Annotated in this window: 55 protein-coding genes and 1 pseudogene (2 of these 56 cut by a window edge); 15 read left to right on the top strand and 41 right to left on the bottom strand. The window is 31.7% G+C overall.

Annotated elements, in window-relative coordinates; genetic code table 11:
* From ML436_05425 to zapA, 4 genes and pseudogenes are all read right to left on the bottom strand, one after another.
* Positions 1–1,579, bottom strand: the 5' portion of a protein-coding gene (locus tag ML436_05425) for an endonuclease MutS2 (GenBank protein UMT79174.1). It extends 770 nt beyond the left edge of the window; the window shows 1,579 of its 2,349 coding nt (coding positions 1–1,579); its start codon is at positions 1,577–1,579; its stop codon lies beyond the left edge, outside the window.
* A 9-nt stretch (positions 1,580–1,588) separates the two neighbouring features.
* The gene (polX, locus tag ML436_05420) at positions 1,589–3,301 is read right to left on the bottom strand and encodes a DNA polymerase/3'-5' exonuclease PolX (protein UMT79173.1); all 1,713 of its coding nucleotides are present in this window, start codon (positions 3,299–3,301) and stop codon (positions 1,589–1,591) included.
* A 72-nt stretch (positions 3,302–3,373) separates the two neighbouring features.
* Positions 3,374–3,895 (bottom strand): CvpA family protein, encoded by a 522-nt coding sequence (locus ML436_05415; GenBank protein ID UMT79172.1) that lies wholly within the window; start codon positions 3,893–3,895, stop codon positions 3,374–3,376.
* A 7-nt stretch (positions 3,896–3,902) separates the two neighbouring features.
* Positions 3,903–4,162, bottom strand: a pseudogene (gene zapA / locus ML436_05410) (cell division protein ZapA).
* A 378-nt stretch (positions 4,163–4,540) separates the two neighbouring features.
* On the opposite strand from zapA, the gene rnhC reads away from it, so the two are divergent.
* Complete coding sequence (gene rnhC / locus ML436_05405; GenBank protein UMT79171.1) at positions 4,541–5,479, top strand: ribonuclease HIII; 939 nt, start codon at positions 4,541–4,543, stop codon at positions 5,477–5,479.
* Between the two features lie 131 nt (positions 5,480–5,610).
* Here the strand turns inward: rnhC and pheT are convergent, their stop codons facing one another.
* The 9 genes from pheT to isdC all read right to left on the bottom strand — a co-directional run bounded on the left by pheT (position 5,611) and on the right by isdC (position 15,330).
* Entirely contained in the window at positions 5,611–8,013 is a 2,403-nt protein-coding gene (pheT, locus tag ML436_05400) for a phenylalanine--tRNA ligase subunit beta (protein UMT79170.1), read from the bottom strand.
* Entirely contained in the window at positions 8,013–9,071 is a 1,059-nt protein-coding gene (gene pheS, locus ML436_05395; protein UMT79169.1) for a phenylalanine--tRNA ligase subunit alpha, read from the bottom strand. The genes pheT and pheS overlap by 1 nt, the downstream gene beginning before the upstream one ends.
* 379 nt (positions 9,072–9,450) lie before the next feature.
* On the bottom strand, positions 9,451–10,191 hold the full coding sequence (locus ML436_05390) for an RNA methyltransferase (protein ID UMT79168.1): 741 nt from the start codon (positions 10,189–10,191) through the stop codon (positions 9,451–9,453).
* Positions 10,192–10,571: 380 nt separating this feature from the next.
* Positions 10,572–10,895, bottom strand: a complete 324-nt coding sequence (gene isdG / locus ML436_05385) for a staphylobilin-forming heme oxygenase IsdG (GenBank protein ID UMT79167.1) — start codon at positions 10,893–10,895, stop codon at positions 10,572–10,574.
* An 18-nt stretch (positions 10,896–10,913) separates the two neighbouring features.
* The gene (srtB, locus tag ML436_05380) at positions 10,914–11,648 is read right to left on the bottom strand and encodes a class B sortase (protein ID UMT79166.1); all 735 of its coding nucleotides are present in this window, start codon (positions 11,646–11,648) and stop codon (positions 10,914–10,916) included.
* Positions 11,649–11,711: 63 nt separating this feature from the next.
* Positions 11,712–12,677 carry a hemin ABC transporter permease protein IsdF gene (isdF, locus tag ML436_05375; GenBank protein UMT79165.1) on the bottom strand — a complete coding sequence of 322 codons (966 nt, stop codon included), beginning with the start codon at positions 12,675–12,677 and terminating at the stop codon, positions 11,712–11,714.
* Positions 12,678–12,689: 12 nt separating this feature from the next.
* Complete coding sequence (gene isdE / locus ML436_05370) at positions 12,690–13,568, bottom strand: heme ABC transporter substrate-binding protein IsdE (protein UMT79164.1); 879 nt, start codon at positions 13,566–13,568, stop codon at positions 12,690–12,692.
* Entirely contained in the window at positions 13,565–14,647 is a 1,083-nt protein-coding gene (locus ML436_05365) for a heme ABC transporter permease (protein UMT79163.1), read from the bottom strand. The genes isdE and ML436_05365 overlap by 4 nt, the downstream gene beginning before the upstream one ends.
* Positions 14,647–15,330, bottom strand: coding sequence for a heme uptake protein IsdC (isdC, locus tag ML436_05360; GenBank protein UMT79162.1), 684 nt, complete (start codon positions 15,328–15,330; stop codon positions 14,647–14,649). Before isdC ends, ML436_05365 begins: the two co-directional genes overlap by 1 nt.
* A gap of 207 nt (positions 15,331–15,537) precedes the next feature.
* Here isdC and ML436_05355 point away from each other — a divergent pair, with 207 nt between their 5' ends.
* Complete coding sequence (locus ML436_05355) at positions 15,538–16,584, top strand: NEAT domain-containing protein (protein UMT79161.1); 1,047 nt, start codon at positions 15,538–15,540, stop codon at positions 16,582–16,584.
* A 201-nt stretch (positions 16,585–16,785) separates the two neighbouring features.
* On the top strand, positions 16,786–18,684 hold the full coding sequence (locus tag ML436_05350) for an NEAT domain-containing protein (GenBank protein ID UMT79160.1): 1,899 nt from the start codon (positions 16,786–16,788) through the stop codon (positions 18,682–18,684).
* Between the two features lie 140 nt (positions 18,685–18,824).
* Here the strand turns inward: ML436_05350 and rpmF are convergent, their stop codons facing one another.
* Entirely contained in the window at positions 18,825–18,998 is a 174-nt protein-coding gene (rpmF, locus tag ML436_05345; GenBank protein ID UMT79159.1) for a 50S ribosomal protein L32, read from the bottom strand.
* Between the two features lie 79 nt (positions 18,999–19,077).
* Positions 19,078–19,635 (bottom strand): DUF177 domain-containing protein, encoded by a 558-nt coding sequence (locus tag ML436_05340; GenBank protein ID UMT79158.1) that lies wholly within the window; start codon positions 19,633–19,635, stop codon positions 19,078–19,080.
* A gap of 126 nt (positions 19,636–19,761) precedes the next feature.
* On the opposite strand from ML436_05340, the gene ML436_05335 reads away from it, so the two are divergent.
* On the top strand, positions 19,762–20,901 hold the full coding sequence (locus tag ML436_05335) for a nucleotidyltransferase (protein ID UMT79157.1): 1,140 nt from the start codon (positions 19,762–19,764) through the stop codon (positions 20,899–20,901).
* Between the two features lie 60 nt (positions 20,902–20,961).
* On the opposite strand, the gene coaD is transcribed toward ML436_05335, so the two are convergent.
* Entirely contained in the window at positions 20,962–21,444 is a 483-nt protein-coding gene (gene coaD / locus ML436_05330; protein ID UMT79156.1) for a pantetheine-phosphate adenylyltransferase, read from the bottom strand.
* A gap of 1 nt (position 21,445) precedes the next feature.
* Entirely contained in the window at positions 21,446–21,988 is a 543-nt protein-coding gene (rsmD, locus tag ML436_05325) for a 16S rRNA (guanine(966)-N(2))-methyltransferase RsmD (GenBank protein ID UMT79155.1), read from the bottom strand.
* A 68-nt stretch (positions 21,989–22,056) separates the two neighbouring features.
* Between rsmD and ML436_05320 the strand changes: the two genes are divergently transcribed.
* A complete protein-coding gene (locus tag ML436_05320; protein UMT79154.1) occupies positions 22,057–22,446 on the top strand; it encodes a hypothetical protein in 390 nt (129 codons plus the stop codon).
* 2 nt (positions 22,447–22,448) lie between these two features.
* Here ML436_05320 and ML436_05315 read toward each other — a convergent pair whose 3' ends face one another.
* Complete coding sequence (locus tag ML436_05315) at positions 22,449–22,703, bottom strand: DUF2129 domain-containing protein (GenBank protein ID UMT79153.1); 255 nt, start codon at positions 22,701–22,703, stop codon at positions 22,449–22,451.
* 375 nt (positions 22,704–23,078) lie between these two features.
* Here ML436_05315 and ML436_05310 point away from each other — a divergent pair, with 375 nt between their 5' ends.
* Positions 23,079–24,005, top strand: a complete 927-nt coding sequence (locus tag ML436_05310; GenBank protein ID UMT79152.1) for a glycerophosphodiester phosphodiesterase — start codon at positions 23,079–23,081, stop codon at positions 24,003–24,005.
* Between the two features lie 172 nt (positions 24,006–24,177).
* Here the strand turns inward: ML436_05310 and ML436_05305 are convergent, their stop codons facing one another.
* The 4 genes from ML436_05305 to cyoE all read right to left on the bottom strand — a co-directional run bounded on the left by ML436_05305 (position 24,178) and on the right by cyoE (position 27,418).
* Positions 24,178–24,612: a YlbF family regulator gene (locus ML436_05305; GenBank protein ID UMT79151.1), complete on the bottom strand. Its 435-nt coding sequence runs from the start codon at positions 24,610–24,612 to the stop codon at positions 24,178–24,180.
* A 15-nt stretch (positions 24,613–24,627) separates the two neighbouring features.
* Positions 24,628–25,665, bottom strand: a complete 1,038-nt coding sequence (locus ML436_05300) for a CAP domain-containing protein (protein UMT79150.1) — start codon at positions 25,663–25,665, stop codon at positions 24,628–24,630.
* Positions 25,666–26,020: 355 nt separating this feature from the next.
* Positions 26,021–26,482: a DUF420 domain-containing protein gene (locus ML436_05295; GenBank protein ID UMT79149.1), complete on the bottom strand. Its 462-nt coding sequence runs from the start codon at positions 26,480–26,482 to the stop codon at positions 26,021–26,023.
* Between the two features lie 24 nt (positions 26,483–26,506).
* Entirely contained in the window at positions 26,507–27,418 is a 912-nt protein-coding gene (gene cyoE, locus ML436_05290) for a heme o synthase (protein ID UMT79148.1), read from the bottom strand.
* A 436-nt stretch (positions 27,419–27,854) separates the two neighbouring features.
* Between cyoE and ML436_05285 the strand changes: the two genes are divergently transcribed.
* Positions 27,855–28,766, top strand: a complete 912-nt coding sequence (locus ML436_05285) for a heme A synthase (protein UMT79147.1) — start codon at positions 27,855–27,857, stop codon at positions 28,764–28,766.
* A gap of 136 nt (positions 28,767–28,902) precedes the next feature.
* On the opposite strand, the gene ML436_05280 is transcribed toward ML436_05285, so the two are convergent.
* The 3 genes from ML436_05280 to ML436_05270 all read right to left on the bottom strand — a co-directional run bounded on the left by ML436_05280 (position 28,903) and on the right by ML436_05270 (position 34,715).
* Complete coding sequence (locus ML436_05280) at positions 28,903–32,355, bottom strand: pyruvate carboxylase (protein UMT79146.1); 3,453 nt, start codon at positions 32,353–32,355, stop codon at positions 28,903–28,905.
* Between the two features lie 546 nt (positions 32,356–32,901).
* Entirely contained in the window at positions 32,902–34,128 is a 1,227-nt protein-coding gene (gene ftsW, locus ML436_05275) for a cell division protein FtsW (GenBank protein ID UMT79145.1), read from the bottom strand.
* A 311-nt stretch (positions 34,129–34,439) separates the two neighbouring features.
* Positions 34,440–34,715 (bottom strand): YlaN family protein, encoded by a 276-nt coding sequence (locus ML436_05270; protein ID UMT79144.1) that lies wholly within the window; start codon positions 34,713–34,715, stop codon positions 34,440–34,442.
* A gap of 140 nt (positions 34,716–34,855) precedes the next feature.
* Here ML436_05270 and ML436_05265 point away from each other — a divergent pair, with 140 nt between their 5' ends.
* Both ML436_05265 and ML436_05260 read left to right on the top strand, forming a co-directional pair.
* Positions 34,856–35,338 carry a hypothetical protein gene (locus ML436_05265; protein ID UMT79143.1) on the top strand — a complete coding sequence of 161 codons (483 nt, stop codon included), beginning with the start codon at positions 34,856–34,858 and terminating at the stop codon, positions 35,336–35,338.
* Between the two features lies 1 nt (position 35,339).
* Entirely contained in the window at positions 35,340–35,507 is a 168-nt protein-coding gene (locus ML436_05260; GenBank protein ID UMT79142.1) for a YlaI family protein, read from the top strand.
* A 98-nt stretch (positions 35,508–35,605) separates the two neighbouring features.
* On the opposite strand, the gene typA is transcribed toward ML436_05260, so the two are convergent.
* On the bottom strand, positions 35,606–37,453 hold the full coding sequence (gene typA, locus ML436_05255; GenBank protein ID UMT79141.1) for a translational GTPase TypA: 1,848 nt from the start codon (positions 37,451–37,453) through the stop codon (positions 35,606–35,608).
* 101 nt (positions 37,454–37,554) lie between these two features.
* Between typA and ML436_05250 the strand changes: the two genes are divergently transcribed.
* A complete protein-coding gene (locus tag ML436_05250) occupies positions 37,555–37,746 on the top strand; it encodes a YlaF family protein (GenBank protein ID UMT79140.1) in 192 nt (63 codons plus the stop codon).
* A 163-nt stretch (positions 37,747–37,909) separates the two neighbouring features.
* Here the strand turns inward: ML436_05250 and ML436_05245 are convergent, their stop codons facing one another.
* Entirely contained in the window at positions 37,910–38,737 is an 828-nt protein-coding gene (locus ML436_05245; GenBank protein ID UMT79139.1) for an inositol monophosphatase family protein, read from the bottom strand.
* A gap of 157 nt (positions 38,738–38,894) precedes the next feature.
* Here ML436_05245 and ML436_05240 point away from each other — a divergent pair, with 157 nt between their 5' ends.
* A complete protein-coding gene (locus ML436_05240) occupies positions 38,895–39,509 on the top strand; it encodes a YktB family protein (GenBank protein ID UMT79138.1) in 615 nt (204 codons plus the stop codon).
* A 194-nt stretch (positions 39,510–39,703) separates the two neighbouring features.
* On the top strand, positions 39,704–41,056 hold the full coding sequence (locus ML436_05235) for an Nramp family divalent metal transporter (GenBank protein ID UMT79137.1): 1,353 nt from the start codon (positions 39,704–39,706) through the stop codon (positions 41,054–41,056).
* A 75-nt stretch (positions 41,057–41,131) separates the two neighbouring features.
* Here ML436_05235 and ML436_05230 read toward each other — a convergent pair whose 3' ends face one another.
* The 13 genes from ML436_05230 to ML436_05170 form a co-directional block, all read right to left on the bottom strand.
* A complete protein-coding gene (locus tag ML436_05230; protein ID UMT79136.1) occupies positions 41,132–41,566 on the bottom strand; it encodes a DUF4064 domain-containing protein in 435 nt (144 codons plus the stop codon).
* A gap of 292 nt (positions 41,567–41,858) precedes the next feature.
* Positions 41,859–42,872, bottom strand: a complete 1,014-nt coding sequence (locus ML436_05225; protein UMT79135.1) for a DUF4064 domain-containing protein — start codon at positions 42,870–42,872, stop codon at positions 41,859–41,861.
* Positions 42,873–42,946: 74 nt separating this feature from the next.
* On the bottom strand, positions 42,947–44,020 hold the full coding sequence (locus tag ML436_05220) for a spermidine/putrescine ABC transporter substrate-binding protein (GenBank protein UMT79134.1): 1,074 nt from the start codon (positions 44,018–44,020) through the stop codon (positions 42,947–42,949).
* A complete protein-coding gene (locus ML436_05215) occupies positions 44,020–44,829 on the bottom strand; it encodes an ABC transporter permease (protein ID UMT79133.1) in 810 nt (269 codons plus the stop codon). Before ML436_05215 ends, ML436_05220 begins: the two co-directional genes overlap by 1 nt.
* 5 nt (positions 44,830–44,834) lie before the next feature.
* Positions 44,835–45,632, bottom strand: a complete 798-nt coding sequence (locus tag ML436_05210; GenBank protein UMT79132.1) for an ABC transporter permease — start codon at positions 45,630–45,632, stop codon at positions 44,835–44,837.
* Positions 45,625–46,719, bottom strand: coding sequence for an ABC transporter ATP-binding protein (locus ML436_05205; protein UMT79131.1), 1,095 nt, complete (start codon positions 46,717–46,719; stop codon positions 45,625–45,627). Before ML436_05205 ends, ML436_05210 begins: the two co-directional genes overlap by 8 nt.
* A gap of 11 nt (positions 46,720–46,730) precedes the next feature.
* Complete coding sequence (locus ML436_05200; GenBank protein UMT79130.1) at positions 46,731–47,270, bottom strand: XRE family transcriptional regulator; 540 nt, start codon at positions 47,268–47,270, stop codon at positions 46,731–46,733.
* Between the two features lie 144 nt (positions 47,271–47,414).
* Entirely contained in the window at positions 47,415–47,687 is a 273-nt protein-coding gene (locus ML436_05195; GenBank protein ID UMT79129.1) for a UPF0223 family protein, read from the bottom strand.
* A 174-nt stretch (positions 47,688–47,861) separates the two neighbouring features.
* Complete coding sequence (gene lpdA, locus ML436_05190) at positions 47,862–49,268, bottom strand: dihydrolipoyl dehydrogenase (GenBank protein UMT79128.1); 1,407 nt, start codon at positions 49,266–49,268, stop codon at positions 47,862–47,864.
* Between the two features lie 3 nt (positions 49,269–49,271).
* On the bottom strand, positions 49,272–50,555 hold the full coding sequence (locus ML436_05185) for a 2-oxo acid dehydrogenase subunit E2 (protein ID UMT79127.1): 1,284 nt from the start codon (positions 50,553–50,555) through the stop codon (positions 49,272–49,274).
* Positions 50,556–50,643: 88 nt separating this feature from the next.
* Positions 50,644–51,621 carry an alpha-ketoacid dehydrogenase subunit beta gene (locus ML436_05180; GenBank protein ID UMT79126.1) on the bottom strand — a complete coding sequence of 326 codons (978 nt, stop codon included), beginning with the start codon at positions 51,619–51,621 and terminating at the stop codon, positions 50,644–50,646.
* A 3-nt stretch (positions 51,622–51,624) separates the two neighbouring features.
* Positions 51,625–52,737, bottom strand: coding sequence for a pyruvate dehydrogenase (acetyl-transferring) E1 component subunit alpha (pdhA, locus tag ML436_05175; GenBank protein UMT79125.1), 1,113 nt, complete (start codon positions 52,735–52,737; stop codon positions 51,625–51,627).
* Between the two features lie 168 nt (positions 52,738–52,905).
* Positions 52,906–53,532 carry a YkyA family protein gene (locus tag ML436_05170; protein UMT79124.1) on the bottom strand — a complete coding sequence of 209 codons (627 nt, stop codon included), beginning with the start codon at positions 53,530–53,532 and terminating at the stop codon, positions 52,906–52,908.
* 365 nt (positions 53,533–53,897) lie between these two features.
* On the opposite strand from ML436_05170, the gene def reads away from it, so the two are divergent.
* The 3 genes from def to ML436_05155 all read left to right on the top strand — a co-directional run bounded on the left by def (position 53,898) and on the right by ML436_05155 (position 56,947).
* A complete protein-coding gene (gene def / locus ML436_05165; protein UMT79123.1) occupies positions 53,898–54,449 on the top strand; it encodes a peptide deformylase in 552 nt (183 codons plus the stop codon).
* A 582-nt stretch (positions 54,450–55,031) separates the two neighbouring features.
* Positions 55,032–55,250: a DNA-dependent RNA polymerase auxiliary subunit epsilon family protein gene (locus ML436_05160; protein ID UMT79122.1), complete on the top strand. Its 219-nt coding sequence runs from the start codon at positions 55,032–55,034 to the stop codon at positions 55,248–55,250.
* A complete protein-coding gene (locus tag ML436_05155; protein ID UMT79121.1) occupies positions 55,250–56,947 on the top strand; it encodes a ribonuclease J in 1,698 nt (565 codons plus the stop codon). The genes ML436_05160 and ML436_05155 overlap by 1 nt, the downstream gene beginning before the upstream one ends.
* Before the next feature lie 188 nt (positions 56,948–57,135).
* On the opposite strand, the gene ML436_05150 is transcribed toward ML436_05155, so the two are convergent.
* Positions 57,136–57,671: the 3' portion of a TrkA family potassium uptake protein gene (locus ML436_05150; GenBank protein ID UMT79120.1), read on the bottom strand. Its footprint extends 127 nt past the window's final position; 536 of the gene's 663 nt are visible here — the last part of the coding sequence; its start codon lies beyond the right edge, outside the window — the gene reads right to left on this strand; its stop codon occupies positions 57,136–57,138.

The following is a 57,671-nucleotide window of genomic DNA, read 5'->3' as shown; positions in this document are numbered from 1 at the left end:
ATGATTCAATCATTTCATTTATTTCTTTTTCATCAGTACCAATCATCGTCTTAGCCTTATTAATAATGTTCAAACTAAGGCCTAACTTTTTAGAAATGTCAAAAGCATTTGAACGACCGGGTACGCCCATTAACAGTTTATATGTCGGACTTAATGTATCTACATCAAATTCTACACTTGCATTCATAACGCCTTCTCGATTATAACTATATGCTTTAAGTTCAGGATAGTGCGTCGTTGCCATGACAAGTGATCCAATTTTTCTAACATGGTCTAAAATACTCATTGCTAAGGCAGCACCTTCACTTGGATCTGTACCTGCACCTAATTCATCAAATAACACCAAACTATGTTTATCTGCATGCTTTAAGATTTCAACTATATTTGTCATATGCGATGAAAAAGTTGATAGCGATTGTTCGATTGATTGCTCATCACCAATATCACAATATACATTTTTAAACACACTTAATTGACTGCCATCTAGTGTCGGAATTAACAAACCAGATTGTGCCATAATAATGATTAAACCTAGTGTTTTTAAAGTTACTGTTTTACCACCTGTATTTGGTCCTGTAATAATTACAGTCTCAATATCTTCCATAAATTCAATCGTGTTAGCTACGACTGTCTCACGATTTAATAATGGATGGTATGCTTTCGGTAAATATACAGTGCGTTCCTCTTTGAATATAGGTTTAGTCCCTTTAATACTTCTACTGTATCTCGCTTTCGCTATTAAAAAGTCTAATTGCCCCATAACTTGTTCTGCAATGAGTAATGCATCTTTTTCAACTGCAACATTACCAGTTAATTGAGTTAAAATACGTTCTTTTTCAATTGCTTCATCATGACGTAATCGACTAATTTGATTATTCATTTCGACAACAGATGAAGGTTCGATATATAACGTTTGACCTGATGCTGATTGGTCATGAACAATACCATTAAAGTCTTGACGATACTCTGCTTTAACAGGTATAACATTTCTTTCATTACGCACAGTTACAATAGCATCTGATAATTTTTTTTGATTTGCTTGGCTTTTAACAATACGATCTAAGTTTTGTTTAATACGTTGATTTGTACTCGAAATTTTACTTCTAATTCCTTGTAATTCATAACTTGCACTATCATATAAATCGTACGTATCACATGTTTCATTAATTTGCTGAAAAAGTTCTGTCAAAACTGGTAATTGATTCATTTTTTCATCTAAAATAGCATATTTAACTTCTTCATCTTCTTCAACTAATTGGTTATAAAAAGTCTTGAATTGATTTTGCACTTGAATTAATCGTTTTATCAAGTTGAGTTCAGATACATTTAAAACGCCGCCAATGTCTGCTCGATGAATTAAAGCTGATACTTTTGACAATCCACTAAGACTAGGCAATCGATGCTTATTATAAATTTGTGCAATTTCATCAGTTTCTTCCATTTGAAATACAACTGTTTCATAATCAGTCGCTGGTGTCATTTGATTTACTTTTTCCAAGCCTAAGTCACTAATTGTTTCATTGGCAACGAGTGATTTTATTTTTTCAAATTCTAAGACGTCTAATGTTTTTTGTCTCATAAAATCCCTCTATTTCTTAAGTTTTTTATTATTTTCAATAAATTCTTTGAAGGCGTCACGAGATAATGTGTTTATAACTCTATCCTTTGCAACAAAGCCTTTTTGTGCAGTTGCCACACCATATGCCATAAATTCTAAATGATTTATATGATGTGCATCTGTATTAATAGTTAATTTAACATTTGGATATTTTCGAACAATATCTGCATTTAAATCAAGTCGATGCGGATTTGCATTAATTTCCAAAATTGTGTCAGTTTCTTCAGCTAACGATACTAATTGTTCAATATTTGGCTTATAACCTTCTCTTCTGCCTATGATACGTCCTGTTGGATGCGCAATATGTCGTACATAAGGATTACGACATGCATTTGCTAAACGTTCCATAATTTGTTCTTCTGATTGATTAAAACTTTGGTGTATAGCTGCAATAACATAATCTAATTGCGCTAGAATTTCATCATCATAATCAAGTGAGCCATCAGGTAAAATATCCATCTCTGTACCTGAATAAATATCAATCTCTTTATATTCTTTATTTAACGCTTTAATTTCTTCATTTTGTCGCAAAAGTCTCTCTACTTGTAAGCCATTAGCTACACGTAAACTTTGTGAATGGTCTGTAATTACCATATAGTCGTACCCTTTTGCAATATTTGCTTCTATCATATCACGAATTGAAAACGCACCATCACTGTACGTTGTATGCATATGAATATCTCCATTAATATCATCTAAAGTGATGATATTACTTAAATCTTTGTCGAATTCGCTTCCATCTTCTCGCATAGCAGGCGGAATAAAATTCACATTAAAATGTTCATATATTTTTGCTTCACTATCATATTGAATTAACGTACCATCTGCTTGTTCAATACCATATTCACTTACTTTTTCATTCCGAGCTTTTGCAAGTTGTCTAATTCTAATATTATGTTCTTTTGAACCTGTAAAATGTTGCAATGTATGATAAAACGCACTTGGTTCAATTAAACGGAAATCTACACCAATGGTCTCATCGTCAAAAGATAATTCTAAAGATACCTTTGTATTCCCAACTGCAACTTCTTTAACTTTATTGGGTATATCCAACAATTGTTGTTGGACTTCTTTTGGATTATTTGTACTAATAATAAAATCTAGATCTTTACTCATTTCTTTATAACGTCGGAAACTTCCAGCTGATGAATATTGATCAATGCCTTCTAAAGCATCTATATAATCAATAATTTCTTTATTAAGTCTTCGCATTTGATCAATTGGATAACTATCTTTTTTAGCACCAAGTTGCTTAACAGCTTCTAAAATATTTTGCTCAGTCTTTTTAGCAAAACCACTTAATTCACTTACTTTGCCGTTTTCACAAGCAACCTGTAAACTTTCTTTATCAACGATATTTAATTCTTTATATAATTTGGCAATCTTTTTACTACCAAGTCCTTGAATCTTCAATAGAGAAATCAATCCTGCTGGTACTTCCTCCTGCAATTGTTGTAAATATTGTGATTCTCCAGTATTTCGATAATCATTAATAACTTCTGCAACACCTTTGCCGATACCTTTTAATTCCGTTACATCAGAAATATCTTCTAATGGACGTTCATCTAATTCGAGACTTTGCGCCGCTTTTCTATAAGCAGAAACTTTAAAGGTATTTTCACCTTTTAATTCCATATAAGTTGCAATTTGTTCTAATAATTTAATAACATCTTTTTTTGTCATAATAACACTCCATAAAAAGAAGACCAGGACGTATCTTTAATATATACCTTTGTCCTGACCTCTTATGATTAATTATAAATTGATTGTGAATGCCGATAAATACGGTATGTGATATATCAACGAATGACTCACTATTGATATTTTGAGTTGATGTTGTAACGCTTCATTAGGGTACAATGCTAGTAAGTATAGAGTAAAGTTCAAAAATAATATCGTCATTAATACTCCTACAACCATACCCATTGCACGACTGAAAATATGAATGTTTTGATACGCTACTATTTTATCAAAAGTTACGATAATTAGATATAAAATGAACTTGCATAGTAATGCGATTAATAAAAATGCAACAATCGCTTCAAATCGATATTGTAGATGATTAAAATGAAACGCAAATTTAGTACTGAATGCTGCTGTTTTTGGATATGGAATAAAAACAATTAATCGTTCTACAATTGATTTATAAAATTGATTAGCAATCCATAATGATACAATTGTCGCGCTAAAGTGTATTAAAGAAAGCCAAAAACCACGTCTAAATCCAATGATTACAAAGAAAACAAAGATAAGTATTATTATAAAATCGATGATCATTTAATGTTCACGCTTCTGTAATTGATGAATTTGTTTTTTTAAACGACGATTTTCTTCTTCTAATAATACTTTTTCATGCATAATATTTACAGCAGTCAAAATTGCCTTTCTAGAAGTATCTAAACCTGCTGCTTTATAGCCTAATTCTTTAATTTTATCGTCAACTAAATGTGCTACATAACGAATATGCTCTGGGTTATCTTCCCCCACTATAGTAAAAAGCTGATCATTGATAGATACGTTTACTTTATTTTTAAACTGTGCCATTTAATATTTCTCCTGATCCTTTATTTATAAACTAAATTTAAGTTATAAAGCATGACTTCGAAGTTTGATTTTGCTGTTAATTAATTTTATTAAATTGAAATTACAACTCAAACTTTAAAGATAACTGGATGATTTTTATATTTATTTACAACTTTAAATTTTTAAAATGAAGTAATGATATTATTATTCGATGCTTCATCATGATTTAAATTGTGTCACTATAACATTTTCATAAACATTATACATGACCACTATGTATTTTGTAAGTATCAGCAATTAATTCTTTATAACATATAAAAATGTTTCTGACACGCTAACCATTTATGATATGATAATTTTTGCTAACGATTAAGATTTCAAATGAAAGGATTTATTCAAATGGCGAATATCGTATTCAAACTGTCAGATAAAGAAATAGCAACATTAATGTCACGCATATCGTTTGATACTGAACAATTACCTCAAGGTATGAAAGCACGTAGTAAATTTCAAAATACGACTATAAATATTTACAACTCAGGTAAAGTGATGTTTCAAGGTAACAATGCAGAAACTGTCGCTAAAGAACTACTACCAAATTTCTCACAAGTAAATACAACTAATAGTTCCAAGAAGACAAATTCCAAAACTGATAATGATATTACTTTAAAATACAACCAATATAACTGTATAGGAAGTGATGAAGCTGGCAGTGGTGATTATTTTGGACCTTTAACAGTATGTGCTGCATATGTTTCAAAAGAGCATATTCCTATTTTAAAAACATTGGGTGTAGACGATTCAAAAAAATTAACCGATGTTAAAATCGTAGAACTTGCCGAACAATTAGTCACTTTTATTCCACATTCTTTACTGACATTACATAATGATAAATACAATATTCAGCAAGCAAAAGGCTGGACGCAAGTAAAAATGAAAGCTGTACTACATAATGAAGCGATAAAAAATGTACTCGATAAAATCGAGACTTCTGAATTGGATTATATTGTTATTGATCAATTTGCAAAACGCGAAGTATATAGTCATTATGCTTTATCTGAAGTCCCATTGCCAAAACAGACTAAGTTTGAGACTAAAGGCGAATCCAAGTCACTTGCGATAGCAGTTGCAAGTATTATTTCCCGCTATGCATTTGTGACATATATGGATCAAATTTCAAAAAATATTAATATGACAATTCCTAAAGGTGCCGGTGCCAAAGTAGATTTAGTCGCTGCTAAAATAATTAAAAAATATGGCATTTCTCGATTAGATACAATATCAAAAAAGCATTTCAAAAACCGTGAAAAAGCCCAAAAAATTTTAAAGCCTCTTTGATTTTTAATCTATTGCGGAACCTAATAGTTCTCCTATTAGGTAAGTCATACTAATTTGCTTTGTTCAAAGATAAAACCCCATGTTAGGTATGTCTTTCTACTTCAGATATCCTAATCCACGGGGTTTTATTATTATCTTATAACAGCACCTTGCTCAATTAAAGCTGCTTCAATTTTATCTTGTACTTTAGAAACACGTTCATCTGTTAATGTTTCCTCTACATCTAAATAATTCAATCGTATTGCAATAGATTTCTTACCTGCTTCTAAATGGTCACCTTGATAAACATCAAATACAAGTGTATCTTTTAAAATTTTCCCACCATGTTCATGAATCGTAGCTAATAAATCAGCTGCTGGAATATTTTGTTCCACTTCCAAAGCAATATCACGAGACATACCTGGGAATCGAGGTATAGGCTGATAGTTAATGTAACCAACTGATACTGACATTAACACATCAAAATTCAATTCAAAAACATATGTGCGTTTCAAGTCATTTTCAGCAGCTAAAGTAGGATGCAATTCACCGATAAAACCAACTACTTCATTATCTAATAATATTTCAGCAGTGCGGCCTGGATGCAAACCATCAATATTTGCTCTACGATATTCAAACACAAGGTTTAATTTTTCAGCTACTCGATCTACAACACCCTTCGCTAAATAGAAATCAACAACCTCTTTCTTACCTTGCCATTGATTCACAACATAATCACCAGTTAAAATACCACTCAAATATTCAACTTGATCTGGTAATTCTCCTACACTATTTGCAAAGAAGACATTTCCAATTTCAAATAATTTTACATCTTTATTTTTACGCGCCACATTATAAGAAGCCGCTTCAATCAAATGTGGTAATAAACTTTGTCGTAGTGAAGCATGCGCCTCACTCATAGGCATTAATAAATCAATTGTTTCACGTTGTTGCATCGCAAATGCTGTTGCATTTTCTTTCGATACTAATGAATAAGTAATCGCTTGATCTAATCCAGCACCTTCTAAGACTTCTTTAACCATTCTTGTTTTATATTGACGATCCGTTAACTGACCACTCGTTACTTTATCAAAGACTGGTAATGTTGAAGGAATGTCATCATAGCCATAAATACGTGCAACTTCTTCAATTAAATCTTCTTTAATCGTAATATCTTTACGACGTGATGGCACGTTTACAGTAATCACATCATCATTCAAATTAGTTTCAAATCCTAATTGATTAAAAATAGTTACAATATCACTTTGAGTCAAATCGAATCCGATTGTGCGATTAATTTTTTCAGCAGTAATATCGATAGGTGTAATTAAATCACCTAGATTTCCAGAAGCCACAGTATCTTTTAATACTTTGCCGTTTGCGTATGTTTGTAATAAATAACACGCTCTGTCAACGGCTTCGTTTACAAATTCTGTCGCAATACCTTTTTCAAAACGACTTGATGACTCACTTCGTAAATTTAAACGTCTTGAAGTATGACGAATTGAAACAGGGTCAAAAATTGCACCTTCAACAACAATATTAGTCGTGTGATCTTTAACTTCAGAGAAATCGCCACCCATTACACCTGCTAAAGCAATCGGTGTCTGACCGTTAGTAATAACGATATCACTTGTTAATAATTCACGCTCTGTATTATCTAAGGTTGTCATTTTTTCGCCTTCATTAGCTTGACGTACAATGATTTGTTGTGATCCTATCGCATCTTGATCAAACATGTGTAATGGTTGACCGTATTCTAATAGTACATAGTTAGAAATATCGACAACATTATTAATCGGACGGATACCAGCTTTTATCAGTCTTGCTTGCATCCATATTGGTGAAGGCGCAATTGTGACATCATGAACAACACGTGCACTATAATATGGTACTTTTTCTTCATTTTCAATCTTCACAGTCAATTCATCATTTGCAGATACATCAAGCTCATTTGATGCTGACTCTGGCTTCGTCATTTTTGTATTATATAATGCAGCAACTTCATACGCAGTACCAATCATACTTAATGCATCAGCTCTGTTTGGTGTTAAATCAAATTCCATTACTTGGTCATTTAAATATAAAGCTTCCAATGCATCTGATCCTGGAACTTGTTTATCATTAAAAACGTAAATGCCAGATTCATAATTTTTAGGTACGTAATTACTAGAGATACCAATTTCTTGAAGTGAACAAATCATACCTTCTGAACGCTCACCACGTAATTTGGCGCGTTTAATTTTAATACCACCTGGTAATCTGCCACCAACTTTTGCAACAATGACATATTGTCCTGCATCAACATTTGGTGCACCACATACAATTTGTACAGGTTCTCCCTCTCCGATATCTACTTGACAAACATTTAATTTATCAGCATCTGGATGCTTTGTTTTTGACTCAACATAACCTATTACTAAGTTTTTAATATCTTTAGTGTAGTCTATTAAATCATCTACTTCTATTCCTGTACGTGTAATACGTTCTGCTAAATTAGTAACAGAATCATTTACTGTTACATATTCTTTTAACCATTCGTTTGATATCAACATTACATGTCACCTCTATCTTCTACTGCTTTAAATTGATCTAAAAATCTCACATCATTTGTATAGAAATGACGAATATCTTCAATTCCATATTTCAACATAGCAATACGGTCTGGCCCCATACCAAATGCAAATCCTGAGTATTCTGTAGAATCAAATCCTGCCATTTCTAGTACGTTAGGATGAACCATACCAGCACCTAAAATTTCAATCCATCCAGTGTGTTTACAAACATTGCAACCTTTACCTTTACATTTGAAACATGATACATCTACTTCAACTGATGGCTCAGTAAATGGGAAGTAACTTGGGCGTAAACGAATTTCACGATCAGCACCGAATAATTTTTTCGCTAGCAATTCTAATGTACCTTTTAAGTCACTCATCTTAACATTTTTATCAACAACTAAGCCTTCAATTTGAGTAAATTGATGACTATGTGTTGCATCATCAGAGTCACGACGATACACTTTACCAGGACAAATAATTTTAACCGGACCTTGGCCATTACGAGATTCCATTGTACGGGCTTGAACAGGCGATGTATGAGTACGTAGTAAAATCTCATCAGTAATATAGAAACTATCTTGCATATCACGAGCAGGATGTGATTTAGGTAAATTCAACATCTCAAAGTTATAATGGTCTTGTTCAACTTCATAACCATTAACAATTTCATAACCTAACCCTAAGAATAAGTCTTCAATTTCTTCAATTGTTCGTGTTAATGGATGTTTTGAACCTATTTCAATGTGTCGACCTGGTAGTGATACATCAATTGTTTCTTCAGCCAATTGCTTATTCAACTTTTCTTTAACTAGCATTTGTTGTCTTTCATCTAGTTCATTTTGAATTGTTTGACGTAATTCATTTACCTTTTGACCAAAAGCTGGCTTCTCTTCATTAGGTAAATCTTTCATCAATTTCATTAAGCCACTTACTGATCCTTTTTTACCTAAGTACTTCACTTTAACTTCTTGCAGTGCACGTTCATCATTCGCTTCATTAATATCGACAAGCGCTTGTTGTTTTAACTCTGACATTGTTTGTTGTTCAGACATATGCCACTGACCTCCCTATTTATACTGTTCATTTTCAAATTTTTATATTTGTTGTTTAACTAAAAAAAGACCTTCATCCTCTTAAAAATAAGGGACGAAAGTCAATTCCGTGGTACCACCCAAATTTATGCCTACGCATACACTTGTTTAATATTGATAACGGATTGTCTTTCCGACTTAAATTTCTTTAAGTAACCAAAAAGGTGAAAAGACTTTAAATAATTGGAATAACTTACAGTCTCGGTCATTCTCCCTGAAACAATTATTTGTATAAATATCCATGCCTTTTTATTGGTTTATATTCAATTGTGTATGCTATCACGTTGATAAGTTCTGTTAAACAATTACTTACAATTATATCGGAAAACTTTCAACACGGTCAACCTTTCAAATGATAAAGTAGAATACTACCAGCGATTGCCACATTTAAGCTTTCAGCTTTACCATAAATTGGAATGATTAAATTTTGCGATGTATGTGCTAATAACTCTGGATTAACACCTTCACCCTCGTTACCTAATAGCAATGCAAATGAATTACTTGTAGAAACTTCTTTATATGCTACTGCATTTTCAAGAGCCGTGCCATATACAGGACCATCAAATTGAGAAATAAATGTAGTAAGGTCTTGTGTTATTACAGGTAAATGGAATATGCTACCTTGGCTAGCTCTTAAAACTTTATCTTGATATGGGTCTGTTGTACCTTTTTCCATGATTACTGCATCTATCCCTGCCGCATCAGCTGTTCTAATTAATGTCCCTAAATTTCCAGGATCTTGAACACGATCGATTAATAACACTTGTTGGGCTTTTGAAATATCATATTGTGGCTTTTCAATGATTGCGAAAAAGCCTTGTGGTGTTACTGTACCTGATAGAGATTCAGCAACTTTCATATTAATTTCAAAAACTTCTTGCGCGTAATCGATAATCTCTTGATTCAGTCGAGCCGGTTCAATCGCGAATAATTGTGTAATGACGATATCACTTTGATATGCTTCTTCAATTAAGTGAACACCTTCAATTAAAGCTAATCCTGTTTTATCTCGCTCACGCTTCTTTTTCAGCTTATTCGCTTGCTTAATTCTATTATTTTGTGCTGAAGTTATTTGTTCCATATGTAGCTCCTCGCTTAATTTTAAAAATCGAAATATCGATTATTAATTGGATCAATGCATTTGATCGTATTATTGATATTAATTCATCAATTTTAACACTCTTAATATTTCAAATTTATAAATTTCTTTTATCGATACTACTACTATAAATCATACACCTTAAAATATCATTATTATTTCTATTCTTCATTAAAATAAATCAAATCGGTAAAATTATTGGCTATTAAAAAACATATGCAAATCACACTATGTTTCAACAACTTGCCTTTATCTTTTTTATGTTCAATAAAAAACGACCATCATCGCATTAATGTATGGTCGCTATTAAAGTCAACAGTAAATATTGTTATTACAATCTCATGTTAAACTTTCGTATTCACTTATTTCATATAACTATATCCAATGTCATAAGTAATAACTTTGTTATTAATGATTGGACTACTTTCATCTTCATTTTTACTTCGTACATGTTTATGCGCTGCTTTAAAGACATCAGATTTTAACCAATCTGTAAAAGCTTGCTTTGATTTCCAAACTGTTAAAATTTTGACCTCATCAAACTCTTCTTGCTCTAAAGTTTGTGTAACAAACATCCCATCGAAACCATCTAATGTTTCGATTCCATGTCTCGTATAAAATCTTTCAATAATGTCTTTTGCTGTCCCTTTAGTTAACGTCAGCCTATTTTCTGCCATAAATTTCATAATTATCCTCTTTTCTTATTAACTTACCTTAATTATTTTTGCGACTACAACAATACGTTTCGCCGTTTCACTATATGCATCTTCGCATGTTGATAATGTCATTATTTTATCCTTTACTGATATTTTTACATCCGATTTAATAACAGATTTACGTTTAGTTTCATCTAAAAAATGTTGATAATCTTGATCATTGTCAAATGTTGTGCGGATATAATTGTCTTTAGTTGTCGTCTTATATGCACTAAATACTTGTAATTGATATTTGCCATATTTGTTATCAAATTCAATTGTTTTGTGTTTTTCAAAAAATGGTTGTTTTAAATAGTCTTCTAACACATCAAACATTGTATTATCTCCAACATGATGTCCATACAGAATCGTATTATAATTTAACGTTTGTAATGTGTTTCGAAAATCCATAAAAATACTACCTTTACGACGATGCTCACGTTCAAAGTCTAAATTTAAATAATCATGATTTGTTTTACCTTGGAGTACTGGATAGTTTAAAGTTGTTCCTGGTAATTTAATCCAACCTACAATATCTTTATTTATTTTTTCAAGTTCTTCAAATTGTGGCCTTACAGATGCTTGATGTTTGGTTACCAACGTTTGAAATTTCTGCTGTATTTTCTCATAATTCGCTCGTTCTTGTTTATCTTCTATATAAGTTTGGACAATTTTATAACCGAAAATAATGATAATTATAACTAGAATAATCTGCACTAAACTTAAAAATCGTTTCATTTTCATAAAAATCCTTTTTAAAAATTATTCATGTATGCCATGGTACTATTCACTTTAATTTTTATAGTTTTATATCCTGTTTCGTTGTCCCTTACATATTAAATAAATAAGCATCGGACCGCCGACAATCATCAAGATGGCATTTGCCGGAATTTCTAAAGGAGGCTGAATGACACGCCCCAATAAATCAGCAATTAATAATAACCAAGCACCTATAACTGTTGAGAATGGAATCAGTACTTTATAATTACCGCCAACTATTTTGCGAACGACATGTGGCACAATGATACCTAAAAATGCTATTTGTCCTACGATAGCTACTGTTGCACTTGCTAGAAATACCGCTAGCAATCCTGTTATCCATCGATATCGGTCAATATTAAAGCCTATGCTACGTGCTTGAACATCATCTAAATTTAATAAATTCAATTTATTTGAAATCAATAAAGTTAGAATTATTCCTACAAAGGCTGACGCAGCTAAAATATAAACATCACTCCAAATTTTCATCGTTAAGCCTTGAGGTATTTTCATTAAAGGATTTTGAGTTAAAATTTCTAAAATTCCATTTAATAAGACAAATAATGCAACACCAACTAGTATCATACTTACAGCATTAAATCTATATTTAGCATGCAAGATGACAATAATTAAAAATGGAATTACTCCGCCTATAAAGCTTAGTACTGGTAGATAAAAATATAATTGTGGAATGAATAACATACATAGTGCTCTCATGATTAACGCCCCAGATGAAACACCAATAATGTTTGCCTCCGCTAGTGGATTTTGCAGTGCTGCTTGTAACAATGCGCCTGATACAGCTAACATTGCACCAACCATTACCGCAATTAAAATCCTCGGTAATCGCAAATCAATGATTGAATCTAATGTTGCATTTTCACCTGTTGTGAATTTAACTACAAAATCATTAAATGATAGCTTAATTGTACCGGTTATAAAAGAAATATATGCTGTTATAATTAGCACGATAAACAGACATATAAATAATAATTTTTTATTGTGTTTTATCATCAAATCAATCCATTACTTTTTGTCTTTATAAAATAAATCATACAGTTGCATCATTGTTTCATCAGCATCTACATTTGCTGTAATGCCAAATGGCACTTCTTCTAAATCATAAACACGATTATTTTTAACCGCTTTAAAATGTTTCCAAATATCATTTTGCTTAAATTCTTTTTGGAACATTTTCTTCACCTCTTCAGGCATACCATGTGGCAATCTTAAAATAATATCTGGATCAATATTAAGTAAATTTTCTGTATTAGATGAAATATATTGTCGGTCTTTTACTTTGATAACATTTTCACCACCAGCAATTTTAACTAAATCACCAATATATGATTTATCTGTTGCAACTAAATAACTACCAGGCACACCCATTAAAATTAAAACTTTAGGGTGTTTCTTTTGTTTGGCTGCTTTACTTTCAATTGTCTGCTTAACTGAATTTAAATGATTGTTTAATTCCTTTGCTTGTGATTTACGATTAAATTGATCACCTAATTGAGTAATCGATTCTTGCATCCCTTTTAAACTATCGAAATCATAAAAATAACCTTTCATATTCAATTGTTTATAAAATGGTTGCATTTCATCTTTAATCGTTGTCACACTTAAAACATGAGTAGGATTTAATTTTTTAACCGCTTCAACATTTGGTTCCATGGGTTGACCAATTTCTGGCACATCTTTGTATCGTTTTGGCAAAGTTTTATATGACGTTGGTTTGCCGACAATTGGTAAATCTAATTTATCTAGCGTCATTGTTAATGCAACAGTAGTCGGTACGATTCGAAATTCACCTGATTTAGTTGTTTGCTTAGAGTTTGAAGATTGACAACTTGTTAAGATAACTACACTAATCACTAAAATTGTTAAATATTTGATGATTCTCAAACTTGGTTACCTCGCTTTCTGCTGTAAAAATGTGCTGATATAAGTAAAATTGTTGCTAGCACAATACCTGCCCCAAATAACATATATTGCTTTTTATGATTTGGTTTATCCAACTCTTTAATATCACTAGTTAGTTGATTGCTATCGTTTTTATCATCATTTCTGTCAAAAGCTGGTAACGCTTTTTCTTTTTCAGTTACTTTTTTCTTTTCTTTTTTAGACTTGTCATCTTTTTGCTTTGACTGCGATTTATGATTATTTTCGTCTTTTTTAACAGTTGCAGGATTATTTTCAACTTTTAATGTGCCTGACGCTTTAGGTTGCTCATTTTCTACATTTTTATTACTGTCTTGCTGCACTTTATCTTTTTCAGCTGACGCTTCATTCAAACTCTTTTCAGTAATAAAGCTAGTGCGTTTTTCCTGATTATCTAACTTTTGATCATCTTTTTTATCATCAGCATTATTTTTATTATGATTTAGTTGATCATTAGATTTATTTTGGTGTTTTGATGGTACTTCTTGTCCATCATCATGTTTATCTAGTTCCTCTTTAAAATGAACGGAATAAACTGTTTCCTTATTCTCCTGTTCTTCATTTTCGGTCGATGTTTTAACGTGCATATTGATTTTATTCATATGTTGTTCAACCAATACCCTAACTAAAGTATGATCATTTTCAACTTTAGTAACATGAGGCAGGTCTTCGTTTTTGTCATTTTGAAAAACAAGTTGTTCTTTGGCAAATTTACCATTTAGCTTTAGTTGCAAATAAAATTTACCTGTTAAATCTGAAATTAACTGCGACTTTACATCAACTAATTGCTGTTCTTCAGTTATATTTTTATTTTCTTTATTAAAAAGTTTTATCTCTATCGTTTTGTCTTCTTTTACTTCTTCATCAAAAACCGATGTTGTTAGCTGAAATTTATCTTTTTCTTCAGTTTGATTAAATTTGGCTGATGGACGTTTAATCTCATCAGCCGATACGCTACCAATCGTTGTTGTTGTATATGTAAATGTTAATAAGCTAATTAAAGCTATAAATGATTTTGTAGCAATTTGATTAATGTGTTTCATTATTTAACATTGCCTTTAGCTCTTTTTCTAACAAACAACGTAATAGCAATTAGTAAAGCTAAAGATAAAACTGGAATTGCATAAATATATGCTGGTGTACCTGCATTTGTTTGCGGATTCTCTACTTTACTTTTATCTGAACTGTCAGATCCACTTTGACCAGAAGCAGTTCCATCTGTTCCTTTGTCACTACTTGAAGTAGATGCTTTATCATTATTACTTGAAGTGCCTGCACTCGCTACATCAGTAGGTCCATTAAATTTATATGTAATGTTGTAATGGTGATCATATTTAAACGGTTTTCCATTTACTTTTTCATTGATATATACATCAATTTTTCCATCGATTTTCCCGTTTAATTTACTTACTTCAAATTCAGAAGTTCTTTCATCTTTGCCAGTATCTTTGCTAATGATATTCTCTTTATGACCTTCGATACTCATTCCAGTAATCCAGTGGCTATGATTTACAGTAATTTGAACATATAATTTACCATTCTTCTTCACATATTTTGCCGGTTTATTAAAGTAATCATTAGCTATCGATGTATCATTTGTATTATATTTATACACCTCGTAATTCAATGTACCACTTTCAGCTGCTTTAGCAGTATTCCCTAAAGTTGCGATGATGATAATTAATGCCAAAATAGTTGTATTAAAAACTTTTACAATATTTTTCAAAACTTAATCCTCCTTTTTATGATTGCTCATAAGTCTTTAATCAAATCATAAATAACAATGATTATCATTGTCAATATTTATTTAATAATCAAATTATTATTGTTATACAGAAATAGATGTGCTAGTATAATTGATAACCATTATCAATTGAAGTGGTTAATCATCTCATATAACAACACATATTACGTATCCTTAGGAGGAAACAGCATGACAAAACATTATTTAAACACTAAGTATCAAGTAGAACAACAACGTACTTCAGCAATGAAGAAACTTACATTGAGTACTGCTACAATCATTTTAGGCTCACTAGTATACTTCGGCGCAGATAGTCAAAATGCAAATGCTGCAGAAGTAGCAAATGTAAATAGCAATCAAAACACGCAAGTATCTCAAGCCACATCACAATCAATTAATTTTGAGGTGCAAAAAGATGGCTCTTCAGAAAAATCACACATGGATGATTATATGCAACATCCTGGTAAAGTGATTAAACAAAATAATAAATATTATTTCCAAGCAGTGTTAAACAATGCATCTTTTTGGAAAGAATATAAATTTTACAACAAAAACAATCAAGAATTAGCTACAACTGTTGTCAATGATGATAAAAAAGCTGACACTAGAACAATTAATGTTGCGGTAGAACCTGGATATAAGAGTTTGACTACAAAAGTACATATTGTGGTACCACAAATTAATTACAATCACAGATATACAACGCATTTAGAATTTGAAAAAGCAATTCCAACTTTAGCAGACCCTGCTAAGCCAAATGCAGTTAAACCGGCTCAACCTAAAGCACCTAACGAGCAAACTAAACCAGCTCAACCTAAAGTTGAAAAAGTTACACCGGCAGTAACTACTCCTAGTAAAACTGAACATACTCAACCAACAAAAGTTGTAAGCACAGAAGCTAAAAAAGTTCAAACTAACGTGCAAGGATCTCAAACAGTAAAACCTGCACAAACAACACATGAACAATCTAAAGTTCAACCAGTTGCTAAAAATAATACAGCAGTAAATTCTGAAAATAATAATAAAGTTGTAAGCCAAAACAACACACAAAAATCTGACAAAGTTGTAAAACAAAATGCAACTCAAAAACAAACGCCTGCAAAAGAATCTAAAGCAAAAGAATTACCAAAAACAGGTTTATCATCAGTTGATAGCTTTACTAGTACTGTAACTTTTGCAACACTTGCCCTTTTAGGTTCATTATCATTATTATTCAGAAGAAAAGCTTCTAAATAATAAGTCGAAAAATCACAAAATAATAATAATTATATTTTAATTTTACTTTAACCTATGACATAGATATTTCATAATCTACGTCATAGGTTATTTTTTTATAAAATAGTATTGCAATTAAATGCTATTTCAATGTACAATACAAGTAATTAATTGATAATGATTATCAGTTGATAATACATAATTAGGAGTTGTTTTAACAACATGAACAAACAGCAAAAAGAATTCAAATCATTTTATTCGATAAGAAAGTCAACACTTGGTGTTGCATCAGTTGCAGTTAGTACCTTACTTTTATTAATGTCAAACGGTGAAGCTCAAGCAGCTGAAGAAACAGCGAATACCAATACCCAAACTCAACCAAAAACTGAGACAGTGGCAAGCCCTACTTCATCAGAAACTGAAAAGGTTAATGAAAAAGCACCCGAAGTTAAACCTGTAGCAAATGCCGTTGAAGTATCAAATAAAGACGTTGTCCCTGCAGTTGAGGCCAAAGAAGTTAAAGAACCTAAGGAAGAAAAAGAAGAAAAACCAGTAGCAAAAGCTGATAATAAAGCATATCCTATTTTAAATCAGGAACTTAGAGAAGCAATTAAAAATCCTGATATCAAAGACAAAGATCATAGCGCACCAAATTCTCGTCCGATTGACTTTGAAATGAAAAAGAAAGATGGCACTCAACAATTTTATCATTATGCAAGTTCAGTCAAACCAGCAAGAGTTATTTTCACAGATTCAAAGCCAGAAATTGAATTAGGATTACAATCAGGTCAATTTTGGAGAAAATTTGAAGTTTATGAAGGAGACAAAAAATTACCAATTAAATTAGTATCATATGATACTGTTAAAGATTATGCTTACGTCCGTTTCCCAGTTTCAAATGGTGCAAAATCTGTAAGAATTGTAAGTTCGACACATTTCAATAATAAAGAAGAAAAATATGATTACACTTTAATGGAATTCGCACAACCGATTTACAACAGTGCTGATAAATTTAAAACTGAAGAAGATTATAAAGCTGAAAAATTATTAGCTCCATACAAAAAAGCAAAAACACTTGAACGTCAAGTATATGAATTAAATAAAATTCAAGATAAACTACCTGAAAAATTAAAAGCCGAATACAAGAAGAAATTAGAAGATACGAAGAAAGCTTTAGATGAGCAAGTGAAATCAGCAGTAACTGAATTCCAAAATGTACAGCCAACTAATGAAAAATTAACTGATTTACAAGATACAAAATATGTTGTTTATGAAAGTGTTGAAAATAACGAATCTATGATGGATACTTTTGTTAAACACCCTATTAAAACAGGTATGCTAAATGGCAAAAAATATATGGTAATGGAAACAACTAATGATGATTACTGGAAAGATTTCATGGTTGAAGGTCAACGTGTTAGAACAATTAGCAAAGATGCTAAAAATAATACGAGAACAATCATATTCCCTTATGTTGATGGTAAAACATTATATAATGCTATTGTAAAAGTTCATGTAAAAACAATCGATTATGATGGTCAATATCATGTGAGAATCGTTGAGAAAGAAGCATTTACAAAAGCCAATGCAGCCAAAAAAGAAACTATTCCGGCAACACCAGAAAAATCAACTCCTGTACCAGCTGAAAAAGAAGCAAATAAACAAGATAGCAAAAAAGTTGAGAAAGAAAAAACACCAACACCAAGTGTTGAAAAAGAAAGTGCCGGATCTAAAGAATCAAGCAAAACGGAAACACCAGCATCAAGTTCTGACAAAGCAAAAAGTATAGCGCCTTCTAAAGTATCAACAACGACTCAAAATGTTACTAAACCAACTTCTATAACTTCAGAATTATCGAAAAATGTTACTCAAGCATCAGTTGGTTCTAGTGAAGTTAAAGAAGCATCACAGCCAAGCGCTTCACTTCAAAAAGCAAGCATAAAAGGTATAAATGATTCACAATCATCAAAACCAAATAATACTGCTACTAAAGACAGTAAAGCACAAACATTACCTAATACAGGTGAAGAATCAAATAAAGGTATGACATTACCTTTAATGGCATTATTTGCTTTAAGCAGCATCGTTGCGTTCGTATTACCTAGAAAACGTAAAAACTAACTAATAGTCTTCATATTGTAAATTATTAACCGGTGGGTTTGGTATTTTGATACCTTTCCCACCGATTATTTTTTGCATTATAAAAAGTCCCACTTAAAACTTTCATTTTAAGCGGGACTTTTTATATTGAGTAACTAAAATTATTTAGCTGCTACTTCTTCGCCATTGTAAGAACCACAGTTTTTACATACACGGTGTGATAATTTGTATTCGCCACAGTTTGGGCATTCAGTCATACCTGGTACAGAAATCTTGAAATGCGTACGACGTTTGTTTTTTCTAGTTTTAGAAGTTCTTCTTTTTGGTACTGCCATGATATATCCTCCTTAGATTATAAACGAAAAATACTAAATGTTGGCTTAATTAACAACATTATATCATTAATTAAACTACTTATTGCTCTTTATCATATAATTGTTGTAATTTTTGAAGCCTTGGATCAACTTGTCGTGATTCTGAATCATCTTGTTCTTGCTGTTTAGCAAGTTCATCTAATTGATCCTCATCGATTACTTCCCAACCATTACCTACTGTCAACATTTGGTCACTTTGTTCTGAATATGCTCTCATTGGTTTCTCAATGATAATAATATCCTCAACAATATCTTTAAGATTAACCATACCGTCTTTTATAATGTGATAATGTTCATCTACATCATCTTGATCATCACTAAATTGATTGTAACCTTCTAGATCAAATACTTCAGTAGTAGTAACATCTAGTGGCACTTCAACTGGCACAAGTGTACGTGCACATGGCATTGTATACGTTCCAGTGATGTGAATATCAGCAACGACTTCTGTTGACTTAATGGTTAACTGACCTTGGATAGTAATTGGAGATAAATCAATTAAATCTAATGATTCTTTTAAATTGTCAAAACTCACCGTTTGATCAAATTCAAATGGCTTACCTTGATATTTTCTTAATTGCGTAATTGACCATTTCATATGGCTTCACCTCTAACAAGCACAAAATTTATTTTAACTTTCTAAGAACAAGTTGTCAAGATTTTTTCTTAACATATCATCTTCTGTTACAATATTAATAATGAATACTGAAAGGACGAATTGCAAATGAAAAGCGTTGGCTTAATCACAGAATATAATCCCTTTCATAATGGGCATCATTATCATATTAATCAATCTAAAAATATAGCAAATGCTGACGTCTCCATAGCAATTATGAGTGGCAATTTTGTCATGCGTGGCGAACCAGCAATATACAATAAATTTACTCGCGCTAAAATGGCATTATCAGCTGTTGATTTAGTTATCGAATTACCTACCACAGCAAGTTTATCTTCTGGCGATTATTTTGCCGATACAGCGATTAAAGTTGCCAATTATATGAACGTTGATTCAGTCGCTTTTGGAAGTGAAAACAACGATATAGAAACATTGAAACTGTTGGCTCAAAAGATTATTCAAATTGAGCAATCTACTGCATTTTCACAAAAATTAAAAGAAGGTAAAAGTTATCCTCGTATCATAAGTGAGTTATTAAATGATCATGAAGCACTTTTAAGTCCTAATAATTTACTTGGAATCAGTTATTTAAAAGCCATTAACAAATTGGCACCACATATTAAAGCAACGACCATTAAACGTGAAAGTGCGCAACATCATGATGCATCGATTCAACATGATGAATTTGCAAGCGGTACATCTATTCGAACATCCTTAATAAATCAAGATGACCTTTGGCATAAAGTAGTACCAACAAATTTGCACCATCTATATACCAAACCGCATTTAACTTTAAATAAAGTATTCCCGTATTTAAAGTATCAAATTTTGGCAATGCCTCATGAATTATTAAAAAATATTTATACGGTTACTGAAGGCTTAGAAAATCGTTTAAAAACTTACGTTAATGACGCTAATGATTTCCATGAATATGTTCAATTATTGAAAACAAAGCGCTATACGTATACGCACATTCAAAGAGTATTAATGAATATTTTATTAAATACACAGCAAACAAATGTTACAAACGATATTGTAGCTGTTAAAGTGTTGGCAATGAATGATCGCGGTAGACAATATTTAAAGTATTTAAAAAAACAATTTCCAAACAGACAATACTTCACCAATATTAATAAAAATAATGCGCATTATTTCAAAAATGAAATCAAAGCAACACAAATTTATAATGCAATTAGTGGGCAACAACAAACAGATTTCAATACGCCTGTAATCCAACAATATCAATAACAAATGAAAACAGTATTTTAGGATTGTTAACCATGCTAAACCTAAAATACTGTTCTTTTATTACTTGAATTTCTTCTTCAATGCCTTTTCAACATATGGTGGTACAAATTCAGAAATATCTGCGCGATACGCCGCAACTTCTTTAACAATGCTCGAACTTATAAATGAATAATTGGTACTCGACATCATATACAATGTTTCAATTTCATTGTTCAACTTCTTATTCATTGAAGTTAGACGTAGTTCATATTCAAAATCGCTGACTGCTCTTAAACCACGTATGATTGTTTTAGCCCCAACTTGTTCACAATAATCGACTAATAAACCACTAAATTGATGAACCTTAACGTTCGGTAAATGCTTTACAGATTGTTCAATTAAATCCATACGTTCTTCTAAACTAAACGTACCTTCTTTTTTACTATTCTTAAGAACACAAACGTGAATTTCATCAAATCGGTCTGTACTTCTTTCAATAATATCTAAATGACCATATGTAATGGGGTCAAAACTCCCTGGAATAACCGCTATTGTATGTTCCATGCTATTCTCCCTTTTCTAATAACATTGTATCTGTCAAACCATAATGGTAACGTTTAATCATGTTAAACGGTTGATAGTCAATTTCTTCGTGATTACTAAATTCACAAACGATGATACCATTTTCTTTCAATAAATTAAACTCTGAAATTTGTTTTAACGCTTTATCAATTAAACCTTTTTCATATGGTGGATCTAAAAAGATAATATCAAATTGAATTTCTCGTTTCGACAAAGCTTTTAACGCTCGGTCTGCATTATTTTTATATACTTCAGATTGTTCTACTAAATCTAAGTTTTCAAGATTTGATTTGATAATTTTAACCGCTTTAAAATTTTGATCAACAAAGATGACCTTATCCATACCTCGAGAGAGTGCTTCTATACCCAGTGCACCGCTTCCTGCAAATAAATCCAAGCCTATACCTGACACATCATATAAACTATTAAAGATACCCTCTTTTACTTTGTCCATAGTAGGCCTTGTGTTACGACCTTCCATACTTTCTAAAGATTTACTTTTATGTTTACCAGCAATGACACGCATTTGTTGACACTTCCAATTCGTTTAGTAATTTAATATAATTTATTGAGAAAAAGGAGATTGATAAACTTATGAAACAGACATTCATTACACTTGGCGAAGGGCTAACAGATTTATTTGAGTTCATGACATTGATTGAGTATAACCATCAACGCATTGATAAAATTGTCTATTTTCATTCGCCACTAGTTGAAAATACTAAATCATCTGTAGCTATCATTATGAACCCAACAAGTGGTAATCATTTTCAAGCATTTTATATTATGATAAATGCAGTTAAATATACTTATCCAGAATTAAATACAAAATCTAAAATGATTAATGATTGTGCAAAAAAATACAATATACCCGTATTTGGTATTGATGTACAGCCACCACAAGCTTTTCACGACTTATCATTATATTATAATTATTTAATTAGTGTATTAAGACTCCAAAACTGGATACCTGAATTACAATAAATCTAATTATAAATCTCGTGTTTTTCCTTTTCATATGTTTTCTTTAAATATTTATACGGCGAGCCGTCAATGTGTCTTACATATTTAAGTTGCATTAATTTATGTACAATTTGATCTGCATCTTGCTCATTCACATACATTATTACAAATTTGCGATCTTTATTAGTATGAACGATATGTCCATATTTTCGGATTTGTCGTTCATGTTTCATATTTTTTAAGTAAACTACAATACTTGTTCTTGGGATTAAATTCATTTAAACCTCACTCCATTTATTTTCAGCATTAATCATATCATGTCTTTATAAATTTTAAAATATTAAGCTCCCCCATTTAAATTACTATCCTATGACAAACACATTAGTACTTAAATGATAAAGATGTCCCTTTACATTCACCATCTAATTCCAAAAGTACATAGCTATAAATAATCGAGGGTGAGACATAAAGATTTTGTGCTCTGGGAAACCGATTAACGGCGTCTCAAAAGCAGGATTTTCGGCAGAAACTCTCACGATTCGGCAAAATTTGGAAAACAATTTTGCTCATCGTTCGGTTCTGCTCAAATCCTAATCGCTTTTGTCCTGACCTCGATTTTGATAAGCTATAATCGTATTCAAGGAGGAAATTTTATGAAAAAAGTTAATAAAAAAGTTTTTAATCTAATACTATTAGGTGCTGGTTTTATGAGTAGTCTTTTAATGATAAATAAAAATAAAGTTATCACTAAAACACAAACCATCCCCCCATTTTTTAAAGGGCCTGCCCCATATATATTTGCTCACCGTGGAGGTATGTCTTTAAGACCCGAACAAACGCAACTTGCATTCGATCACGCCAAAGATTTAGGTGTAGATGGATTTGAAACTGATGTAAGGCTTACGAAAGATCACCAACTTATTGTATTTCATGATGCTACAGTTGATAGAACAACTAATGGTTCCGGTAAAGTAAGTGCACATACATTAACTGAGTTAAAAAAATTAGACGCTGGATACCATTTTAAAGATATTAATGGTAATACACCTTTTCGTGGTTATGAACATACAGAAATATTAACCTTCGATGAATTATTAAAATTATATCCTGATATGTATATTAATGTAGACTTAAAAGATGCACCTGACTCTTATGAAGGCTCCATTGCTCCTCAAATAATGTACGATATAATTGCTGCAAATAATGCCTTTGATCGTGTTTTAGTAACTAGCTTTTTTAAAGAACAAATTATCAGTTTTAATAACATAGCTAAAGGCGCTGTTGCAATCGGTGCAAGCCAACAAGAAGTAACAGAAGCATTTTTAAAATTCTATTTTTTAGGTGGAAGAGGTTATACACCTTTAGCTCAAACATTCCAAATGCCAACATCTTTTAAAGGAATAAGTTTGACTTCTACTAATTTTATTAAATGGTTAAATGATATGAATGTGATTCCTGGTTACTATGGTGTGAATAGTATTGACTTAATGCAAGATTTATATCAAAAAGGTGCACATACAATCGTGACAGACCGTCCAGACTTAGCTCAACAATTCAAACAAACTTTAATGAACAGCTAATAAATGACTGAAACCATGATGGCACCTTTGAAAAATACTTATTAATGTTCTAGACGATCATAGCGGAACCATACAATACAAAGTATAAAAAAACAGCAGTAAGATGATTTTCAATTAGAAAATACCTTTTACTGCTGTTTTTATTTAAAATCACATCGCTGAGTCAAAAAAGTTATAATGAGCAATTGCAGGATCCACCTGATGCACAACCGCCATGTGTTGTTTGAAAAAATGGGTTGCCTGTTTCTATTTTTACATGATCCGACACCGCGTATGCAATTTTAGTAACAACTTCATCAATTAAATGTTGAAGTTCCATCTCTTTAGCTTTATATTGCATAACCACTTCCAACATTTCATATGCTCTTTTACGTTGTCTTGTTTCTAACATAATCTGTTTATAATCTGGATGATACTTCCCAAAACGCATCACATCATCATATTTCACTTTTGATTTCAAAAATGATTGATATAGTAGATGTGCTTCATCATTTTGTTCAAGTGCGTATTTCGCTTGCTCAAAAGATGCATATATATCAGATTCAACAATCATATCGGCAAGTCCGTCAATATCATCTAGTATTGCCAATGAAGCTTCATTTATCATAAATACCCCTCATTTTTATTTTTCTAAGAAAATTAGTGAATAATAATCTCTCATTACATCTCCACCCATCTCATCATATTTTGAATTTAAAAGACGAGATCGATGTATGTCTGAATTCATCCAGCTATGAATCAACGTTGGTACATCATTAAATGCATAACCAACATTTTGTGCTGTCGTTTTATAAGTAACATGATTTTTATCTAATTGCCCTTTTAATGCGTCTTCAGTAAATTCAACACTATCTGTGCCATTAGAAGTAGCTTCATATAAATTATTCGAGGCAATATGTGCTAAATCATTATTAATCTTTAAAGGTTTTAATCCTTTTAACTTTCTCATTTCATTTGTTACTTCGTATAGTGATATTAACTGATTTGGATTTTGTTCATATGGACGTTTGTTATGCTCTCCACCAGTTGAATTTGAATTTAATTGGTAAGGTTCAATATCTGCTAACATTTCTTTTGTTAAAAATCTTACACTCAACACTTTTTTAGATTGCTGATCAGAATATACTTGAGCATAAATATCGCCATATTTAATTAATGTTTGTGTTTTTAAATCTTCATCTGACAATTCAAATTCATACTTTTTTCCATTCACTGTAAATGATGGTTCAGGATTAATACTCGTATGATTAAATATCTCTGCTGAATGCTGACCGATTTTCAAAGGACTAACATCTACTTTACCACCTGTCGCGTAAACTGAGACTATTTTGTCTTTTTTTACTGAAACAATATAGTAACTGTCTTTATTTTTGAAAACATAATTTTTATAGCCATCGTGAAACGGATAGACTCTATCTGCTTGTCCAAACTTCGACGTAAGTATTTTAATATCTTTACCTACCCATGTACCAACGCCATCTTTAGGTTTAGGATTTTCAGCATTGTTATTTGACTTCTTAATTTGATCTGTTCTATTTACTTTATTACCTTTATTCGGATTCTCTAGTACATCAAATTTTAATCTAGGAGAATAAAATAGGTAAATCAGAAATCCAACTAAAAATAATACACCAATTACTCTTATCACTAACTTTTTCATTAAACGCCCACCTAAAAAGTATTAATACTATTGTAAAAAACAACGCATCAATAAGCAAATTTTCAACACCGACAATACTATGGCAATTTTATCGTCTAATAAATCACTATTATTTTTCTAAAATTGTAACTTATAATAACTCGGCATTTATATCATAGCCTATCATTAAGCATTAATGATCAATTGATAACTATGGACTTAATCATAATATAAAAATTAGGACAACATATCATATATCGACAAAGTAATTGTGCCTCTTCAAGAATATCATTTACTGTCCAACACTTAAAATTCAAAATAAAAAACCTGATAAAACGATGCGTCTTATCAGATTCGTATAAATTATAGATTCATTTTAATGGCCAAACGTTGCCTTAATCAATGATGTCGTTTCTCCACCTGGATATAAAACATATAATAATAAATAAACTGCTACACCTGTAATTGCTGTAAAGAACCATACAACCGAAGCAAACGGTCCAAATTTACGGTGTATATTAAATTTATCTTTGAAAGCAGTAATTATTTGTACTAGACCTAAAATACCACCAATAGTTGCTAAATTAATGTGGAAAATCAAGAAAATTGTATAATATTTCTTGATTGATGCCGGTCCGCCAAATGCTGTATTACCAATAAATATCGTTCTGCTTGCATAGATTAAGAAAAAAGTTAAAGCAAAAAATGCTGCAGCTAACATGACATTTTTGTGTTTATTGATTTCCCTTTTCCAAATAAGTCTCCAACCAATAGCAATTAAAATCGCACTAATTACAATACATGTCGTACTAATCGTTGGTAAAATTGGAACGCCCATATCTTTCATCCTAACTTAATTAATCTAGATCAATGTAAGTAATGACACAATCACAGCTAACACGAAAAAGATCACTAAATAGTTTAGTGAATAAATAAACATTTGTGTTGCCCATTTTGTTTGATCTGAATTTTTCTTAAATGTTGTTAAACCTAATGCAATCCATCCTAAATTTAACAATGTAGCTAATACTACAAATACGACACCTAAATTTAGTAGTAATAAAGGTACTGGTAATAAAATAATTAGCCAGATAAACATACTGACACGCGTACGTTTAAAGCCTTTAACTGATGGTAACATTGGAATATTTGCAAGTGCATATTCATCTTTACGTTTAATTGCTAAGGCATAAAAATGAATTGGTTGCCAACAAAATACAACTAAAAACAACGCAATTGCTGTTAAACTAATTTGCCCTTCAATTGCAACCCATCCAATTAATGGTGGAACAGCGCCTGGAAAACTCCCAACAACAGTATTCCAAGTTGTATGTCTTTTCGACCAAATTGAATAATAAGACACATAACCAACAATACCCATTAGACCAAGTACGCCTGATGGAATATTTAATAAAAACAAACAAATTTCTCCAACTAACATCATGCCAAAACTTAATAGTAATAAATTTTTATCTGAAATTCTATTATTAACTGTTGGTCTATTTTGTTTACTTGGCATTATACGATCAATATCTTGGTCGTAATAATTATTTAACGCACATGCGCCACCCATAATTAAAGTAGAACCTAAAAGCATTAATAAAATCTGAGGTATTGATGATAAGAAGGAATGATTTGTCATTACAACTGCTAGCCATGCGCCCGCAAAAGCTGGAATTAAGTTACCTTGAACAAGTCCCATTTTAATAATCTGTTGCAATTCTTTGAAGTTTACTCTGCTAATATTTTGCGACAAAGTATGCTCTTTGCTCATAATCCCCCTCCTTAAATTTGTTCATATAATGTTATGATATCTCAGATTGCATAAAAAGACTAGGTTTAATAAAATTAAATTGTGACAAATTAACGACATCAGAAAATGTCAATTTTGTGACACAATTAGCATTTAAATTATTGCTATAATATATATGTTAGAAAATTTTAATAAGTAAAATCATGCATCTTCAAGAGATTAATATCGAAGCTTCATTTTTGAGTGAATTTGAATCCCTCATATTTTTTATGAACAAAAATATGCCATAAGGTTTTCGCTATGTATACTTGAAAAATTTATATAATATTTATTAATTTGAATCCCATCCATTTCAAATTAGTAAATCATGGTCAGGGCTAATTTTTAGTAATATCTCAAAACAAGCTAGTAACTCTAAATCTCACTGATGCGTTTTTTTATGATGGGGTGTATAAAATTGTTTCGCAAAAAGAATTTAAAATGGTTAGGTGTCGTAGCAACGCTTATAATGACATTTGTACAGCTTGGTGGTGCCTTAGTAACTAAAACAGGCTCTGCTGATGGATGTGGCTCTTCTTGGCCATTATGTCATGGTGCGTTGATTCCAGAATTCTTTCCAATTGATACGATCATTGAACTGAGCCATAGAGCAGTTTCAGCTTTATCTTTATTTATCGTCTTATGGTTAGTTATAACAGCATGGAAACATATAGGCTATATTAAAGAGATAAAACCATTATCAATCATTAGTGTAGGATTCTTATTACTTCAAGCATTAATTGGTGCCGCTGCTGTAATTTGGCAACAAAACGATTATGTTTTAGCATTACATTTTGGTATTTCACTAATCAGTTTCTCTTCAGTATTCTTAATGACATTAATCATTTTTTCAGTAGACCAAAAATACGAAGCTGATGAGTTATATATCAAAAAACCACTTAGACGCTTAACATGGTTAATGGCAATTATTATTTATTGTGGTGTCTACACAGGTGCTTTAGTCCGACATGCAGGCGCTAGTTTAGCTTATGGCGGTTGGCCATTACCATTTAATGACTTAGTTCCCCATTCAGAACAAGATTGGGTGCAGCTTGCACATCGAATTATGGCATTTGTTGTATTTACAATTATTATGATTACGTATATTCATGCTGTTAAAAATTATCCAAACAACCGTACAATTCGTTATGGTTATACTGCAGCATTTATTCTTGTCATACTTCAAGTTGTTACAGGTGCTTTATCAATTATGACAAATGTTAACCTGATCATCGCGTTGTTCCACGCATTATTTATCACATATTTATTCGGAATGACAACATACTTTATTATGTTAATGTTACGTTCAGTAAGAAGCCAAAAATCATAAAAAATAACCGTAATTTTAGTGGATAGACCATTAGAATTACGGTTATTTTAGTTCAAGCGATAAAATCCTCAGCTACTATTTATATATCAATAATAAAGCGAGATTACAGCATTTCAAATGTAATCTCGCTTATATGTTAGTCTGTTGTTTTTTCGATTTCTATTAGTAAATCTCCAGTTGCAATAGTATCACCATTATTTACTGTAACTTGTTTAATCACACCGTCAAATGGTGCTTGAATCGTAGTTTCCATTTTCATAGCTTCAGTAATAAGCAATGGTTGGTTTGCCTTAACAGTCTCACCTACATTTACTTTAACTTCAGTTACTGAACCTGGCATTTGTGCACCGATATGACTTGGATTACTCTTATCTGCTTTCGGTTTAACATTCGCATTCGTATGAACATTTTCATCTTTAATGTAAATACGTCTTGCTTGTCCATTCATAGCATAATAAATTGTTCTATTACCATTTTCATCTGGCTCACTAATTGTTTCAAGTTTAATAATTAATCGTTTACCTTTATCTATTTCGATTTCCACAGTTTCTCCATTTCGCATTCCAAAGAAGAATGTTGGTGTATCAAGTAATGATAAATTACCATATTGATTTCTAGTTTGGATATATTGTTCATATACCTTTGGATATAATACATAGCTAATAATGTCTTGTTCTGTAACAGGACCTTGTTGCTCTGCTTCAAGTAACTCACGAACTTTTTCAAAATCAACTGGTTCTAAATATTCTCCTGGGCGTGCAGTTAGAGATTCTTGACCTTTTAAAATAACAGCCTGTAAATCTTTATTAAAACCATTCACTGGTTGACCAATTTCACCTTTAAAGAATGATACAACAGATTCTGGGAAATCAAGTTTGTGTCCTTCTGAAATGACAGATTGTTCATCAAGGTCATTTTGTACCATGTAAAGAGCCATATCACCAACTACTTTAGATGATGGCGTTACTTTAACAATATCACCAAATAAGAAGTTCACACGGCGATACATGTCTTTTACTTCATCAAATCTTTCGCCAAGACCTAAACTTTTAGCTTGTTGACTTAAATTTGAATATTGTCCACCTGGCATTTCATGTTGATAAATTTCAGTGTTTGGTGATTTAATATCACTTTCAAAATCTGAATAATATGTTCTTACCGTAGACCAATAATGGCTTAATGCTTCCATACCTTCAATATCAGTTCTTAAATGACGTGGGAAACCATTTAGCGCATAATATAAAGAATTGGCACTTGGTTGACTTGTTAAGCCACTCATTGAAGCAACTGCTGTATCTATAATATCAACACCTGCATCGATTGCTTGCTTGTATGTTAATAAACCATTACCACTAGTATCATGTGTATGAAGATGTATTGGCAAATCGACAGCAGCTTTTAATTCCCCTATCAACTCAAAGGCTGCTTTCGGTTTCAATAAACCTGCCATATCTTTAATTGCTAAAATATGGAATCCTTCGCGTTCTAATTCTTTTGCAAGTTTCACATAATATTCTAATGTGTAAATATTTGAACGTTCTGGATTTAAAATATCACCAGTATAACAAATCGTACCTTCTGAAATTTTACCAGCTTCTTGTACCGCTTCATTAGCAACTTTCATTTGATCTACCCAGTTTAATGAGTCGAAAATTCTGAACACGTCGATACCAGCTTTAGCACTTTCTTGAACAAATTTATGAATAACATTATCTGCATAGTTTTTATAGCCAACTGCATTTGAGGCACGTAATAACATCTGGAATAAAACATTTGGAATAGCTTTACGTAGTCGTTCAAGTCGTTCCCATGGATTTTCTTTCAAGAAGTTATATGCAACATCGAATGTTGCGCCACCCCACATTTCAAGTGAGAAACCATCTTTAAATACTTCTGCAGTTTTAGAAGCAATGTTAATCATGTCTTTAGTTCTAACTCGTGTTGCTAGTAAAGATTGGTGTGCATCTCTGAATGTTGTATCAGTTAATAAAACGTCATCTTGCTTTTTAACCCAATCAGCAACACCTTTTGGCCCTACTTCATCAAGTAATTGTTTTGTACCATTAAATGAAGCAATTTTACTTGTAGAAACTGTAGGGATTGATGCTAACTCATAATCTGGTTTAGGACGCTTTTCAACATTCGGGAAACCATTGATTGTTACATTACCAATATATTCTAAAGTTTTAGTACCTCTATCTAACGAAGGCTGTATTTCAAACAATTCTGGTGTTTCTTCAATAAATTTAGTTGTATAGTCACCACTTGTGAACTTTTTATTTTTCATTACATTAATTAAGAATGGAATATTTGTCTTAACACCACGAATTCTCATTTCACGTAATGATCGCACCATTTTTTCTTCAGCTTGTTTAAAAGAAATGGCATGTGTAGATAACTTAACAAGTAATGAGTCATAATATGGTGAAATTTCTGCACCTTGGAACCCATCACCTGCATCAAGTCTAACACCAAAGCCACCACTTGAACGATAAGCAATAATAGTACCTGTATCAGGCATAAAATCATTTAATGGATCTTCAGTTGTAATACGACATTGAATTGCATACCCTAATGTCGTAATATCTTTTTGTTGTGGCATATTAATTTCTTTTCCAAACAAATTAGCACCAGCTGCAACTAATATTTGCGTTTTAACTATATCGATGCCAGTAACCATTTCGGTAATCGTATGTTCTACTTGTACACGTGGATTAACCTCAATAAAGAAGAATTCATCACCTGATACTAAGAATTCAACAGTACCCGCATTGACATATTTAATATTTTCCATTAATTGTATTGCCGCATCACAAATACGTTGACGTAAATCAGAAGACAACCCAACTGATGGTGCAACCTCAACAACCTTTTGGTGACGACGTTGTACAGAACAATCACGTTCGAAAAGATGTACAATATTACCATGTTCATCCCCAATAACCTGTACTTCAATATGCTTAGGATTATCAATATATCTTTCTATGTAAACTTCACTATTACCAAATGATTTTTCAGCTTCAGATTTTGCACGATGGAAAGCATCTTCTAATTCACTTTCTTCACGAACAATCCTCATACCTTTACCGCCACCACCACTAGTAGCTTTAATCATTAATGGGAACCCAGCCTCTTCGGCAAATGCTTTTGCAAGCTCATATGATTTAATTGGTCCATCAGTACCAGGTATTACTGGTAAATCAGCTTTAATTGCTGTGGTACGCGCTTTAACTTTATCACCAAACATATCTAAATGTTCTAAATGCGGACCAATAAATTTAATACCTTCTTCAGCACATCGACGTGCAAATTGTTCATTTTCACTTAAAAATCCATAGCCAGGATGAATCGCATCCACATTTGCTTGTTTTGCTACATCAATGATACGCTCAATATTTAAATAACTTTCAGCAGGACCTAGGTCACTTCCAACTAAATAGGATTCATCTGCTTTATATCTATGTAATGAACTTTTGTCTTCATTTGAATAAATTGCAACTGTGCTGATGTCTAATTCTGCTGCCGCTCTAAATATACGAATTGCAATTTCTCCACGGTTAGCAACAAGTAACTTTTTTATTTGTTTCAATAGCGATACACTCCTCAAACTATTAGAATTTTCTAACTAATTAGATAATAAAATTTTATCTTAAAGCGTTCTGTTTTGCTATAGTTATGTTTGAAATTTTGAAAATTTAACATACTTACGCCGATGATTACCCCCATTTTATAAAGGTATTTTCAAAAATGACATTGCAACAATAGCTTTCCACATTTTTGTTGTGAAAAATTTTTGATTTTTGCAATTCTAAATATATTAAAATAAAATCGCAAAACATCAACTTTTATTATCAATAGCGATAACTTTATCTTATCATCAAGATTATATTTTCGCTACCACATTTAGTGATTTTTAGTCATAAAATTTAGTTATAATCATACGTTGTTTTATTTATAAAATTTGATAATCATGTGTAATATCGAAACAAAAAGGAAGTTAAGCAATGTTTAGTTGCCTTACTTTCGTTATTGAACTCATCAGCCCAATTTGACAGAGAGTATATAAAAAGCCAATATTTAGCATTACTTAATGACAGAAGTCTGTCATCTTATACTAAATATTGGCTTGTATTTTTTAATTAAATCGTCTTCTAATATCAACTTTTTGTTGTTTCTTTATACGCTGTTGGTCAACTTTAATTTGTTTACCTACAATTAGAAGGAGTCCCATGGCAATACTCAAACTAATCATTGATGAACCACCAAAACTTATAAATGGTAATGGTACCCCTGTTAATGGTATTGTTGCCGAAATACCGCCAATGTTAACAAACGTTTGGCTTCCAAAGTAAGTAGCAATTCCGACGCATACTAATTTATAAAAATAAGATGATGTTTTGTTAGCAAATTGGAAAGCTCGATATACAATGAAGAACTCAAGCGTGATAACGAGTAACCCACCGATTAATCCTAATTCTTCACAAATGATTGCAAAGATAAAATCGGTATGTGGTTCAGGTAAATAACCTAATTTCATTGCACTATTTCCTAGACCTTTACCAAATATACCACCATTGCCAATAGCAAGTAATGAATTGGAAATATGGTAACCTGTTCCTGATTCAAACTGGAATGGATCCGTTAATGTACTAAATCGAGCTGTTAAATAACTAGGTAACCAACCTGCCATTAAAGCAATAACAAAGACGACTAAAAAGCCTAACACAGCCGGTATCCCAAATTTCAACACTTTATTTACACCAATACCTGAATAAAATATTATCGCAAATAAAATGATTAATATAAGTAACGTTTGTCCAACGTCTTTTTGTAAAAATACTAAAAACGTACAGCCTAACGCTAAAACAATAGGACTTAAAATGATTTTTGGCTGACTTAAAACTCTTGGCATTTTTTTGCTAATCATAAACGGAACATATAAAATAATTACAATCTTTAATAACTCAGATGCTTGTAAGTTCATAAAACCTAAGTTAATCCAACTTTTAGAACCATTAATATCTTTACCAATAACTAATGTTAGTAATAAAAGTGAAACGATTGCTATGATCATCCCTTTTTGGACTTTAATATTACTTAATAGCTTTACATTCATTAAAAAGGCTATGAAAAATACAATTATAAAACTCATAATTACATATGCTAATTGTCTATTATAAAAATATGTACCGGGAACATCAATCCCGCCGGTCAATGTCCCTTTCGTCGCTGGTACCATACTGGCGCTATATACCATCACTAATCCTATTAAACTTAATACAATATATGTAACTAATAACGGATAATCAATAAACTTAGACGTTCTACCAATATACCGTAAAATACTTCTAAAATTCTTCATATATTCAGTCATCCAATTCTACAATTTATACTTCAAATGATTTTGTTAAACACTATAATTTTAAAAATCCGTGTTACTTATTATATACATGACATAGTCATAATCACAAATATTAACAGGTATCTTGAGGTAATTTATAGAATGTTTTTATATTAATATCGTGAATCGCTAAACTCAATAAAAGTGACTGTCATGTCATCTATTAGATAACACAGCAGCCACTTATAAAATATGATAGAGTAAATTTAAAATCGACGTAATTCAATTAACGATTGTCTTACGCCTTTATTCGTATATTTATATATTTAACCTTAAACAAGTGTATAAGCTTCATGTAATTTCGAAAGTTCTTTTTCAAGACGTAACATAATTTGTTTGCCGTCTTCACGGTCAACTAAACCTAATTTCACTGCAAAATCAACTTCTTTTTGAAGTCCAAACATTTGAGTATCAAGTACTTCTTCATATAATGGGCATGAAGGTAAAGTTAAATTATCTAGTTGGACTTTAATCAGATGTAAGATTTCATCTGCATCATTAGTCAATTGTTTCAAAGCTGCATTTTTCATTGTCGATTGTTTCGCCATGACACGCTCCCCCTCTATATAAATTCTAAAGTCTTAATAAAAGTTTATCTTACTAAATATTAAAAAGCAAGTAGATTTAAAATGTGTCGTTGGCAATTTGTGTTAAAATATTGATATACACAATCATAGGGAGTGGGAAAATGATACAAATTAAAGGAGCCGTAAAGTTTCCTATAACATTAGATAGTACGACTTGGATATTTGATGATAGAAAAGTCAGCATTGAAGATTTAGAAAAAGGTGTCTTTGATGGTTCAAAGCCGATTGACTTTGAAGATAACCATGAATGGAATCGTGCTATTTTAGAAGGTCAAACTAATCCACCTACGTTAAATTCTGAAATTAAATATAAAAAGCGTGCTATGTTAGAAGGTTCATTTGTAATTAATATGACACCTTTCTTCAAACATGCTGAACCGAAAGACTCCGCAACTACAATTCGTTTATCAAATGATCAAAATCATTTAGATATACCTTTGGATTTATTACCATATTTGTTTTTCCAATTCGCTAAAGATGGTAAACGTCTATACGACGACAATGGAGTAGATAGCTTTATTTATAATCAAGAAGATGGTTATTCATACCAAATAAACCATGTCACTTATATTGAGGTGATTTAATTTGCGACAAGTGCAATGTATAATCTGTGACGCAAAGGTATTTATAGATGAACGCACAACCGAATCTAAAAGGCTAAAAAATAATCCAATACGTACATTTATGTGTGATGATTGTAAGAGTCGATTAGATACGCCTAAACAGAGAGCACAACATTACCCTCTCGATTAATAGCCGACATTAAATTGTTCAATCATATTAAAAAAGAAGCTAAGTAAGATTACTCACTTAGCTTCTCTTTTATTTATCTTAATTTAAACATATTTAAATTATTCGTTTTCTTGCATCATTTGTTTAATACGTTTTGCTTCTTTTTCACGAACGTTTTTATTTAAAATTTTCTTTCTCAAACGGATACTTTCTGGTGTAACCTCAACCAATTCATCGTCATTAATAAATTGTAATGCTTCTTCTAAAGTTAGAATACGAGGTCTATTCATTGTTTGAGTTTGGTCTTTCGTTGCCGAACGCACGTTTGTTTGATGTTTAGTCTTAGTGATATTAACTGTTAAGTCATTTTCACGATTATGTTCACCAACAATCATACCTTCATAAACTTCTGTACCAGGTTCCATGAAGTTAACTCCTCTATCTTCAAGTCCTAATATTGCATACGTACTTGCAGATCCTTGGTCCATAGAAATTAAAGCACCATTACGTCGACCACCGATTTGAGCTTTAATTCGTGGTCTGAATTCTTCAAATGTATGGTTGATAATACCATAACCTCTAGTCATAGACATAAACTCAGTTGTATAACCAATCATACCACGGGCAGGTACATTGAAGATTAAACGTGTTAATCCATTATCAGTTGTAGTCATATCGACCATTTCACCTTTACGTGCTCCTAATGATTCAATAACTGCACCAGAATTTTCTTGAGGTACTTCACATTGAACACGTTCAAATGGTTCACACATTACACCATCAATTTCTTTAATAATTACTTGTGGTTTAGATACTTGTAATTCATACCCTTCACGACGCATATTTTCGATTAGAATCGATAAATGTAATTCCCCACGTCCAGCAACGACCCATGTATCCGGTGAATCAGTATTTGAAACTTTCAATGAAACATCAGTCTCTAATTGCTGATTTAAACGCTCTTGTATTTGACGGGCTGTTACGAAATCACCTTCACGTCCAGCAAATGGTGAATTATTTACTTTAAAAGTCATTTCAAGTGTTGGTTCGTCAATACGTAATACTGGTAATGCTTCTTGATGATCATGTGGTGTTACAGTTTCACCAACGTTGATATCTTCCATTCCTGAAACAGCAATTAAGTCACCAGCTTGTGCTTCTTCAATTTCAAGACGTTTTAATCCAAAGTAACCAAAGATTTTAGTTACACGGAAGTTTTTAACTGTACCATCTAATTTAATTAAAGATACGTTATCGCCAACGCGCATTTTACCTCTGAATACACGACCAATACCTATACGACCTACATAGTCATTATAATCAAGTAATGCAACTTGGAATTGTAATGGTTCATCACTATTGTCAATCGGCGCTGGTACATAATCAATAATTGTTTCATATAAAGATTGTAAATTATCATCTTGTTTTTCAGGATCTAAACTAGCAGTACCATTTACAGCTGAAGCATATACTACAGGGAATTCTAATTGTTCATCATTAGCTTCTAATTCGATAAATAAATCTAATACTTCATCTACGACGCCTTCTGGGCGAGCTGACGGTTTATCAATTTTATTAACAACAACAACTGGTTTTAAGTTTTGTTCTAATGCTTTTTTAAGTACAAAACGTGTTTGAGGCATTGTACCTTCATATGCATCTACTACTAAAACAACACCATCTACCATTTTCATAATACGTTCTACTTCTCCACCAAAGTCAGCATGTCCCGGTGTATCTAAAATATTAATACGTGTACCTTTATAATCAACAGCCGTATTTTTGGCTAGGATTGTTATTCCACGTTCTCTCTCGATGTCATTAGAGTCCATTGCACGTTCATCAACATGTTCGTTTTCTCTGAATATACCAGATTGTTTTAACAACTCATCTACGAGCGTTGTTTTACCATGGTCAACGTGAGCAATAATTGCTATATTGCGGACATCTTCTCTTTTATTAGTCATATAAATAATTTCCTTCTTTCTTAAGTAAAATCCCACTTTTAATTACAACTTTTTTATTATATCATATAATTGAGAAAAGATAAGCAAAAGGTGGGGATAGGATGAAACAAAAAAAATCTAAAAATATCTTTTGGGTATTTTCTATATTAGCTATTATTTTCTTAGTATTATTTAGTTTTGCAGTTGGTGCGTCAAATGTACCAATGATGATTTTAACATTTATACTACTCGTTGCAACCTTTGGTGTTGGATTTACTACAAAGAAAAAGTATCGTGAAAATGATTGGTTGTAAGTTTTAATAATAGCAACACGCGTTTAGTGAGAGCAATTTAAGTATTTAGAAAGATAAATATAACACGTCATCACATATTAACGCCGTTTTATTTTACAACTACTAACAAGAGTGACATGTTTTCTAAGATTAATAGGACGACATGCCACTCTTGTTTTATTTTTTATTTAGGTTTTCTATTAAAACGCTTTTGATGCAAATTGATTAACGTTTCTCGATGAGGATTTAAATAATCTTCCATTATTTCTTGATGTACGCCACAATTTCCAACTAAAATTGAATTTGGACCACTAATTGTTAACGAATCGTCTAATAAATTTGAAGCTTTACCTTTCACTTCATTTAATATTACAAGTCCACCTGCAAAGTCCCATGGCTGTAATCTTGGTGTCATGTATGCTTCTAAATTCCCTGTCGCAACAGATACAATTTCAAGAGCAGCACTACCGTATGCTCTAGCACTTCTTGATTCATTAACGATATCTTTAAAAATATCTCCTAATACTGGTTTAGTTAACCAATTTGGATTTATTCCAATTATACTTTGCTTTAATTTTGAATCTCTTAAAAGCGGCAAACGCTGATTTCGTCGAAATGCGCCTTCTCCAACTTTTGCATGGTATAATACATCCGCCATTACATCATATACAAAACCAGCATAAGGTTCCCCTTCAATAAAAATACCGATTGAAATTGCGAAATTTTCTTGCTGGTGTACAAAATTTAATGTACCATCGATTGGATCTACAACCCATACCGTACCTTGAGATGTATCGATGTCATGACCATGCCCTTCTTCACCTAAAACTTGATGGTCTGGATACGTTTTTAATATCGTATCAAAAATATAATCTTCAGTAGCCTTATCAACATTAGTAACTAGGTCATTTGGGTTTGACTTTGTTTCAATCGTCAAATTTTGCTCCATTAATTGTTTAATTCTAATTCCTGCCTCTTGAATAAGTCCTTGGGCAAATTCGTAAAGTGCCATAACATCATCTCCTAACATCCCCTATTATACATCAACATTTTATAAAAATAACTTTTTAAGATTAAAATAAAAATGTTTAATTAAATGCGAGCGTCTTAATCCGCATTCAACTAAACATATGCTACAATATTTCTAACGATGTAACAGGAGGTAACCAATGACAAAATATACATTTACACCTAAAGATTTTAAGGCATTTGATGTTGATGGCTTAGATGCTAGAATGGAAGCTTTAAACGAATATATACGACCACAACTTCATCAATTAGGAGATTATTTCAGCGATTTCTTTACTAGTCAAACTGGAGAAACATTTTATCCACATGTCGCAAAACATGCAAGAAGAAGTGTAAACCCTCCTAAAGATACATGGGTTGCATTTGCGACAAACAAACGAGGTTATAAAATGCTGCCACATTTCCAAATTGGAATGTTCAAAGACCAATTATTTGTTATGTTTGGTATTATGCATGAAGCAAAAGATAAGGCATCTCGTGCAAAAGTATTCGAACGTAATTTTAAAGCTATCAAACAATTACCTGATGATTACCGTGTTTCTTTAGATCATATGAAACCAGATAAACCATTTATAAAAGATTTAACAGATGATGAATTAAAAGAAGCGATTCAAAGAGCCATTAATGTTAAAAAAGGTGAATTCTTTATTGCTCGAGCAATTACACCTCAAGACAAACGATTAAAAAGCGACAAAGCATTTCTAGCTTTTCTCGAAGAAACATTTGATCAATTTTTACCATTCTATACTGCATAATTAGTTTTGAATCAACTTATAATTTCAAATTCAATAAGCGCCTAATCACATTGTTGATTTTGCGCTTTTTTTCTTTCTAAACTCACCTGCCAACATAATAATTCATACTTTTAAAAAAATTAAAATAATTTTAGGTTGACCTAAACATTTTATTAGGTTATTATATTTTTCATAAGAAGTAGAGGTGAGTCAAAATGAATAACAAACAACATTCAACAAAAGAACAATTAAGTTTAGATGAAATTAATAATACTATCAAATTCGATCATCGCAGTTCAAATAAACAAAAATTCTTATCATTTCTCGGACCTGGTTTATTAGTAGCAGTTGGTTACATGGATCCTGGGAACTGGATAACATCTATGCAAGGTGGCGCACAATATGGCTATACTTTGCTATTCGTAATTCTTATTTCAAGTTTATCAGCAATGCTACTTCAAAGTATGACGGTAAGATTAGGCATAGCAACAGGTATGGACTTAGCACAAATGACGAGACATTATTTATCAAGACCTATTGCAATTATATTTTGGATTATTGCAGAGCTCGCAATCATTGCCACTGATATTGCAGAAGTTATTGGTAGTGCAATTGCACTTAACCTACTATTTAATATACCTTTAATTGTTGGTGCATTAATAACAGTACTTGACGTGTTTTTACTATTATTTATTATGAAGTATGGTTTCAGAAAAATTGAAGCTATTGTTGGTACTTTAATTTTTACAGTACTATTCATCTTCATATTTGAAGTATATATTTCTTCACCACAATTAAATGAAGTATTGAACGGATTTATACCACATAAAGAAATTATTACTAATAATGGTATTCTTTATATTGCTTTAGGTATTATAGGGGCAACCATTATGCCACATAATTTATATTTACATTCTTCAATTGTCCAATCTAGAACATACTCAAGACATAACAATGAAGAAAAGGCTCAAGCGATTAAATTTGCTACAATTGATTCAAATATTCAATTATCAATCGCATTTGTAGTCAACTGTTTATTACTTGTATTAGGTGCATCACTATTTTTCAATTCCAATGCAGACGATTTAGGTGGTTTCTATGATTTATATCATGCGTTAAAAACTGAACCTTTACTTGGTGCGACAATGGGTGCAATTATGAGTACGTTATTTGCCGTTGCATTACTAGCATCAGGTCAAAATTCAACCATCACTGGTACATTAGCAGGACAAATTGTTATGGAAGGATTTTTAAGATTACACATACCAAATTGGTTACGCCGTTTAATTACCCGTTCACTTGCTGTCATCCCAGTTATTGTATGTTTAATCATCTTTAATGGTAACGCAGCAAAAATAGAACAGTTACTAGTTTTCTCACAAGTATTCTTAAGTATTGCATTGCCATTTTGTTTAATACCTTTACAATTGGCTACTAGTAATAAAAATTTAATGGGTCCATTTTATAATAAAACTTGGGTGAATATTATTTCATGGACACTCATCATAATTTTAAGTATTTTAAATGTATATTTAATCGTCCAAACATTCCAAGAATTACAAGGATAATAAAAACCATTAAAATGTATGTCGTGTCTTTTTAGACCAACTACATTTTAATGGTTTTTCTTTTTAAAATATTAGTTAATGATAAATGTATTCATCGTCTTTATGACGTTTTTCCGTATAACTTTTTTCAGTCTGTTCTTTTTTTGAAATTAACATAAATATTACGACAATCCATAAAATAATCGCTAATAAATTTAATGCTATGAAACTAATAATGACTGCAAAGATGAAAAGTGCTATCGCCAATTTTCTACGCCCTTTTATACAAATCGTTGCAAATATACCATAAAGAGTTGAAATCAATAAAATAATAGCCAAAACGCCTATTGATGAAGTAATCGTATCTAAAGAAACTTTACCTCCATTTTTCGACAGCTGCTTTATTAATTCTTCTTTCTGTGATGCATCACCACTTTTTAATGAAACATATGATAGACCTAGGATTAAAAAATAAATAATACTAATACTGTTTGCAATCCAAGACATAATTAATTCAGGTTTTCTATTCATGTTATTATCCTTTCTATTTATAATTGGTGAACTAAGGTATATGTATATTTTAAATATACGAAGTTTAATTTACTTGTATATTACCATATTTTCACTTTCTTTTTTTAAATTTTCACCGAGAATACATTAATAATTTAACAGCTAAGATATATTCATTTTCAACTCAAGTTCTAATTGCACTCATCTTTTGTAGCTTTTATTACAAACTATAATTAAGTACCATTGTTTTCAAAAAAGCCAGATTAGTATGAAAGAATTTCTATATCTTCTACACTAATCTGGCTTAATTTATTTATTCATGTTTGTTATTGTCCTTAACTTCACTTGAATTGCGTTCTTCGGTAATATCATTGTTGTAAATTTGACGTCGCTCTTCAAAATTCATTCGACGTTGACTAACTGCACTAGGTTGGTTTTTTCTACGTTCTTTCATTCGTTGATTATATGCTTTTCGTTTTTCTTTCTTTTTAGCTTTAATTTCAGCTTTTTCTCTTTTTTGTTGAGCCTTTAGCTCTTTAGGATCAACTTCAGGTTCTGAATAATATCCATCATCTTCAATACCTAACTCTTCGCTACTTTTTTGTTTGTATTTAGCTTGTCGAGATAATACTGATGGTTCGCCCTCACTTGTTTCCACGGTATTATATTCACTTTCAACTGCACGTTTAGGAAATTGATTATATTTATCTTTCTCTTGATCATATGCAGTATGTGCTTTTTCCGCTTCACTTTCATGTTTTGGTACATCAAAGTATTCATCACTTGGTTGAGGTCTTTCATAAACTGGTTCTCGATAATCAGAATATGGCTCATTATAACCTTCATAATATTGCGGACCAACCATTTCAACTTTATCTTTTCTTATAAACATCATCATTGCAATTATAAAGAATAAAATTGGTATGATTAATGTAACAATAAGTAAGATTAAAGGAATCGTTACAAAAGCTGATATTAAGAATAAAAAGCCTGATAAAATTCTAATATTCATTGAAATAAGTGCTAAAAATGAAATTAATAAACACACAATAAAGTAAACGATAATCGCCCATATACCATTTTGTAACCAAATTACAAATTGTGTTGTATTATAGCCGTTACCAGCTAATAATTGCTGAATAAAAGCATTGTTGTTTAATGTATTTTCAAGATTAGCAATTGAAGTATTATTACTAAATGAAACAAGTGCTATAAACATAGTAATAATGGTAAGCACTAATAACATTACCCAACTAAGCCAACCTAGAACTTTTTCAGTTAATCTACTTACTGGACGTTTAATTTGAGTAAATTGTTCTCCAGTCATTCGTTACAACTCCTTATAGTACTTATCCAGTTATTATAACTAAATATACAGCAAATAACTACTATTTATGATTTTTATTTTAATGACATTTTGAAATTCAAAAAGTTTTCGTTGTATTCACTTAGAACTTCTTGTCCTAAATCTTTGTATACTTCAAGTCGTTTTTGTTCTTGTTTTGTTGGATAAAATCGATGATCATCTTTTATTTCTTTAGGTAATAATTCACGTGCCGCTTTGTTTGGAGTTGCATAACCTACAAATTCCGTATTTTGCTTATTATTTTTAGCATCTAATAAGAAATTCATAAATTTATATGCTCCTTCTTTATTTTGAGCTGTTCTAGGAATCACCATATTATCAAACCATAGATTAGAACCTTCTTTGGGAATAACGTAGTTGTATTTATCTCCTTCTTGTACTAAAGGTGCAGCCACCCCGCTCCAAACAACTGCAATGTTACCTTCATTTTGCTGAAGCATCATAGTAATTTCATCACCAACAACACCTCTTACTTGTGGTGATAATTTTGTTAAATCTCTTTCTGCTTCTTTAAGATGTTGAGAATTACGGTCATTAAGATTATACCCAAGTTTATTTAAACTCATGTCCATAATTTCTCTGGCACCATCAACTAATAATATTTGATTTTTAAATTTAGGATTATACAATGATTTCCAACTATCAAATGTTTCATTTGGATATTTTTCCTTATTATAAAGTATTCCTACAGTTCCAAAAAAATAAGGTAATGAATACTTATTACCTTTATCGAATGACATGTTCATATAATCAGGATCTAAATTTTTAATATTAGGTACCTTTTTATGATTAATCGGTAACAATAGGTTATCTCTTTTAAGTTTTTGTACTGTATATTCACTAGGGAAAGCAACATCATAATGTGTTCCACCATTGCGAATTTTTGCTTCCATTGCTTCATTTGAATCAAAAGTTTCATAAACGACTTGAATGCCAGTTTCTTTCTCAAACTTTTTAATTAAATCCGGGTCAATGTATTCGCCCCAATTGTAAACATAAATCTTTTGGTTCGTGTGAACTTGCTCTTTAGATTTAAACCAATGACTTACAGCAAGGCATATCATGCCAACAACTAAAGCACCTATAATGAGTTGTAAAAATCTCTTCATTATTTTACACCTCGTTTCATTAGCTTTTTCTTATTAATCACATATTGAATTAAATAATATCCAAGTATACCTAATACAATGACTGCAAATAATAATGTCGAAATTGCATTTATTTCCATACTAATTCCTTTACGTGCCATCGCATACACTTCAACAGACAGAACACTAAAGCCATTTCCAGTTACGAAGAAGCTTACAGTAAAGTCATCTAATGAATAAGTTAAAGCCATAAAGAATCCACCTATGATTGACGGTAAAATATTGGGAATGATGACATTACTCAACAATTGTGGCTCAGTTGCCCCTAAATCTCTTGCAGCGTTTAACATGTTGTTATTCATTTCATAAAGTTGCGGTAATACGATAATAACGACTATTGGAATACAAAATGCAATGTGCGACGTAAGTACTGTCCAAAAGCCTAATCCTAGCCCTGTGAAATGACCGATAGTTGTAAACATAATTAAAAATGAAGCACCTATGACTACATCTGATGACACCATTAACACATTATTAAGCGTTAAAAGAGTCACTTTAAATTGCTTATTTCTTAAATAATAAATTGCAATTGCACCAAAAGTTCCGATAATTGTAGATATAGATGCAGCTATAAGAGCCACAGCAATCGTATTAAAAATGACAGACATTAAATGGTCATTTTGAAATAAAGATTGATAATGTTCTAATGTAAAATGTTCAAAGTGAATCATATTACCTGCCGAATTAAATGAATAGAACATTAAGAAGAATATAGGGATGTATAAAATTGCTAATAATATTCCTATATATAACTTTCCATACCATTTCATATGATTCACCCTCTCCCATTAGACGATTTTGTAATGATTAAAATGAATGCCATAAATACAATAAGGAATATCGCTATAGTTGACCCCATTCCATAATTTTGAATTGTTAAAAATTGTTCTTCTATTGCCGTACCAATATTTATCACTTTGTTACCTGCAATTAAGCGTGTAATCATAAATAGAGATAATGATGGAATAAAAGTTACTTGAATACCAGTCATGACACCTTCTTTTGTCAATGGCATAATCACTTTTCTAAATGTATAAAAAGGACTAGCTCCTAAATCACTAGATGCTTGTAATAAATTATTTGGTATTGCTTTCATACTATTAAAGATGGGTAAAATCATAAATGGTATATAAATGTAACTCGCCACTATTAAAAAAGCACCTGTTGTAAATAATAAATTAAACGACGGTAAATTAAATAAGTGAAAAAATTGATTTATTACACCATCATGACTTAATAATCCAATAAAAGCATATGTCTTTAACAATAAATTTATCCATGTTGGAATAATCATTATCATTAACAAGATATTTTGAAATTTTGAGCGAGTAATGTAATAAGTCGCTGGATAACTAATTACCAGCGTGATAATTGTAATCAAAGTCGCATATAAAATTGAATATGCAAACATTTTCAAATATTTAGTAGTGAAAATTTGTTGATAATTAGTGAAGCTGAAGTGTCCATTAATATCTAAAAATGAAAAATAAACAAGTAATACTACAGGTATAATAATAAATATGACCATCCATAATAAGTATGGAATTAAAAGTAATTTATTAGTATTACGCATTGTCAACTTCCTCGTAACTTTCAATACGTTTATCAAATTCTTCTTCAGTCTCACCTGGCACCATAATGTGTATTGCTTCAGGGTCGAAATAAAGACCAACTTCACTGCCTACTTCAGCTTTTTTAGTCGTTTGTATTACCCATTCATATCCTTTACGGTCAATACAACATATTTCATAGTGCACTCCTCTAAATAACATAGAATCAACTGTTGCTTTAAACAAACCTTCTTCCGCTTTAATTAACGAAATATCTTCTGGTCGAATAACGACTTCTACTTTTTTGTTTGCAGGAATACCCATATCAACACATTCAAAATCTTGCCCATAAATATTCACAACATAATCTCTAACCATGCGCCCTTCAACTATGTTGGACTCTCCTATAAAATCAGCTACAAATCGATTGACAGGCTCATCATAAATATCTGTAGGTGTACCAAATTGTTGAATTTTCCCATCTTTCAACACAAATAGATAATCACTTAGTGCCAAAGCTTCTTCTTGATCATGCGTTACGAATATAAAAGTAATCCCTAGGCGTGATTGTAATTCTCTTAATTCATATTGCATTTCAGTACGTAATTTTAAATCTAAGGCAGATAAGGATTCATCTAATAATAAAATTTCTGGCTCATTTACAATAGCACGTGCAATCGCGACACGTTGCTTTTGTCCACCACTCATTTCATTAATGTTGCGTTTCTCATAACCTGATAGTTTAACTAACTTTAATGCTTCTTTTACTTTTTGATCGATTTGTGCTTTTGATAATTTTTTTAATTTTAAACCGAAAGCAATATTATCATAAACATTTAAATGTGGAAACAATGCATAATCTTGAAAGACTGTATTCACTTTTCGTTTATTTGGCGGTAAGTTTCCTATTGGTTTGTTTTGATAAATTACTTCACCACTATCCGGATACTCAAACCCTGCTATTAATTTTAAAATTGTTGTTTTTCCACAACCTGAAGGACCTAATAATGTATAAAAGTATCCCGATTCAATATCAATATCTATATCGTCTAAGATATTAAGATCATCATAGCTTTTACTAACTGATTTAAATGATAATAATGGTTCCATATAAGATCCCCCTATAAATATGAAGCTGTTGCTACAATAAGTATTCGTGTTTCAACGTTTGATTCATTAGATAAGCGATGATTGTCACGTGCTTTAAAATACAAAACGTCTTCTTCATGTGCTTGATATATTTCTTTACCTAAATTAAGTGTAATTTGACCTGACATGCAATAAATAAATGTATCAGACTCTGAAGGATTAAAAGTTTTATATGAAGCGCCAGGCTTTAACGTCAGAATCAATGGCTCCATATCATATTCGTTTGATTTAGATACTAACCAATTTAATATGTAACCTTCATCATATTCATCATAAATAACTTGATCTGCCTTCTTATATAACACTTTTTCATTTTCAGTATCTTTAAAAAAATCACTGGGTGTTGTTCCTAATACCTCAATGATGTTTAAAAATGTTTCCATACTTGGCGATGCATGTTCACTTTCAATTTGTGATATATATCCTTTTGATAAGTCTGTACGTTCAGCAAGTTCTTCTTGCGTGAGATTTTTAATTCTTCTAAGATTTTTAATTTTATTACCTATGTTCATTATTTTTCCACCTAAAAAAGCTATATTAAGTTTACTATTATCAAACATTTTGTTTAACACTTGATAAAGGTACCAAAATATAGCTTTATTAGCAATAGATTTTAACGAAAAATCTGTTTAAAATATATCATTTCAAACAAATTATTATTTTGCTGTCACATATTGATCTTCAGAGTGCGTTTTAACATTTTGTAAAGCTTTGTAGCTATTGTACCCGCTACTTTTTTCAAATGTGTTGAAGATTTGCTTCTCTTCCGCTTTGCCAGGGACTATTGATTTAAATATTTTATACGCTTGCATAAATTTTCCTGCATTAACTCCTGACTCATAATATTTTTCAACATGATTAAAAAATGTTATTACTGAAAGCATTTCCTCGTTGCTCCAGTCTAAATCGATTGGATATTCATATTCCATTGAAAACCACCTCCACTCATTTATTAGCAACGCTAGTATAACATGTCATTTTGATATCGAAATAGTATTTTATAATACTTTGGTTTTAATATACTAAATAAAATAGTCACAAATTAAAAAGAGCCGTAGCAAGCGCTACAGCTCTAAAAGAACGAATCTTTATAAAATCAGAAATTACATTGTATGGATTGGGTATCCGATAGCTTTTTCAGCTGCTTCCATAGTCATCTCACCTAATGTTGGATGCGCATGGATAGTTAATGCGATATCTTCAGCATTCATACCAGCTTCAATTGCTAAACCTAACTCAGAGATAATATCTGATGCACCAGTACCTACTACTTGAGCACCAATTAAAGTATCATCTTCTTTAAGTGTAATAAGTTTAACAAATCCGTTAGTGTCATCTAATGATAAAGCACGACCATTTGCTGCGTATGGGAATTTAGAAGCTTTAATTGCTAAACCTTCTTCTTTAGCTTGTGCTTCTGAATAACCAACTGTAGCTAATTCTGGTTCAGTAAAGCATACTGCTGGCATACCAATATAATCCACTTCAGCAGCTTGACCATCAATTGCTTCAGCAGCAACTTTAGCTTCATAGCTAGCTTTGTGAGCAAGTGGTAAACCTGGAACGATATCACCAATTGCATAGATATTGCTGATAGAAGTACGGCTTTGTTTGTCAACTTCTAATAATCCACGATCTGCAAATTTAATGCCTAATTCTTCAAGACCTAATTCATCAGTATTTGGACGACGACCTACAGTTACTAATACATAATCAGCTTCGATTGTTTTTTCTTCACCTTTAGCTTCATAAGTAACTTTAACACCGTTATCTGTTTCTTCAGCTGATTTAGCCATAGCCTCAGTAACGATTTCAACACCTTTTTCTTTCATACCTTTTTTAACAGGTTGTGTCATTTGTTTTTCGAAGCCACCTAAAATATCTTTAGCACCTTCAAGGATAGTTACTTCTGAACCAAAGTTAGCAAATGCTGTACCTAACTCAGAACCAATGTATCCTCCACCAACTACAACTAATTTTCCTGGTACTTCTTGTAAGTTTAAAGCACCTGTTGAGTCGATAACACGTTTACCAAATTTGAAATTAGGAATTTCAATTGGTCTTGAACCTGTTGCAATGATTGCATTTTTAAAGTTGTATGTTTGCGCACTTTTTTCGTCCATAACACGTAAGCTATTGTTATCTACGAAATATGCTTCACCTTTAACGATGTTTACTTTGTTACCTTTAAGTAAGCCTTCAACACCACCAGTTAATTTGTTTACAACTGATGACTTGAATTCTTGAACTTTTTGGAAGTTTAATGAAACGCTCTCAGCAATAACACCTAAGTTTTCAGAATGTTGCGCTTCAACAAAACGGTGAGAAGCATGTAGTAATGCTTTAGAAGGAATACAACCAACGTTTAAGCATACACCACCTAAATTACCTTTCTCAACGATTGTTACTTTTTGTCCTAATTGAGCTGCACGAATTGCTGCAACGTATCCACCAGGACCTGCTCCGATTACTATAGTATCTGTTTCAATTGGGAAATCTCCAACTACCATGTTTTACCCCTCCATTAATAATAATTCTGGATTATTTAATAAACGTTTAATATGATTCATTGCATTTTGTCCAGTTGCACCATCGATTTGTCTGTGGTCAAAGCTTAATGATAATGCTAATACTGGTGCAGCAACAATTTCACCATCTTTAACGATTGGTTTTTGAGCAATACGGCCAATTCCTAAGATTGCTACTTCTGGGTGATTGATAACTGGAGTGAACCATTGTCCACCAGCTGAACCGATATTACTGATTGTGCATGTAGCACCTTTCATTTCATCGGCTGTTAATTTACCATCACGTGCTTTAACAGCTAATTCATTAATTTCATCTGAAATTTGGAAAATAGACTTACGATCAGCATGTTTAACAACAGGTACTAATAATCCTCTATCAGTGTCTGCTGCAATACCAATATTCCAGTAATGTTTATGAACGATTTCACCAGCTTCTTCATTGAATGAAGTGTTAAGTGCTGGGTATTTTTTCAATGCAGAAACAAGTGCTTTAACAACATAAGGTAAGAATGTTAATTTAGTACCTTGTTCAGCTGCAATTTCTTTAAATTTCTTACGGTGATCCCATAATGCTTGAACATCAATTTCATCCATTAATGTTACGTGAGGCGCAGTATGTTTAGAGTTAACCATTGCTTTTGCAATTGCTCTACGCATAGCTGGGATTTTTTCAGTTGTTTCTGGGAAGTCACCTTCTAATGATACTGCTGCTGGTGTTTCAGCAACTTCTTCAGTTGAAGCTGAAGTAGCTGATTCATTAGTAGCTGCTGGTGCACCACCATTTAAGTATGCATCAACATCTTCTTTAGTAATACGACCATTTTTACCTGAACCTGGAACTGCTTTAATGTTAACACCTTTTTCACGAGCGTATTTACGCACTGATGGCATTGCTTTTACAGTTCTGTTTTCATCTACTTCTTCACTTTGAGTTACTGCTGGTGCTTGTTCAGCTGGCGCTTCTTCTTTAGCTGGTTCTTCTTTAGCTGATGAATCATCATCATGACCTTTAAATTGCATATCTTCTGCATCTGGTGCATCGATTCTAACAATTACATCACCTACTACAGCTACTGTACCTTCTTCAACAACTACTTCTTCTACAGTACCAGAAACTGGTGAAGGAATTTCTACTACTGATTTGTCGTTTTGTACTTCTGCTAAAACATCGTCTTCTTCAATAGTATCTCCAGCTTTAACAAACCATTTTACAATTTCACCTTCGTGGATACCTTCCCCGATATCGGGTAATCTAAATTCAAATGCCACGTTTTTGCCCTCCTAGATTTCGCAAATTAATCATTTTATTTTAATCAATAAGACTAAAATACGCTAACTTCGTTAATTTTTATATTAATTAAAATTCTAAAGTTTCTTTTGCTTTTTCGATGATGTCGTTTTTGTTTGGTAACCAAACATTTTCAGCTTGTGTGAATGGGTAAATAGTATCTGTCGCTGCAACTCTTCCGATTGGAGCTTCTAATGAAAGGATTGCACGTTCACTAATTTCAGCCACTACTGCTGCACCAACACCTGCTTGACGTTGTGCTTCTTGAACAACAAGTGCACGTCCAGTTTTTTCAACTGAAGCAACTATTGTATCTACATCAAGTGGTTGAACAGTACGTAAGTCAATAACTTCAACAGAGTAACCATCTTTTTCAAGCTCTTCTGCAGCTTTCATTGATTCTTGAACCATTGCACCATAAGTGATGATTGAAATGTCGTTACCTTCTTTTTTAACATTCGCTTTACCAATGTCAATTGTATATTCTTCTTCAGGTACTTCTTCACGGAATGAACGATATAATTTCATATGTTCTAAATATACTACTGGATCATTACTTCTAATAGAAGAAATTAATAAACCTTTAGCGTCATATGGGCCTGAAGGAATTACAACTTTAAGACCAGGAGATTGAGCTAAAATACCTTCTAAGTTATCTGCGTGTAATTCAGGTGTGTGAACGCCACCGCCGAATGGGCTACGAATTGTAACAGGTGCAGTTTTAGTACCACCTGAACGGAAACGTGTACGAGCAATTTGTCCAGCAATTGCATCAAATACTTCAAATACGAAACCTAAGAATTGTACTTCCATAACTGGACGGAATCCTTCAACTGCAAGACCCATTGCTAAACCACCGATTCCAGATTCAGCTAATGGTGTATCGAATACTCTATCTTCACCAAATTCTTTTTGTAGTCCTTCAGTAACACGGAAAACACCGCCGTTAACACCAACGTCTTCACCAAAAATTAATACATCTTGGTCATTTTTAAGTTCAGTTTTAAGCGCGTCATTAATCGCTTGAACCATTGTCATTTGTGCCATGGCTTACTTCGACTCCTTCTCTTTGTAAATTTCATATTGTTCTGCTAAGTTTTGAGGCATATCTTCATACATAATTTCCATTAGAGAAGTAACAGTTTGTTTTTCAGTGTTATCAGCCTCTTTGATTGCTGCTTTAATATCAGATTTTGCACGTTCAATAACTTCATTTTCTTTTTCTTCATTCCATAAACCTTTGTTTTCAAGGAATTTACGGAAACGTACTAATGGATCTTTTTTCTCCCATTCAGCATCTTCATCTGAAGTTCTGTAACGAGTTGGATCGTCACCAGCCATTGTATGTGGACCATAACGGTAAGTCATAGTTTCTATTAATGTTGGACCTTCGCCTGCAACAGCGCGATCACGAGCTTCTTTAGTTGCTTGATATACAGCTAATGCATCCATACCATCAACTTGGATACCAGGAATACCTACAGCAATTGCTTTTTGAGCTAATGTCTCAGCAGCAGTTTGCTTGCTTCTTGGAGTTGAAATTGCATAGTTATTATTTTGAATAACGAAAATTGCAGGTGCTTTATAAGCTGATGCAAAGTTAATACCTTCATAGAAATCACCTTGTGATGAACCACCGTCACCAGTGTATGTGATTGCAACTGCTTTTTTACCACGTTTTTTAAGTGCGAAAGCAACACCAGCAGCTTGGATATATTGCGCACCAATAATGATTTGTGGGCTTAATGCATTAACACCTTCAGGGAATTGATTTCCTTTGAAGTGACCTCTTGAGAATAAGAAAGCTTCTGTTAATGGTAAACCATGCCAAATAATTTGAGGAACATCTCTGTATCCAGGTAAGATGTAATCTTCTTTTTCTAAAGCGTATTGAGACGCTAATTGTGATGCTTCTTGACCAGCAGTTGGTGCATAGAAACCTAAACGTCCTTGTCTGTTTAATGAGATTGAACGTTGATCAAGGATACGAGTCCATACCATTCTTTCCATTAATTCTACTAATTGTTCATCCGTAAGATCAGGTACTAAGTCTTCATTTACGACGTTACCATTCTCATCCAAAATTTGAACCATTTCAAATTTCGATTGAGTATCATTTAAAACTTTTACTGCATCGAATTGGGCTTGTAACTTAGGAGCCATTCAATTCACCATACCTTTCCCATAATTGTATAGAAATTCATTTTATCCTAATTAATTGTACCATAAATAAATGGGACTGTTAAACCATTTGAAAAAGTTCTGTTTTAATAAAAAAGATACAGATAATAGAAACTGTATTAGTTGTTTCTTGTTACCTGTATCATTATTTTATACGAACTGATCTACATCTTGTTTTTCTCTTGCAACCTTATTTTGTACTTTTGAATATTTATCTGTTACTTCTTTTAATTTCTTATAGTTTTGTCCGATTGTTTTTTCTTTTTCTCTAACACCTTGTTGTGTAGCATCACTTTGTCTTAAATATTCAAACAAAGTTTTTTCTGAATTAACAGCTGTTTTATATGTTTCTGTATATTTAACATGCATCTTATATTTTTCTTTTAACGCATCATTAAGCTGCTCTACTTCTTTTCGTTTTACATCATTACCAATGGTATCGATATGACTCCCTGCTTTTTTATAGTCTTGTTCCGATTTTTTAATTGCATCCTCTTCTTTTTTAAATTCCTTGAGTCGTTCATCTGCATTTTTAATTAAATCTTTGACTGCTTTTTCTCGGACTGATGCATCTTGACTATTTGCATTAGAAGTTAGTTTATTCTTTTTCTCATCTAATTCAGCAATCTTTTTACCAACTGATTTAATTGGTTCTTCATCTTTCTTAATTTTATCCATTTGTTCTATATACGCCTTGATTTCTTTTTTATCCGTAGTACATCCGGCAAGTAAGACACTTGATGCTAATACTACTGCGACTGTTTTTCCAAATTTCATTACTTGTACCTCCACTTGCTGTATAAATAAATGATAAATAAAATCTTATCGGAAATCAATTTTTAAACAACTTATATCCTAATACTCCTCTTAAGTATATTTGTTGACAGTTGCGTAATTTATAATATAATTTTTAAAGTTAAGAAGATAAATGAAACGCTACATTAAATTGCAATACCAAGCTCACTTGGACAATTTTAAATGCAATTCTTAACACATTATAAATTTAAATTACTACCCAAAATAAATTTTGACGGTATTAGGTTCATTTTCATAATATTAAATGAAATGTATGAGTATCTTAACAACCTTCTTACTGTCATTCAACTAAAAAATTAAAACAACAATTAAGGAAGGTGTAATATATGTTAACAATGAAAGACATTATTAGAGACGGACATCCAACATTACGTCAAAAAGCTGCCGAATTAGAATTGCCATTATCTAATGAAGATAAAGAAACATTAATCGCAATGAGAGAATTTTTAGTAAACAGTCAAGATGAAGAAATTGCTAAACGTTATGGATTACGTTCAGGTGTTGGTTTAGCAGCTCCACAAATAAACATATCTAAACGTATGATTGCTGTACTTATACCGGATGATGGAAATGGCAAAGCCTATGATTATATGCTTGTAAATCCGAAAATTGTTAGCCATAGTGTACAAGAAGCATATTTACCTACTGGTGAAGGTTGCTTAAGTGTTGATGAAAACATTGCAGGTCTTGTTCATCGTCATAATCGTATTACTATTAAAGCGAAAGATATCGAAGGCAATGATATCAAATTAAGATTAAAAGGTTACCCTGCCATCGTATTCCAACACGAAATAGATCATTTAAATGGTGTAATGTTTTATGATCATATCGACAAAGAGCATCCATTACAACCACATTCAGATGCTGTAGGCGTCTAAATAATAATATGTTTTTGTAGGAAGTGGGACAAAAATCATAAAGAGCCACTAAATATTTATTGAAAAGCTACCTCAAAGTAGGCATTGACTAAATGAAAACTTTGAAGGGAGCTTTTCTTTGATTTATGTCACATCTTTTTTAAAACAAACTACTATGTTTTAGTTTTGATTATGTGCATATAAGATTCTTTCTTACATTTACTGTTTCCCTCATCAAAAATTAACTATTTAAATTATAAACATTAAATCTTTCTTATATAACATCTCAATATGTGTAAATTTATTTTTATAAATTCAACTGTACTTTTATTCAAAATCCTAGCTTTTCAGTGAGATAAACTGCTTTATTTATTATCATTCATCATGTAAAATAAGATTTAACTGAAATTTTAGTGATGTTTCACTAATTTTTTAAAATGAACGACAAGATGACCCTAGTTTCTAATCAATATAATTGTTAAATCAATTTTTAGATTCATAAAATGATTTGCAATTAAAATGATTTTATCGTAGATACTACATTTCGATTTTTACTAGGATTAACAATAAATTAAACAAACATTCTTAGGAGGAATTTTTAACATGGCAGTATTTAAAGTTTTTTATCAACATAATAGAGATGAAGTAATTGTGCGTGAGAATACACAATCACTTTATGTTGAAGCTCAAACAGAAGAACAAGTACGTCGTTACTTGAAAGATCGTAATTTTAATATTGAATTTATTACTAAATTAGAGGGCGCACATTTAGATTACGAAAAAGAAAATTCAGAACACTTCAATGTGGAGATTGCTAAATAATGAAACAATTACATCCAAATGAAGTAGGTGTATATGCTCTTGGAGGTCTAGGTGAAATCGGTAAAAATACTTATGCAGTAGAGTATAAAGACGAAATCGTCATTATCGATGCAGGTATTAAATTCCCTGATGACAACTTATTAGGTATTGACTACGTTATTCCTGACTACACTTATCTAGAACAAAACCAAGATAAAATTGTTGGCCTATTTATAACGCATGGTCATGAAGACCATATAGGCGGTGTGCCCTTCCTATTAAAACAACTTAATATACCTATTTACGGTGGTCCATTAGCATTAGGTTTAATACGTAATAAACTTGAAGAACATCACTTATTACGTACAGCTAAATTACATGAAATAAATGAAGACAGTGTTATCAAATCTAAGCATTTCACAATTTCATTCTATTTAACTACACACAGTATTCCTGAAACATATGGTGTAATAGTTGATACACCTGAAGGAAAAATTGTCCATACTGGTGACTTTAAATTCGATTTTACTCCAGTTGGTAAACCAGCAAACATTGCAAAAATGGCTCAATTAGGTGAAGAAGGCGTATTATGTTTACTTTCTGACTCTACAAATTCACTTGTACCAGATTTTACTTTAAGTGAACGAGAAGTTGGTCAAAACGTAGATAAAATCTTCCGTAATTGTAAAGGTAGAATTATTTTTGCTACTTTTGCATCTAATATTTATCGAGTTCAGCAAGCTGTTGAAGCAGCAATCAAAAACAACCGTAAAATTGTTACATTCGGTCGTTCAATGGAGAACAATATTAAAATCGGTATGGAACTTGGATATATAAAAGCACCACCAGAAACATTTATTGAACCAAATAAAATTAATACTGTACCTAAACATGAGTTGTTAATCTTATGTACTGGTTCTCAAGGTGAGCCAATGGCTGCATTATCAAGAATCGCTAATGGTACACATAAACAAATTAAAATCATTCCAGATGATACAGTTGTATTTAGTTCATCACCTATTCCAGGCAATACTAAAAGTATTAATAGAACAATAAATGCACTATATAAAGCTGGTGCTGATGTTATTCATAGCAAGATTTCTAATATCCATACTTCAGGTCACGGTTCTCAAGGTGATCAACAGTTAATGTTACGTTTGATTAAACCTAAATACTTCTTACCGATTCACGGAGAATATCGTATGTTAAAAGCGCATGGTGAAACTGGTGTAGAATGTGGCGTTGAAGAGGATAATGTCTTTATCTTTGATATTGGGGACGTCTTAGCATTAACACATGATTCCGCTCGTAAGGCTGGACGTATTCCATCTGGAAATGTACTTGTTGATGGTAGCGGTATTGGGGATATTGGCAATGTTGTAATTAGAGACCGTAAAATGTTATCTGAAGAAGGTCTTGTGATTGTTGTGGTAAGTATTGATTTTAACACTAATAAATTATTGTCAGGTCCAGACATTATTTCACGAGGTTTTGTATATATGAGAGAATCTGGTCAATTAATTTATGATGCACAGCGCAAAATTAAAACTGATGTTATTAGTAAGTTAAACCAAAACAAAGATATTCAATGGCATCAAATTAAATCTTCCATTATCGAAACATTACAACCATATCTATATGAAAAGACAGCTAGAAAACCTATGATTTTACCAGTTATAATGAAAGTTAACGAACAAAAAGAAACAAAAAATAAGTAACAAATATAAACCTACTAACACAATTATCGTATGTTATCGAACATACCATGTGTTAGTAGGTTTTTTAAAAAAGGGATTGATGAAAAATTATAAAATTTAACATCAATCCCTTATATTTGTATCACCAATATTTAATAAAATTCGTTCAAACCGTTTTAAGCTAAGTCTTTAACGCTCGTAATCGTTTCTTATCTAGTTGCAATATTCTTTTCGAAACGATTTAAATCATTATCATGACCAATCATAATTAAAATATCACCAATTTCTAAATTGATATTTGGATTTGGCGATATGATAAAATCTTTTCCTCTTTTGATAGCAATGATATTAATACCATATTGTGCACGTATATCTAAATCTATAATAGATTGCCCTGCCATCTTTTCAGTAGCTTTTAATTCAACAATAGAATGTTCATCAGCTAATTCAAGGTAATCTAACACGCTAGCACTTGCGACATTGTGTGCTATACGTCTACCCATATCACGTTCAGGATGAACTACCGTATCAGCACCAATTTTGTTCAATATTTTCGCATGATAATCATTTTGTGCTTTTGCTGTAACTTTTTTCACACCTAACTCTTTTAAAATCAACGTCGTTAACGTACTTGACTGAATATTTTCACCAATAGCTACAATGACATGATCAAAATTACGAATACCTAAACTCTTCATAACCGCTTCATCAGTTGTATCAGCAACCACAGCGTGTGTAGCAATAT

It is taken from the genome of Staphylococcus roterodami (genome assembly GCA_022493055.1).
Lineage (GTDB): Bacteria > Bacillota > Bacilli > Staphylococcales > Staphylococcaceae > Staphylococcus > Staphylococcus singaporensis.
Note: the sequence above shows the minus strand (reverse complement) of the source record. Positions and strands in the feature narration are given on the sequence as shown.

Excerpts from the sequence above, each read along its gene's own strand:
- polX (UMT79173.1), bottom strand. The coding sequence starts at position 3,301 with ATGACAAAAAAAGATGTTATTAAATTATTAGAACAAATTGCAACTTAT.
- ML436_05415 (UMT79172.1), bottom strand. The coding sequence starts at position 3,895 with ATGATCATCGATTTTATAATAATACTTATCTTTGTTTTCTTTGTAATC.
- rnhC (UMT79171.1), top strand. The coding sequence starts at position 4,541 with ATGGCGAATATCGTATTCAAACTGTCAGATAAAGAAATAGCAACATTA.
- pheT (UMT79170.1), bottom strand. The coding sequence starts at position 8,013 with ATGTTGATATCAAACGAATGGTTAAAAGAATATGTAACAGTAAATGAT.
- pheS (UMT79169.1), bottom strand. The coding sequence starts at position 9,071 with ATGTCTGAACAACAAACAATGTCAGAGTTAAAACAACAAGCGCTTGTC.
- ML436_05390 (UMT79168.1), bottom strand. The coding sequence starts at position 10,191 with ATGGAACAAATAACTTCAGCACAAAATAATAGAATTAAGCAAGCGAAT.
- isdG (UMT79167.1), bottom strand. The coding sequence starts at position 10,895 with ATGAAATTTATGGCAGAAAATAGGCTGACGTTAACTAAAGGGACAGCA.
- srtB (UMT79166.1), bottom strand. The coding sequence starts at position 11,648 with ATGAAAATGAAACGATTTTTAAGTTTAGTGCAGATTATTCTAGTTATA.
- isdF (UMT79165.1), bottom strand. The coding sequence starts at position 12,677 with ATGATAAAACACAATAAAAAATTATTATTTATATGTCTGTTTATCGTG.
- ML436_05365 (UMT79163.1), bottom strand. The coding sequence starts at position 14,647 with ATGAAACACATTAATCAAATTGCTACAAAATCATTTATAGCTTTAATT.
- ML436_05355 (UMT79161.1), top strand. The coding sequence starts at position 15,538 with ATGACAAAACATTATTTAAACACTAAGTATCAAGTAGAACAACAACGT.
- ML436_05350 (UMT79160.1), top strand. The coding sequence starts at position 16,786 with ATGAACAAACAGCAAAAAGAATTCAAATCATTTTATTCGATAAGAAAG.
- rpmF (UMT79159.1), bottom strand. The coding sequence starts at position 18,998 with ATGGCAGTACCAAAAAGAAGAACTTCTAAAACTAGAAAAAACAAACGT.
- ML436_05340 (UMT79158.1), bottom strand. The coding sequence starts at position 19,635 with ATGAAATGGTCAATTACGCAATTAAGAAAATATCAAGGTAAGCCATTT.
- ML436_05335 (UMT79157.1), top strand. The coding sequence starts at position 19,762 with ATGAAAAGCGTTGGCTTAATCACAGAATATAATCCCTTTCATAATGGG.
- coaD (UMT79156.1), bottom strand. The coding sequence starts at position 21,444 with ATGGAACATACAATAGCGGTTATTCCAGGGAGTTTTGACCCCATTACA.
- rsmD (UMT79155.1), bottom strand. The coding sequence starts at position 21,988 with ATGCGTGTCATTGCTGGTAAACATAAAAGTAAATCTTTAGAAAGTATG.
- ML436_05320 (UMT79154.1), top strand. The coding sequence starts at position 22,057 with ATGAAACAGACATTCATTACACTTGGCGAAGGGCTAACAGATTTATTT.
- ML436_05315 (UMT79153.1), bottom strand. The coding sequence starts at position 22,703 with ATGAATTTAATCCCAAGAACAAGTATTGTAGTTTACTTAAAAAATATG.
- ML436_05310 (UMT79152.1), top strand. The coding sequence starts at position 23,079 with ATGAAAAAAGTTAATAAAAAAGTTTTTAATCTAATACTATTAGGTGCT.
- ML436_05305 (UMT79151.1), bottom strand. The coding sequence starts at position 24,612 with ATGATAAATGAAGCTTCATTGGCAATACTAGATGATATTGACGGACTT.
- ML436_05300 (UMT79150.1), bottom strand. The coding sequence starts at position 25,665 with ATGAAAAAGTTAGTGATAAGAGTAATTGGTGTATTATTTTTAGTTGGA.
- ML436_05295 (UMT79149.1), bottom strand. The coding sequence starts at position 26,482 with ATGGGCGTTCCAATTTTACCAACGATTAGTACGACATGTATTGTAATT.
- cyoE (UMT79148.1), bottom strand. The coding sequence starts at position 27,418 with ATGAGCAAAGAGCATACTTTGTCGCAAAATATTAGCAGAGTAAACTTC.
- ftsW (UMT79145.1), bottom strand. The coding sequence starts at position 34,128 with ATGAAGAATTTTAGAAGTATTTTACGGTATATTGGTAGAACGTCTAAG.
- ML436_05270 (UMT79144.1), bottom strand. The coding sequence starts at position 34,715 with ATGGCGAAACAATCGACAATGAAAAATGCAGCTTTGAAACAATTGACT.
- ML436_05265 (UMT79143.1), top strand. The coding sequence starts at position 34,856 with ATGATACAAATTAAAGGAGCCGTAAAGTTTCCTATAACATTAGATAGT.
- typA (UMT79141.1), bottom strand. The coding sequence starts at position 37,453 with ATGACTAATAAAAGAGAAGATGTCCGCAATATAGCAATTATTGCTCAC.
- ML436_05250 (UMT79140.1), top strand. The coding sequence starts at position 37,555 with ATGAAACAAAAAAAATCTAAAAATATCTTTTGGGTATTTTCTATATTA.
- ML436_05245 (UMT79139.1), bottom strand. The coding sequence starts at position 38,737 with ATGGCACTTTACGAATTTGCCCAAGGACTTATTCAAGAGGCAGGAATT.
- ML436_05240 (UMT79138.1), top strand. The coding sequence starts at position 38,895 with ATGACAAAATATACATTTACACCTAAAGATTTTAAGGCATTTGATGTT.
- ML436_05235 (UMT79137.1), top strand. The coding sequence starts at position 39,704 with ATGAATAACAAACAACATTCAACAAAAGAACAATTAAGTTTAGATGAA.
- ML436_05230 (UMT79136.1), bottom strand. The coding sequence starts at position 41,566 with ATGAATAGAAAACCTGAATTAATTATGTCTTGGATTGCAAACAGTATT.
- ML436_05225 (UMT79135.1), bottom strand. The coding sequence starts at position 42,872 with ATGACTGGAGAACAATTTACTCAAATTAAACGTCCAGTAAGTAGATTA.
- ML436_05220 (UMT79134.1), bottom strand. The coding sequence starts at position 44,020 with ATGAAGAGATTTTTACAACTCATTATAGGTGCTTTAGTTGTTGGCATG.
- ML436_05215 (UMT79133.1), bottom strand. The coding sequence starts at position 44,829 with ATGAAATGGTATGGAAAGTTATATATAGGAATATTATTAGCAATTTTA.
- ML436_05210 (UMT79132.1), bottom strand. The coding sequence starts at position 45,632 with ATGCGTAATACTAATAAATTACTTTTAATTCCATACTTATTATGGATG.
- ML436_05205 (UMT79131.1), bottom strand. The coding sequence starts at position 46,719 with ATGGAACCATTATTATCATTTAAATCAGTTAGTAAAAGCTATGATGAT.
- ML436_05200 (UMT79130.1), bottom strand. The coding sequence starts at position 47,270 with ATGAACATAGGTAATAAAATTAAAAATCTTAGAAGAATTAAAAATCTC.
- ML436_05195 (UMT79129.1), bottom strand. The coding sequence starts at position 47,687 with ATGGAATATGAATATCCAATCGATTTAGACTGGAGCAACGAGGAAATG.
- lpdA (UMT79128.1), bottom strand. The coding sequence starts at position 49,268 with ATGGTAGTTGGAGATTTCCCAATTGAAACAGATACTATAGTAATCGGA.
- ML436_05180 (UMT79126.1), bottom strand. The coding sequence starts at position 51,621 with ATGGCACAAATGACAATGGTTCAAGCGATTAATGACGCGCTTAAAACT.
- pdhA (UMT79125.1), bottom strand. The coding sequence starts at position 52,737 with ATGGCTCCTAAGTTACAAGCCCAATTCGATGCAGTAAAAGTTTTAAAT.
- ML436_05170 (UMT79124.1), bottom strand. The coding sequence starts at position 53,532 with ATGAAATTTGGAAAAACAGTCGCAGTAGTATTAGCATCAAGTGTCTTA.
- def (UMT79123.1), top strand. The coding sequence starts at position 53,898 with ATGTTAACAATGAAAGACATTATTAGAGACGGACATCCAACATTACGT.
- ML436_05160 (UMT79122.1), top strand. The coding sequence starts at position 55,032 with ATGGCAGTATTTAAAGTTTTTTATCAACATAATAGAGATGAAGTAATT.
- ML436_05155 (UMT79121.1), top strand. The coding sequence starts at position 55,250 with ATGAAACAATTACATCCAAATGAAGTAGGTGTATATGCTCTTGGAGGT.